The 57,671-nt window shown below is 51.6% G+C and carries 49 protein-coding genes and 1 tRNA gene (1 of these 50 running past the window's edge); 28 read left to right on the plus strand and 22 right to left on the minus strand.

The window, feature by feature from the left end; translation table 11 throughout:
* The first annotated feature begins 280 nt into the window (after positions 1-280).
* From GX659_00225 to GX659_00260, 8 genes are all read left to right on the plus strand, one after another.
* Positions 281-817, plus strand: a complete 537-nt coding sequence (locus GX659_00225) for an OmpA family protein (protein ID NLD27218.1) — start codon at positions 281-283, stop codon at positions 815-817.
* 471 nt (positions 818-1,288) lie between these two features.
* Entirely contained in the window at positions 1,289-1,771 is a 483-nt protein-coding gene (locus GX659_00230) for a hypothetical protein (GenBank protein ID NLD27219.1), read from the plus strand.
* A gap of 103 nt (positions 1,772-1,874) precedes the next feature.
* On the plus strand, positions 1,875-2,096 hold the full coding sequence (gene rpmE / locus GX659_00235) for a 50S ribosomal protein L31 (protein ID NLD27220.1): 222 nt from the start codon (positions 1,875-1,877) through the stop codon (positions 2,094-2,096).
* A gap of 103 nt (positions 2,097-2,199) precedes the next feature.
* Entirely contained in the window at positions 2,200-3,267 is a 1,068-nt protein-coding gene (gene prfA / locus GX659_00240; GenBank protein NLD27221.1) for a peptide chain release factor 1, read from the plus strand.
* Between the two features lie 2 nt (positions 3,268-3,269).
* Positions 3,270-4,124, plus strand: a complete 855-nt coding sequence (gene prmC / locus GX659_00245) for a peptide chain release factor N(5)-glutamine methyltransferase (GenBank protein ID NLD27222.1) — start codon at positions 3,270-3,272, stop codon at positions 4,122-4,124.
* Positions 4,112-5,362 carry a UDP-N-acetylglucosamine 1-carboxyvinyltransferase gene (gene murA / locus GX659_00250; protein NLD27223.1) on the plus strand — a complete coding sequence of 417 codons (1,251 nt, stop codon included), beginning with the start codon at positions 4,112-4,114 and terminating at the stop codon, positions 5,360-5,362. Before prmC ends, murA begins: the two co-directional genes overlap by 13 nt.
* 87 nt (positions 5,363-5,449) lie before the next feature.
* On the plus strand, positions 5,450-6,208 hold the full coding sequence (locus GX659_00255; protein ID NLD27224.1) for a hypothetical protein: 759 nt from the start codon (positions 5,450-5,452) through the stop codon (positions 6,206-6,208).
* Between the two features lie 8 nt (positions 6,209-6,216).
* Entirely contained in the window at positions 6,217-6,561 is a 345-nt protein-coding gene (locus tag GX659_00260; protein NLD27225.1) for a histidine triad nucleotide-binding protein, read from the plus strand.
* Between the two features lie 4 nt (positions 6,562-6,565).
* Here GX659_00260 and GX659_00265 read toward each other — a convergent pair whose 3' ends face one another.
* Positions 6,566-7,798 carry a hypothetical protein gene (locus GX659_00265; protein ID NLD27226.1) on the minus strand — a complete coding sequence of 411 codons (1,233 nt, stop codon included), beginning with the start codon at positions 7,796-7,798 and terminating at the stop codon, positions 6,566-6,568.
* A gap of 161 nt (positions 7,799-7,959) precedes the next feature.
* On the opposite strand from GX659_00265, the gene mfd reads away from it, so the two are divergent.
* The 9 genes from mfd to GX659_00310 are packed head-to-tail and all read left to right on the plus strand — an operon-like array spanning position 7,960 to position 21,058.
* Positions 7,960-11,451, plus strand: a complete 3,492-nt coding sequence (gene mfd / locus GX659_00270; protein NLD27227.1) for a transcription-repair coupling factor — start codon at positions 7,960-7,962, stop codon at positions 11,449-11,451.
* 4 nt (positions 11,452-11,455) lie between these two features.
* A complete protein-coding gene (locus tag GX659_00275; GenBank protein NLD27228.1) occupies positions 11,456-12,409 on the plus strand; it encodes a hypothetical protein in 954 nt (317 codons plus the stop codon).
* Positions 12,393-13,364: a hypothetical protein gene (locus GX659_00280; GenBank protein NLD27229.1), complete on the plus strand. Its 972-nt coding sequence runs from the start codon at positions 12,393-12,395 to the stop codon at positions 13,362-13,364. Before GX659_00275 ends, GX659_00280 begins: the two co-directional genes overlap by 17 nt.
* A gap of 25 nt (positions 13,365-13,389) precedes the next feature.
* The gene (gene pdxA / locus GX659_00285) at positions 13,390-14,337 is read left to right on the plus strand and encodes a 4-hydroxythreonine-4-phosphate dehydrogenase PdxA (GenBank protein NLD27230.1); all 948 of its coding nucleotides are present in this window, start codon (positions 13,390-13,392) and stop codon (positions 14,335-14,337) included.
* Positions 14,338-15,741: a phosphoglucomutase/phosphomannomutase family protein gene (locus GX659_00290; protein NLD27231.1), complete on the plus strand. Its 1,404-nt coding sequence runs from the start codon at positions 14,338-14,340 to the stop codon at positions 15,739-15,741.
* Between the two features lie 11 nt (positions 15,742-15,752).
* The gene (uvrA, locus tag GX659_00295; protein ID NLD27232.1) at positions 15,753-18,596 is read left to right on the plus strand and encodes an excinuclease ABC subunit UvrA; all 2,844 of its coding nucleotides are present in this window, start codon (positions 15,753-15,755) and stop codon (positions 18,594-18,596) included.
* A gap of 2 nt (positions 18,597-18,598) precedes the next feature.
* Positions 18,599-19,630 (plus strand): hypothetical protein, encoded by a 1,032-nt coding sequence (locus GX659_00300; GenBank protein NLD27233.1) that lies wholly within the window; start codon positions 18,599-18,601, stop codon positions 19,628-19,630.
* Positions 19,587-20,522, plus strand: coding sequence for a hypothetical protein (locus GX659_00305; protein NLD27234.1), 936 nt, complete (start codon positions 19,587-19,589; stop codon positions 20,520-20,522). The genes GX659_00300 and GX659_00305 overlap by 44 nt, the downstream gene beginning before the upstream one ends.
* Positions 20,519-21,058: a YkgJ family cysteine cluster protein gene (locus tag GX659_00310; protein ID NLD27235.1), complete on the plus strand. Its 540-nt coding sequence runs from the start codon at positions 20,519-20,521 to the stop codon at positions 21,056-21,058. The genes GX659_00305 and GX659_00310 overlap by 4 nt, the downstream gene beginning before the upstream one ends.
* Before the next feature lie 71 nt (positions 21,059-21,129).
* Here the strand turns inward: GX659_00310 and GX659_00315 are convergent, their stop codons facing one another.
* A complete protein-coding gene (locus GX659_00315) occupies positions 21,130-21,918 on the minus strand; it encodes a hypothetical protein (protein ID NLD27236.1) in 789 nt (262 codons plus the stop codon).
* A 444-nt stretch (positions 21,919-22,362) separates the two neighbouring features.
* Here GX659_00315 and arcC point away from each other — a divergent pair, with 444 nt between their 5' ends.
* The 4 genes from arcC to GX659_00335 all read left to right on the plus strand — a co-directional run bounded on the left by arcC (position 22,363) and on the right by GX659_00335 (position 26,458).
* On the plus strand, positions 22,363-23,313 hold the full coding sequence (gene arcC, locus GX659_00320) for a carbamate kinase (protein ID NLD27237.1): 951 nt from the start codon (positions 22,363-22,365) through the stop codon (positions 23,311-23,313).
* 142 nt (positions 23,314-23,455) lie between these two features.
* A complete protein-coding gene (locus tag GX659_00325) occupies positions 23,456-23,611 on the plus strand; it encodes a hypothetical protein (GenBank protein ID NLD27238.1) in 156 nt (51 codons plus the stop codon).
* Between the two features lie 100 nt (positions 23,612-23,711).
* Positions 23,712-23,796, plus strand: a tRNA-Leu gene (locus tag GX659_00330).
* A 4-nt stretch (positions 23,797-23,800) separates the two neighbouring features.
* Complete coding sequence (locus GX659_00335; protein ID NLD27239.1) at positions 23,801-26,458, plus strand: PBP1A family penicillin-binding protein; 2,658 nt, start codon at positions 23,801-23,803, stop codon at positions 26,456-26,458.
* Positions 26,459-26,858: 400 nt separating this feature from the next.
* Here the strand turns inward: GX659_00335 and GX659_00340 are convergent, their stop codons facing one another.
* The 11 genes from GX659_00340 to GX659_00390 all read right to left on the minus strand — a co-directional run bounded on the left by GX659_00340 (position 26,859) and on the right by GX659_00390 (position 37,606).
* Complete coding sequence (locus GX659_00340; protein ID NLD27240.1) at positions 26,859-27,362, minus strand: peptidylprolyl isomerase; 504 nt, start codon at positions 27,360-27,362, stop codon at positions 26,859-26,861.
* A 318-nt stretch (positions 27,363-27,680) separates the two neighbouring features.
* The gene (locus GX659_00345; protein NLD27241.1) at positions 27,681-28,295 is read right to left on the minus strand and encodes an RnfABCDGE type electron transport complex subunit G; all 615 of its coding nucleotides are present in this window, start codon (positions 28,293-28,295) and stop codon (positions 27,681-27,683) included.
* Positions 28,276-29,343, minus strand: coding sequence for an RnfABCDGE type electron transport complex subunit D (locus GX659_00350; GenBank protein ID NLD27242.1), 1,068 nt, complete (start codon positions 29,341-29,343; stop codon positions 28,276-28,278). The genes GX659_00345 and GX659_00350 overlap by 20 nt, the downstream gene beginning before the upstream one ends.
* A 25-nt stretch (positions 29,344-29,368) precedes the next feature.
* Positions 29,369-30,706: an electron transport complex subunit RsxC gene (gene rsxC / locus GX659_00355; GenBank protein ID NLD27243.1), complete on the minus strand. Its 1,338-nt coding sequence runs from the start codon at positions 30,704-30,706 to the stop codon at positions 29,369-29,371.
* Between the two features lie 19 nt (positions 30,707-30,725).
* Positions 30,726-31,565, minus strand: coding sequence for an RnfABCDGE type electron transport complex subunit B (locus GX659_00360; protein NLD27244.1), 840 nt, complete (start codon positions 31,563-31,565; stop codon positions 30,726-30,728).
* Between the two features lie 58 nt (positions 31,566-31,623).
* Positions 31,624-32,277 (minus strand): RnfABCDGE type electron transport complex subunit A, encoded by a 654-nt coding sequence (locus tag GX659_00365; GenBank protein ID NLD27245.1) that lies wholly within the window; start codon positions 32,275-32,277, stop codon positions 31,624-31,626.
* An 18-nt stretch (positions 32,278-32,295) separates the two neighbouring features.
* A complete protein-coding gene (locus GX659_00370; protein ID NLD27246.1) occupies positions 32,296-32,910 on the minus strand; it encodes an electron transport complex subunit E in 615 nt (204 codons plus the stop codon).
* 552 nt (positions 32,911-33,462) lie between these two features.
* Positions 33,463-34,986, minus strand: a complete 1,524-nt coding sequence (locus tag GX659_00375) for a hypothetical protein (protein NLD27247.1) — start codon at positions 34,984-34,986, stop codon at positions 33,463-33,465.
* Between the two features lie 131 nt (positions 34,987-35,117).
* Complete coding sequence (locus GX659_00380) at positions 35,118-36,356, minus strand: hypothetical protein (GenBank protein NLD27248.1); 1,239 nt, start codon at positions 36,354-36,356, stop codon at positions 35,118-35,120.
* Positions 36,357-36,371: 15 nt separating this feature from the next.
* Positions 36,372-37,403, minus strand: a complete 1,032-nt coding sequence (locus GX659_00385) for an FAD:protein FMN transferase (protein ID NLD27249.1) — start codon at positions 37,401-37,403, stop codon at positions 36,372-36,374.
* On the minus strand, positions 37,400-37,606 hold the full coding sequence (locus tag GX659_00390) for a hypothetical protein (protein ID NLD27250.1): 207 nt from the start codon (positions 37,604-37,606) through the stop codon (positions 37,400-37,402). The genes GX659_00385 and GX659_00390 overlap by 4 nt, the downstream gene beginning before the upstream one ends.
* 32 nt (positions 37,607-37,638) lie before the next feature.
* On the opposite strand from GX659_00390, the gene GX659_00395 reads away from it, so the two are divergent.
* The 3 genes from GX659_00395 to GX659_00405 all read left to right on the plus strand — a co-directional run bounded on the left by GX659_00395 (position 37,639) and on the right by GX659_00405 (position 39,775).
* Positions 37,639-38,379, plus strand: coding sequence for a TPM domain-containing protein (locus GX659_00395; GenBank protein ID NLD27251.1), 741 nt, complete (start codon positions 37,639-37,641; stop codon positions 38,377-38,379).
* 63 nt (positions 38,380-38,442) lie between these two features.
* On the plus strand, positions 38,443-39,144 hold the full coding sequence (locus GX659_00400; GenBank protein NLD27252.1) for a hypothetical protein: 702 nt from the start codon (positions 38,443-38,445) through the stop codon (positions 39,142-39,144).
* A gap of 49 nt (positions 39,145-39,193) precedes the next feature.
* Positions 39,194-39,775, plus strand: a complete 582-nt coding sequence (locus tag GX659_00405; protein ID NLD27253.1) for a LemA family protein — start codon at positions 39,194-39,196, stop codon at positions 39,773-39,775.
* Between the two features lie 48 nt (positions 39,776-39,823).
* Here the strand turns inward: GX659_00405 and GX659_00410 are convergent, their stop codons facing one another.
* The 6 genes from GX659_00410 to GX659_00435 form a co-directional block, all read right to left on the minus strand.
* A complete protein-coding gene (locus GX659_00410) occupies positions 39,824-40,435 on the minus strand; it encodes a deoxynucleoside kinase (GenBank protein NLD27254.1) in 612 nt (203 codons plus the stop codon).
* Between the two features lie 57 nt (positions 40,436-40,492).
* Positions 40,493-41,785 (minus strand): adenosylhomocysteinase, encoded by a 1,293-nt coding sequence (locus GX659_00415; GenBank protein NLD27255.1) that lies wholly within the window; start codon positions 41,783-41,785, stop codon positions 40,493-40,495.
* Between the two features lie 49 nt (positions 41,786-41,834).
* Positions 41,835-43,268 (minus strand): alkaline phosphatase family protein, encoded by a 1,434-nt coding sequence (locus GX659_00420; protein ID NLD27256.1) that lies wholly within the window; start codon positions 43,266-43,268, stop codon positions 41,835-41,837.
* A gap of 28 nt (positions 43,269-43,296) precedes the next feature.
* The gene (locus GX659_00425; GenBank protein ID NLD27257.1) at positions 43,297-43,989 is read right to left on the minus strand and encodes an ABC transporter substrate-binding protein; all 693 of its coding nucleotides are present in this window, start codon (positions 43,987-43,989) and stop codon (positions 43,297-43,299) included.
* A complete protein-coding gene (locus GX659_00430) occupies positions 43,976-45,604 on the minus strand; it encodes a TolC family protein (GenBank protein NLD27258.1) in 1,629 nt (542 codons plus the stop codon). Before GX659_00430 ends, GX659_00425 begins: the two co-directional genes overlap by 14 nt.
* A 143-nt stretch (positions 45,605-45,747) precedes the next feature.
* Positions 45,748-47,148, minus strand: coding sequence for a HAMP domain-containing histidine kinase (locus GX659_00435; protein ID NLD27259.1), 1,401 nt, complete (start codon positions 47,146-47,148; stop codon positions 45,748-45,750).
* A gap of 190 nt (positions 47,149-47,338) precedes the next feature.
* Between GX659_00435 and GX659_00440 the strand changes: the two genes are divergently transcribed.
* The 3 genes from GX659_00440 to GX659_00450 all read left to right on the plus strand — a co-directional run bounded on the left by GX659_00440 (position 47,339) and on the right by GX659_00450 (position 51,727).
* The gene (locus GX659_00440) at positions 47,339-50,077 is read left to right on the plus strand and encodes a PDZ domain-containing protein (protein NLD27260.1); all 2,739 of its coding nucleotides are present in this window, start codon (positions 47,339-47,341) and stop codon (positions 50,075-50,077) included.
* Positions 50,074-51,021 carry a bifunctional riboflavin kinase/FAD synthetase gene (locus tag GX659_00445; GenBank protein NLD27261.1) on the plus strand — a complete coding sequence of 316 codons (948 nt, stop codon included), beginning with the start codon at positions 50,074-50,076 and terminating at the stop codon, positions 51,019-51,021. Before GX659_00440 ends, GX659_00445 begins: the two co-directional genes overlap by 4 nt.
* Positions 51,022-51,259: 238 nt before the next feature.
* Entirely contained in the window at positions 51,260-51,727 is a 468-nt protein-coding gene (locus tag GX659_00450) for a response regulator (protein NLD27262.1), read from the plus strand.
* An 18-nt stretch (positions 51,728-51,745) separates the two neighbouring features.
* Here the strand turns inward: GX659_00450 and GX659_00455 are convergent, their stop codons facing one another.
* From GX659_00455 to glmU, 3 genes are read right to left on the minus strand one after another with little or no spacing between them, the layout of a single operon-like run.
* A complete protein-coding gene (locus GX659_00455) occupies positions 51,746-53,977 on the minus strand; it encodes a UvrD-helicase domain-containing protein (GenBank protein NLD27263.1) in 2,232 nt (743 codons plus the stop codon).
* On the minus strand, positions 53,974-55,809 hold the full coding sequence (gene glmS / locus GX659_00460; protein NLD27264.1) for a glutamine--fructose-6-phosphate transaminase (isomerizing): 1,836 nt from the start codon (positions 55,807-55,809) through the stop codon (positions 53,974-53,976). Before glmS ends, GX659_00455 begins: the two co-directional genes overlap by 4 nt.
* 30 nt (positions 55,810-55,839) lie before the next feature.
* Positions 55,840-57,222 carry a bifunctional UDP-N-acetylglucosamine diphosphorylase/glucosamine-1-phosphate N-acetyltransferase GlmU gene (gene glmU / locus GX659_00465; GenBank protein ID NLD27265.1) on the minus strand — a complete coding sequence of 461 codons (1,383 nt, stop codon included), beginning with the start codon at positions 57,220-57,222 and terminating at the stop codon, positions 55,840-55,842.
* 152 nt (positions 57,223-57,374) lie between these two features.
* On the opposite strand from glmU, the gene GX659_00470 reads away from it, so the two are divergent.
* Positions 57,375-57,671 carry the 5' portion of a hypothetical protein gene (locus tag GX659_00470; protein ID NLD27266.1) on the plus strand. The gene runs 258 nt beyond the window's last position, so 297 of the gene's 555 nt are visible here — the first part of the coding sequence; the start codon lies at positions 57,375-57,377; the stop codon falls past the right edge of the window.

The raw sequence follows: 57,671 nt of genomic DNA on the forward strand, positions 1-57,671 counted from the left end.
GTGACTGGGAAAAACAGAAGCTAGAAGCGAGAGGCTAGAAGCTAGAAAAACCTCGCCTGTAGAAATCTCGCTTCTCACTTCTAGATTCTAGCTTCTTGATGTTTTGGTCGATGGTCAATCGTCCATGCTCGAAGTTATTGTTACAGCTAGCTTTTCAGAGGTTCCTTCATTAATTCCATTTCGTTTCAGCCCCCTTTACATCGATAGCCCAATAGGTTAGTGGTGCGATCATCATTGGGTTTTTCTCATCCCATACACTTTAAACTGGAAAGGGGGAATTATGAAGAAAGCGTTGATGTTCATCGTCGGCTTGGCATTGGTGGCAGGAATCGCGTTTGAGGCGCAGGCATCCAGGTGTGAGTATCACCAATGGACTCCATGCAAGGACGAGATGGGGGATAGGGTGCCATCATCGAAATGCGAATACTTCCAATGGAAGTGGAATCGCTGCGTAGCCGAAAAACCAGCACCGGTCGCTGCGGCACCGAAAAAACTTTTCCTAAAGGGAATCCAGTTCGACACAGGCAGTGCGAGGATCAAACCCGCCTCTTACGAAATCTTGGAGCGCAACATGGAAGCACTGCAGAAAGCGGAACATATCACCATAGTTGGTCACACCGACGACCGCGGCAACGATGCTTCGAACATGAAGCTCTCGGAAGCACGCGCCGCCAGCGTAAAGAACTACTATGTCGAAAAGGGGATCAGCGATTCGAAGATGACTACTGAGGGACGCGGCGAAACCCAGCCGATCGCCGACAACTCGACCGAGGCAGGACGTGCGGAAAACCGCAGGATCGAAATCGACATCAGGTAACAAACTATCATCAGAATATAAAAAGGCCATCCGCATAAGGAGGGCCTTTTTTATTTTCCGGAGACACGTACCCGCTTCGCGTGAACATCTCCTCGTTGCAAGTCACCAGTCACGGTTGTTGCGGGATCCCCGATAGAACCATTCGGGGATGACAACCTTCTCGTCATTCGGGGATGACACCATGAATGTCATTCCCGCATGATTTAAGCCGCCGCTAACGCGGGGTTCCGACCGCTCACCAGTTACGAGTCAGGATCGTTTCTATCCACCGCTGGGGAGGACTCCCCCCAAGTGAGGTCTAAACTGGGGAATTATCAGCCGCACTCACCCCGCCATCATCGGACGGAGTAAAAAATAGTCAATATATTCAAATAGTTGTGCTAATAAACCGGGTGGGAATCTTGGCAACGATATTGCATCGTATACCGGCGACGGTATCGCCTAAACGGTATTCGAAAGAAGGAGCAGCCGATGAGCAACAATGTAAGCAGTAAGAGCAATCCCTTCGCAGGCCCGCTTTCAGCAAAATCCAACAGGGTCGGTGAAAACCATCAGCAGCGCCGCGACTTCATGAAACTCCAGGAAAGCCGCCCCCAGCCCTCCGCAAGGCAGGTGCTGGATAAATTCAACAGGCCGGCCCGCCGCGCCAGCGATATGGAAGACTTTCAATCCGTAGGCGATAAATATCGCAGCTCAAGAAAACCCTTTAATGATAAGCCCTATACGCCTCAAAACCTCTATAAGGTGGAAAGCGGCATCACCCCTGCCGGAAGTGTTGAAGAGAGAGAAATCACCGATGCAATGAGGCTGGAATTTCTCGACGCCATCATCTCTCGAAAGGAGCTCCAGAGTCAGGCGAGCATACGCAAACACGTGATGGCTCAGGGTAAAACCGCAGGACTCCGCCCGCAGAGGAATATGGGCTCCCCGGCAATCTCCGCAAAAAATCGCTAATACACCCTCTAACCCGTGAAAAATCAGCAGAATTTTTACTTGCCTTAAAAATGGAGCCGTGTTAGGTCGCCTCCTCAATTTTTGACAAGCAAGGAGCCAGAAGATGAAGGGAAATATTCATCCGAAATGTGAGCCGGTCAAGATCACCTGCGCCTGCGGCGCCGTAATCGACACGATATCGACGCTCGCCAAGGACTTTACGACCGAACTCTGCTCGAACTGCCATCCATTTTTCACCGGCAAACAGCGCCTCGTAGATACCACAGGTCGCGTCGAACGCTTCCAGAAGCGCTACGAAAAATTTAAGGCCACCCAGAAGAAATAGCTGCGCTTTCCGATATTATCGATGCCCATGCGTCCGCATAAGACACATGGGCATTGTTGTAAGCGGATGACCAAACGCCGAAAAACCAAACACGGAAGTAGCCATGTTCAAAAAACTTGAAGAGGTCGAAAAACGATTCGAGGATGTGACTGCAAAGCTCTCCGATCCATCCGTCATAGCCAATCAGAAAAATTTCCAGTCGCTCGCAAAGGAGCGCTCAGATATCATCGAACTGGTAGAAAATTACCGCGTGTACAAATCTTCATTGAAGGAGCTCGAGGAGAACAGGGAGATATCACAATCGGAAAGCGACCCTGAACTCAGAAAGATGGCTACCGATGAGGTGCTGCTGCTCGAATCTAAAATTGCAGGGCTGGAAGAACGCCTGAAATTGTTGCTCCTGCCGAAAGATCCCAACGACGACAGGAACATCCTCCTCGAAATCCGCGCCGGCACCGGAGGGGAAGAGGCCGCCCTTTTCGCAACCGACCTTTTCAGGATGTACCAGAGGTACGCCGAACAGAAAAACTGGCGGGTGGAAATCATGAGCGAAAGCTCCACCGGGCGCGGAGGCATCAAGGAGATCATAGCCATGATCTCCGGCGATAAGGTCTACAGCGAACTCAAGTACGAAAGCGGGGTCCACAGGGTGCAGAGAGTTCCCGAAACTGAGGCCTCCGGACGAATACATACCTCGGCCTGCACCGTAGCAGTGCTCCCTGAGGCGGAGGACGTTGATATATCGATCGATGAAAGGGATTTGCGAATAGACATATACAGGTCCTCCGGCCCGGGAGGACAGGGGGTCAACACCACCGACTCGGCAGTGCGCATAACCCACATGCCGACCGGACTCGTCGTCGCCTGTCAGGATGAAAGAAGCCAGCACAAGAACAGAGCACGCGCGATGAAAATCCTCAAAACCAGACTGTTGGACATGGAGCAGCAAAGACAGGACGATGAAAGATCGGCAACAAGAAAATCGATGATAGGCAGTGGAGATAGGTCGGAAAAAATCCGCACATACAATTTCCCGCAAAACCGCCTAAGCGACCACCGCATCGGCCTGACCCTGCACAATCTCTCAACGATCATGGAGGGAAATCTGGCAGATGTAATCACTCCCCTGAGAACGCACTACCAGGCTGAAGCGCTAAAAGGGAAAAGATAGAGATGAAAATAGCGGAGGCCATCTCAGTCGCGAATGATGAACTCGTAAAGAGCGGATCGCCGTCGGCGCGACTGGATGCCGAGGTGCTGCTTTCCCACGCGCTGAAAAAGAGCAGGCCATTCCTTTACCTGGACAGAAATCAGGAAATCGAGAATGCGCAGTACGAAAGCTTCATATCGTATATTTCGAGGAGATCGAAAGGCGAGCCGATAGCCTACATCACAGGAGAAAAAGAATTCTGGTCGCTGCCGGTCAAGGTAACCAGAGACGTCCTGATTCCGCGCCCTGAAACGGAACTGGTGGTAGAAATGGCGCTCTCCATGCTTCCGGATCGCAATGGACGTTTCCATATGTGCGACATCTGCACCGGAAGCGGCAACATCCCAATGGCGATACTGCACGAACGCCCGCAGTCCACGGCCGTGGTGAGCGACATATCATCGAAGGCCATCATGGTAGCAAAGGAAAATCTCGCCCGCGCACAAGGCCGCGTAACCTTCCTCGAGGGTGATCTACTTGGCCCTGCAAAAGAGTTCGCTCCGTTCGACCTCATAACGGCAAACCCGCCTTACATAAGCACCAGGGACGCTGCACTCATCTCAAAAGAGGTCGCGAAATTCGAGCCTCACGAGGCGCTTTTCGCCGGGGAGCTGGGTCTTGATTTCATAAAAAGAATCGTGGAGGATGCCCCCGACCTCATGAACGAAGGGGGCGCACTCATAATTGAAATCGGATTCGGCCAGGGGGAGGTGGTCCGTTCCATGCTGACTAGGAGTCGCCATCTGCATGAAATTGAGATGGTGAAGGACCTGGCAGGAATCGAAAGGGTCGCAAAGGCGGTCAAATGCAAAAACTGATAATCGAGGGAAACGGCCCTCTCAGGGGAAAAATTTCCGTAAGCGGATCGAAAAATGCGGCGCTGCCAATAATGGCCTCATCCCTTTTGGCCGACGGAGAGCATACGATATCGGGCGTCCCACAACTTCGTGATATCACTACTATGTCACGTCTGCTCGAACATATCGGATCAAAGGTTAAGGGCTCGGGAGAAATTTCGATATCCACGGGCAACATAAATCTAGGCGACGCTCCGTATGATCTGGTCAAAACCATGAGAGCCTCAGTTCTGGTAATGGGCCCCCTCGTGGGAAGAATGAGGTACGCCAAGGTCTCCCTCCCGGGAGGCTGCGCGATAGGAGCAAGACCCATCGACCAACACCTCAAGGCCCTGGAAGCCATGGGCGCAAGGATAAAACTCAGTGAAGGATACGTCGAAATCTCTGCCAAGAATCTGCATGGCACAGACTTCTCGTTCGATCTGGTCACAGTCACCGGCACTGAAAACGTAATGATGGCCGCCGTGCTCGCGAAGGGCTGCACCGTACTTCGAAACGCCGCGAGGGAACCGGAGATCGTAGATCTGGCGGCTCATCTTTCATCGATGGGAGCGGAAATCTCGGGCGCCGGAACCGACTGTATCACGATACACGGAGTTTCAGAATTAAGGCCGCATCCGCACAAGATCATCCCTGACAGGATAGAAGCCGGCACGCTTCTGATGGCGGCAGGCATCACCGCCGGAGACCTCGAGATACAAAACTTTCCCTCTTCGATGCTGGGAACTGTGGTCACAAAGCTTCGCTCCGCAGGTATGGATATAGAAATTCATAACGACACGGCGCGCGCACGCTCCGCAGCCCCAATAAAAAGCGTGGATCTCACTACCTCCCCCTACCCAGGCTTTCCAACAGATCTGCAGGCACAGTTCATGGCGATGATGTGTCTGGGCGACAATGTCAGCATAATATCCGAGACGATATTCGAAAACAGATTCATGCACGTCCCCGAACTTTCTAGAATGGGAGCCGACATAACGGTCGACGGAGGCAAGGCGATAGTTCGCGGGGTATCCAGGTTAAAAGGGGCCCCGGTAATGGCGACGGATCTCCGGGCAAGCGCCTCGCTCGTGCTGGCAGCTCTTGCGTCCGATGGGATCACTGAGATAGACAGGATCTATCACCTTGATCGCGGCTACGAACACATTGAAAAAAAGCTACGCGCGGTCGGTGCCAAGATTTCCAGGACCGAGGAATGAGCGACACAAAAGGCTTTTCATCTCTGCCGCCCTCCGTTATCATACGATCCGTTTCGAAACAGAATCACACAGAAACCCGGGGGAGATATGATTCTGATTCCGCAAATATACCTCAAAAACGGAAAAACGGTTAAACCTGAGGGCTCGACGTCGCAGGCGTTCAAGGAAGACCCATTCGAAACAGCAAAGTTCTTTCGAGAAATGGGGGCGGAGGGACTTCTCTTGATGGACTTAAACCCCACGCCCCTCGGAAAAAATCCAAACTTCGATCAGATAAAACGCATCCGCTCAGAGCTGAAAATGGCCACATATGTCAGCGGGGGATTCAAGACGGCAAAAGAAGTCGACGAGCTCGTGCACGTCGGTGCGGAGATGGTGATACTCGGCAGCACAGCTTATCAAAAACCGGATTTCCTTGAGGATCTCTGCAAACTTTTCCCCGGCAAGATTGCAACCAGGCTGGATGTGAGAGGCGGCAACGTGACCATCCCCGGCTACACGGTCTCGACCAACAAAACCGCGCTCGATTACGCCGAAGCGTTCGCGAATACGGGAGTCCGCTATATTTTCTATTCCAATCTGTCGCAGTCAGGTGCGCTTGACGACAACAGCATCAAGGGACTGGAACTTTTCTGCAAGCAGGCAAGAACGAGAGTCATCTGCACATCTGAAGTTTCAAATCTTAACGAAGTCGAGAAGATTCTGACGATCGACGCGGCAAGGCTCGAAGGGTTGGTGCTCTGCAAATCTCTGTATGATGATCGCATCGACTTCAGAGGGGCGATAGCCGTCGCCAACGACATATCGATATCGAAAGAACGCGACAGCACCCTAACCGAATTCTAGGAGGGAAAATGGCTGGCGACTGCATATTCTGCAAAATAATATCCGGGGAAATCCCTACGAAAAAGATAATCGACGACGGCGAAATCATAGCATTCAACGATATAAATCCAGCCGCTCCCACCCACATCCTGATAATACCCAAAAAACACATCCCCACAATCAACGATATACCGGAAGCAGATGCCGGCCTCATTGGAAATATGTTTATAGCGGCGAAGAGTCTCGCCAAGGAAGCGGGGATCGAAAAGAGCGGATATCGCACGATAATAAACTGTCTTTCTGACGGAGGGCAGGAGGTATTTCACCTTCACCTTCATCTTCTTGGCGGGAGAAAGATGGGAAAGATGGGATAACACATCACCCCTTCAAAAGCTTCATCGACGCCAGCACGACTCCAATAAGGGCCAATGCGAACAAACTGCTGTAGAAAAAGACCGTAAACCACTTGAACTTTCCAGGACGCGAAATATTTCCCCAATGCCACCACGGCACAAACCTGTAAGGGATATCCTCAGGTTCCGGATCCCTATCGAACATCATTCCAAAACCAAACTTCCTGCCGCGTTCACGGAGTTTCTTCGCCTTTTCCTTGAGCTGCGAATCCAGGGTCAGCCCGAGCTCTTTGGCAGCGCGCTCCTCTGCCTTGCCCCCCATAAATTTCCCGTCTGCGGCCTTCTGGACGTATTCGTATTCCTTCCTCTTCGAGGCAGCCAGGGCCAGGTACATCAGCTCCTCACCCGTCATGTCGCCGACCTCCGATCCTGAAATAGTTATGCCGGGTCTGGCCCCCCTTAGCTTTGCAAAAATCTCCGCGAGGATGGAAAATCTGACGAATTTTTCCGTTCCTCCCCCTTTCAGCCTCATATCCCCTATGAAGATTCCTTTGTCTCCCTTTCCGATAACGCCCCTCAAAAGGAAATTCTTAATCTCAGCGGCATCGATGGATTTTCTTACCGTGCGATGCATGAACTGCTCGAAGAAGGCCTTCCACTGCGCTTCAGTCTTCGTCAGAAATGTCGGTTCTCCGGCCTTTCCCTGAGATGCTATCTCGCGCCCGCCCTCGAACCTTTCAACCACCATGCGCTCAAAGGCCGAAAGGAGCTTGTCAACTCTAGAGGCGGCGGCCCTGTTTTCAAGTCCGCCGCGCGATGCGTCCCTCAAAGAGTCGACCCTAGAAGCGCTATCCTTACCCTTCAAGAGATCCTTGCCTTCTTTTACCTCGTTTTTTTCCTCGTTCTTCCTGCTCCTTATAACCTCTTCAGCAGCCTTGGCTTCGTTTCCCTTAGCGGATTCGGCCTCCTTGTCGCGTTTATCCACCACCACTTGACCGTTGCTCAAACGAAACTGCTGGTATGCCTGAGCTCCTTTCAGGGTCTGCACGATCCTTTGAAAGAATGGAAGCGCCTGTCTCACCTGGAATGCGTTGGCCCGCAGCGCCTGCGCAAGCTCCAGCTCCGCACGCTCGATCTGTTCCCTGGGCGCGCCCTGCTCGACGAGCTTTACCCAACTCTCTATCCTTTGCTGGGTATCGATATCAGCCCTGTTCGAACCGCCCTTACCGCCCCCTATAGTTTCGCCAGCTGGGAACACAAGACCTCCAATCCGTGCAGATCATTATATTGGCATGATCATAAAATCTCAACCTGATTAGAGAGATAATCCTTCATCCGGAACGTATAAGGCACATTGGCAGGTTTTAAAACCGGCTATTCTTGACACCGCAGCGGTCGAAACGTAAAAATGCGCATAAAATGTCATTCGATCTGGAAAAGCTCGCAGATGAGGGGTCAAAAAGCTCTGGCACCTGCATAGAAGGTTTTCGAGGCTCCTCAAAGGGGCTTTTTCTCGCTGAGCTGGCGAAGAAAAATCCAAACTCCCAGATATTGGCGATCACCCGATCCGACGAATCGGCCCTGACTCTAGCCGATGACTGCAAATTCTTCATGCGAATTTCGGAAAAGAGCCGCGTGAGGATCTACCCTTCCAGCGAAATCACTCCATATTCTAGAATATCCCCCGAACCGGAGCTCTGGGCCGAAAGAATAGCCGTTCAAAGTTCGCTGCTATCGAAGGAACCCGCGATAGTGATCGCTTCCTCGGATGCAATAATTCGCCGGATCCCGCCAAAGAGCTTCATCGAACGAGGAAGCTTCCTGATAGAGAATGGAAAGCCTCTGAACTTCGATGCTCTGCTGAAATATCTTTCCGACTTCGGATACGACGATGTGGGGCTGGTCGAAGAGATGGGATGTTTTGCAAAGAGAGGCGGCATAATTGACGTATGGTCCCCGACTTTGAATGAGCCGCTCAGGATCGAACTCGATTCCGACATAGTGATATCGATCAGACCGTTTAACCCGGCCAGCCAGCGTTCCAAAGGAAGCTCAGAAACATTAAAATTCGCAGAACTTCTTCCAGTCAGCGAGATCCCGTTCGATGAAAAATCCAGGAGCCTTGCCGCGCACAGGGTGCGCGACCGCTCCGACACGCCCCTGACACCCGGAGAAAAACGCGCACTCATAGAGTCCATCCACGAAGGAATAGCGTTTTCAGGAATAGAAAATCTCACCCCTCTCTTTCACAAGGAGACCGCCACCGTATTCGATTATCTTGCTGCAGACGCGAAGGTGGTGATCTTCGACAGCGGAGAGGTTGAATCCTCCATCGAAGCTTTTTCAAAAAACGTATCCGAGCTGTATCATGAAAGCCTGAGTTCAGAAAGGATAGTCGCCCCGGAAGAAATCCTCATCAACTCGGAAGATTTTTTCAAAAACGCCTGGCGTTTTTCATCGATTTTCACCGGATCTTTCGAAGAAGGAGTCGGAGAGGAGGCACCTCTCATCGCAGCCATCGAAGGAAACGCCGATATAAGGCCTATGATAGCCGGGCACAAGTCGGGGCAGTATATGCTCTCCCCTCTCGTCGCCCTGATACGCGACTGGCAAAAAAAAGGTTGGCAGGTCGTGCTCAATTGCCATACCGCCATACAGGCGCAGCGCCTCGGCGATCTTTTTCACACGCACGGCGTGGAGATGGTAAATTTCGAATCCAGCTTCGACACCCTGAAAGATGTGGAAACATCCTTTGTGAAAATTATGATCGGACGCCTTTCATCGGGTTTCCGATGGCCTGACGAAAAGATAGCGATAGTGACCGACGAGGAAATTTTCGGTGAAAAAATTTCGAAAAAACCCCACACGGCTAGAGCCAGCGAGCCCTTTACATCCTTTGCCGAAATAGCCGACGGTGATCTCATAGTCCACGAACAGCACGGCATAGGAAGATATCGTGGTTTGGTCAACCTGACGATAGAGGAAAAGCGCGGCGATTACATGCTGCTCGAATATCTCGGCTCCGACAAACTCTATCTTCCGGTTTACAGGCTGAACCTCGTTGGCAAATACATAGGCTCAGGAAGCGACGCTCCGATGCTCGACAAGCTCGGCGGCATAAGATGGAGCAATGTGCAGGCCAAGGCCCGCCGCGAAGTGGGGCTGATAGCGCGCGAATTGCTCAAGACCTACGCCGAAAGAAAACTCCGACCGGGATTTTCCTTTCCTGAAGGTGGGTCCGACTTCAACGAATTCTGCGCCGCATTTCCATACGATGAAACTCCAGATCAGACCAAAACCATCGAAGATGTCATGCGCGATATGGGAGAAAATAAACCATCCGACCGCCTGATATGCGGAGATGTTGGGTACGGAAAAACAGAGGTGGCGATGAGGGCAGCATATCGCGCTATAGCCGCCGACAAACAGGTTGCCATACTCGTTCCGACGACAGTTTTAGCGCTCCAGCATTATGAAAATTTCCTGAAGCGCTTCGCCGGCACTCCAGCCTCAATAGGGATGCTCTCCCGCTTTCGCAGCAAAACGGATATCAAAAATACGCTGGAAAAACTAAAAACCGGTGCGATCGACATAGCGATAGGAACGCACAGGATCCTACAGGATGACGTTCGTTTCAAGAACCTAGGTCTCCTCATAATCGACGAGGAACACAGATTTGGCGTGAAGCATAAAGAAAGAATCAAACAGATGAAATCCACGGTCGATGTCTTTTCCATGACGGCCACCCCGATTCCCAGGACGCTCAACATGTCGCTCATGGGAATCCGCGACATAAGCGTGATCAATACTCCGCCGGTGGACAGACAGGCGGTAGCAACTTACGTCACCCGCTTCGACGAGGCAGTGATTCGTCAGGCTATACTGAAAGAGCTTGCACGCGGCGGACAGATCTTTTTCGTGCATAACAGAGTTGAAACAATCGGATCGATGTTCGACAGGCTGAAAGGAATCATCCCGGAGGCTAAGATACTGCTCGGGCATGGCAAGATGCGCGAAGGAGCTCTCGAAAAGGTGATGATAGATTTTTTGGGAAAACGCGCCGACGTGCTTTTGTGCACGACGATAATCGAATCAGGTCTCGACATCCCGAACGCGAACACCATAATAGTGGACAGGGCCGACACCTTCGGCCTGGCCCAATTGTACCAGCTCCGTGGCAGAGTCGGGCGTTCAAATATCAAAGCGTTCGCCTATCTCCTGACGCCTGACTCGAAGGAGATCACCCCCATAGCAAAAAAAAGGCTCTCCGTACTCAAACGATTCACCGAACTCGGCAGCGGATTTCAGATAGCGATGCACGACCTGGAGTTCAGGGGGGCCGGCAACATCCTCGGCAGCGCGCAGTCCGGCCATATAAACGCGATCGGATACGAGCTCTATGTAAAACTTCTCGACAGAACGGTAAGAAAACTCAAGGGTGCGGCCGTCGAGGAAGAGATCAACCCGGAGCTAAACCTCAAGGTAAGCGCATTCCTCCCGGAGGACTACGTGCCGGACACCTCCGCCAGAGTAGAACTCTACAGGCGACTTGCCAGCCGCGAAGAAACCGCGGATCTCGAAGCCATGGCCGGGGAAATTTCCGACCGCTTCGGCACCCTGCCGAAGGAAGCGATCAATCTTCTCTCCATGATGGAAATAAAGATCATGGCCACCAAGCTCAAGATACGCCAGATCAATTTCGACGGAACCCAGTTTTCCTGCCAGTTCGACCAATCCACCCCCATTGACATAGAAAAGTTGCTGAAGGAACTGTCATCCGGCAAGGTCGGCTACAGGATCTACCCCCCGGACAAGCTTTTGATCGTAGCAGGTAACGTAGAGGGAGATGAAGAGGTGCTTTCGGCCGCGAAAAACTCCTTGAGCGCTCTATTTTCCTATGTTAGCCACTAGCCCCATGCGCACAAAATCGATCTTGCCTGTCGTAATACTCATCCTGGCCGCCGCACTTGGATGCTCCGAAAAACCGGCCGAAAAAATCGTCGCCACGGTGGGATCGATGACTATCGGAGAATCGCGCCTGCGCGAGGAGATAGCATTCGAAGGCTCCAAATACGATCCCGAAATGATCTCGACCAAGGTGAATTTCGAACAACTGAAGGCTCAGGCATTGGAGAAGCTGATTCAAGAGGCCATGCTCTTAAATGAGGCGATAAAACTCGACATATCGGCAACATCCGATGAACTGAAAAAAGAGGAATCCTTGCAAAGGGGTTCACTCACAGATGACGAGATAAGTGAAGCCCTCAAGGAAAAAGGTCTGAACATAGATCGTTGGAGGGAGATACAGAAAAAAAGGATAATCATGACTAAGCTGATCCAGAGCGAAGTTCTGGACAAGGTCCCCGTCTTGGACGCCGATATCGAGAGTTACTACAACGATAATATACATCAGTTCAGCCTACCGACGCATTTTCATGCCAAACAGATCATCGTCGATAGCCGCGAACTCGCGGAGGAGATATTGGCGAAGCTTAAGAAGGGGGGGGATTTCGCTGAGCTGGCGAAAAAACACTCCTTAAGCCCCGATGGAAAGAACGGCGGCGACCTCGGGTTCTTCAACGCCCAGAGCTATCCACCGGTATTTTCCGAAATATGCCACAAGCTGAAGCCCGGGGAGATAAGCGACGTAGTGGAAACCGACTATGGATACCAGATATTCCAACTGATCGATTCGCGCCCGGCAAGGCAGGAGAGCCTCTCTGAAGCCAAGCCCTACATAAAGAACCTGCTCGCGGAAGAAAAATCCGCCGACATATTCAAAAAGTGGTTTGACGATTTGAGAGCCAAGACGGAGATATCTGTGAACGAAAAAGCACTTGCGGAGGTACTTCTTGAAGAGAAAAAATAAATTCGCGTGCGCGCTGATCCTAGTGACGCTTTTTGCCGCAGCATCAGCCTCGGCAGGAATGGAATCCGGAAAAAGCACCGGCGGCAAACGCATCAGCGGAATAGCAGCCATAGTCAACGACAACATCGTAACCGAGACCGAGGTAGAAAAGGCGATCAGGATGTTGAAGGGCCCAGCCCTGGTAGGCGATTCTGACGCCAGGCGAGATGTCATAAACAGACTCGTCGACGACATGCTCTTCGATCAGCTCGTCTCCGCCGCGAAGATAGAGATCTCCGACGACGATCTCGCGCGCGCCATCGCAGGCATCCTGCAGGAAAACAGAATCTCGCTCGACCAACTCAGAAATGAACTCGCTGGAAAGGGGATGACTTACGACGATTACAAAGCTAGCATCTCCAAGGAGATCAGGAGGGTCAAGTACGTAAACCAGGTGATAGGACCACAGGTCAAGATAACCGACCAGGACCTCCGCGACTACTACCAGAAAAATCAGGAGCAGTTCCGCGGAACGCACAGCGCGCATATCGCTGAGATAGTTCTGCCGCTGGATGAAATCACCTCACAGGCGGAATTCAATTCCCTGCGCGATCTTGCGCTTTCAATATCGTCGAAAGGCAAAAAAGGAGGGGCCTTCGAACAGCTCGCCCAAAAGCATTCCAAGGGGCCCAATCCGGAAAAAGGCGGAGACCTGGGAATGATCGATCTTTCAACTCTTCCTGCGGAAGTCTCTTCGACGGTCAGGAGGATGAAGATAGGTGACGTGTCGAGCCCAATACTGTCGGGCAACGCCATAGTCGTAGTGAAACTCATCTCGCTGCCTGAAATTTCCGCCGCGGATTTCGACAGGCTGCGCGACAAGATCTACGAAGCGCTCTACGATGCAAAGATAGACGAGACGATGGCAAGCTATCTCGCAAAGGAGAGGCAGAAGGCATTCATCGAAATCAGATGATTTCTTCCGCCATTCGCACACCAATATGAACGACCTTATAGGAATATCGACCGGCGATCCGGAAGGCATAGGCCCTGAAATAACGGCCGCGGCCCTGCTGGAACTTCCTCGCGAGATCTCGTCGAAGATCGTCCTCTTTGGAAAAAAATCCATTTTCGAAAAAGCATTCGACCTCATAGGCACAAAAATTCCCCGGGAAGTAGAAGTGCATGAATGCGTTGGAAAGGCGCTTAAGGACGCAGGCAGCATCGCACTGGCAGCGCTGGAATCCGCAGTTGATAGCGCCCTTTCAGGAAAAATCTCCGCACTGGTTACAGCTCCTGTCAACAAAGGCAGAGTAATCAGGATCGACCCGGGCTTCATCGGCCATACTGAATATCTCGCAAAACGCTGCGGCGTAAAAAACGCTACCATGATGTTCATCTCCGACCATGAAGAGAAGATGCGGATGTCTCTTGTCACAACCCACCTTCCGCTTTCGAAAGTTGCCGAAGAAATCGCTGCTGAAAAAATTCTAAAGACAATATCAATGACCTCATCAGCGGTTTCGAAGATGGATGGAATCGCCACGCCAAAAATTGCGGTGTGCTCCCTCAATCCCCACGCCGGAGAATGCGGGCATTTCGGCAGTGATGAAGCGGAAAAAATAGCCCCGGCGATCGCCATGGCAAATGCAGGGGGTATGGATTGCAGCGGCCCCCACCCGGCCGACGCCATCTTCTCCCCCCTTTCACGAGTAAAATTCGACGCGGCAGTAGCTATGTACCACGACCAGGGAATGATCCCCGCAAAGATTCTCTCAAAGGGAAGATGCATCAACGTGACCCTCGGCCTCCCCTTCTTCAGGACATCCCCTGGACATGGCAGCGCAGATGACATAGCCTGGACAGGATCTGCGGACAAAACGCCTATGTTGGACGCGATAATCGCCGCCCACAAACTTTCCCGAACTGACAAAAACACGGAGGATTAAATGGCTATCAAGTTTGGTACCGACGGCTGGAGAGCAGTGGTAGACAAGGATTTCATACCCGAAAACATAAAGAAGGTTGCGCAGGCCTTCGCAGACCTGTATCCCGAGGTCGAAAATACCGGCAAACCTATAGCGATCGGATACGACAAGCGCAACCAGAGCCCGGAGGCTGCGCGGCTGGTCGCCGAGGTCCTTCTCGGAAACGGAATCAAGGTCATATTCAGCGACGATTTCTGCCCTACCCCGGCCGTCTCCTGGTACGTTAAAAACAGGGGCCTTACCGCTGGCATAATGGTGACGGCAAGCCATAATCCTCCAGCCTGGAACGGAATAAAATTCAAGGAAAGCTACGGCGGAGCGGCATCTGGAGAATACTGCACCCCTATAGAGGAGATGATTCTTAAAAACGACCAGATCGGCAGAAAGCCCAAGATGAAATCTATAAGGGGCAACCCCGACTTCTCCGAGTTCAGCCCATTCGGCGAATACATGAATTCCTTCAGACAATTCGTCGATATCGAAAAAATCAAGAAGAGCGGCTTCAAAATAATGTTCGATCCGCTCTACGGGTCCGGCGGCGGGTACATGACGAAGCTTTTAGGCAGCATGATCACCGAAATCCACGGTGAAAGGGACGTAAAATTCGGCGGGCTGAATCCCGAGCCGATCCCGCCGCATGCAAACGAGCTTATGGAGCGCGTGAAAGCCGGAGATTTCTCCTGCGGCATACTCACAGACGGAGACGCAGACAGGGCCGGAGCAGTGGATGAAAACGGAAACTTCATCACGACGCACGAATTGTTTTCCCTACTCATACGCCACGTCGTCGAAAACAAAGGCTGGAAGGGAAAGATAATCAAATCGATATCCACCACCCAGATGATCGACAGGCTCGCAAAAAAATACGGCTTCGAAATAGGGATCACTCCGGTCGGATTCAAATACATAAGCCCTGCGATGAAGGACCCTTCGGTTCTCATCGGCGGCGAGGAGAGCGGAGGCTTCGGATTCCCGCGCCACATCCCGGAACGCGACGGAGTTTTTTCCGACCTCCTGCTACTTGAATACATGGCCAATGACAACAAGACCCTTGGCGAACTCGTCTATGATCTGCAGAAAAAATTCGGCCCGACCAAATACAGGAGGATGGACCACCACCTCGACCAGGACACCATCCAGAGGGTCAGGGAGAAGATGAACACGCTCGACATACCGTCAGTGTGCGGTAAAAAACTCGTTCACCATGAGACTATGGACGGACACCATTTTCTGTTTGATGACGATTCCTGGCTTCTCTTCAGGGCATCTGGAACGGAGCCCTTGATACGAATCTACGCCGAGGCGCCCAGCATGGACCAGGTGGAAGAGATGCTCGCTGAAGGCAAAAAGAGAGTGGGGCTCTAGAGGCGGGGCTGATGCCATACGAAGAAATAATCGTCCGCGGCGCGCGGACGCACAATCTGAAAAACATCGACATAACGATTCCGAAAAATAAGCTCGTAGTCATAACCGGGCTCTCGGGTTCGGGAAAGTCGTCGCTCGCTTTCGACACGATCTACGCCGAGGGGCAGCGAAGATACGTGGAATCTCTGTCGGCTTATGCCAGGCAGTTCCTGACGCAGATGGATAAGCCCGACGTCGACTCGATAGAAGGGCTCTCCCCCGCAATATCCATAGAACAGAGAAATGCCAGCAAAAACCCCCGCTCGACCGTCGGCACATCTACGGAGATATACGACTATCTGCGGCTTCTCTTCGCCCGCGTGGGGAAGCCCCACTGTCCTTCCTGCAAAAGGCCCATCTCGGGGCAGACTATATCGCAGATGGTGGACCACATACTCGGAATGCCGGAGGGAACGAAGTTCGCGATCCTGTCCCCTATCATCTCGGGCAGGAAGGGCGAGCACGCAAAGGAACTCGCCTCGCTCGCAAAACAGGGGTTCATAAGGGCGAGAATAGACGGCGAAACCGTCGAGCTCTCCGATTCTCCGAAACTCGACAAGAAGAAAAAACACGACATCGACCTGTTCGTCGACAGGCTCGAGGTCAAGCCCTCCATCAAATCGCGGCTCGCCGACTCGCTTGAGACGGCGCTCAAGTTCGGAAACGGAATCGTCCGCATCCTGCACGGAAAAGAGGAAACTCTGCTCTCCGAAAAAAATTCCTGCGCGTACTGCGACGTCAGCATGCCGGAGATAACGCCCCAGCTGTTCAGCTTCAACAGTCCCAAGGGTGCGTGTCCGGACTGCGACGGCCTCGGCAGCCGGAGATATTTCGACCCGGACCTCATCGTTCCGAACAGGAACCTGTCTCTGCGCGACGAGGCGGTCCTGCCCTGGCAGAGGATGAAAGCCACCGACAGAATCGAGCTGGCTTCGGCCCTTGCGCGCCATTACGGATTCGACATATACACCCCCTTCGGAGAGCTCCCGGAAAAAGTTCAGGAAGTCATATTTCACGGCTCGGGCGATGAAAAAATAAAGTTCTCCTACGACACCGGCGACGACAAAAAACACGTCTTCAAGGCCCCCTTCGAAGGGGTCATACCGTCGCTGGAAAAAAAGCTTCGCGAAGCGGCGACCCTATCCGCGCAGGAATACGCGGAACAGTTCATGAACATGAGGCACTGCCCCACCTGCAACGGAACCCGCCTCAGAAAAGAGGCCCTCTCCGTTCTTTTCGACGGCAGGAACATCAGCGAAGTCGTCGCGATGCCGGTCGGCGAATGCGCAAAATTTTTCCGGTCCGTGCGCCTCGGGAAAAAGGACGCTGAAATAGCCAAAAAGCTCATGAGCGAGATCATCGAGCGCCTCTCATTCCTCATAGACGTCGGGCTCGACTACATCACGCTGGAGCGTTCGAGCATGACCCTCGCCGGCGGAGAGGATCAGCGCATACGCCTGGCGACGCAGATAGGCTCGGCGCTCACGGGAGTTCTCTACGTTCTCGACGAGCCGTCCATCGGCCTCCACCAGAGGGACAACGACAGGCTGATCTCCACGCTCAAAAAACTCCGGGACATAGGCAACACGGTTCTCGTCGTGGAGCACGACCGGGACATGATGCTCGAAGCCGACCATATAATCGACATGGGCCCCGGCGCGGGGATGAACGGCGGGAAAATAATCGCCACGGGCTCTCCGGCCATGGTGATGAAAAATCCAAAATCTCTCACAGGGCAGTACCTGGCCGGCAAGATATCCCTTGAAAACCGCGGCGCGCGAAGATCCCCTTCCGAAGCGGCCATAAAGATCACCGGCGCGAAGGAACACAACCTGAAAAACGTAGACGTAAAAATTCCTCTCGGACTTTTTACGGCGGTCACCGGCGTATCCGGCTCGGGCAAATCGACGCTTATAAACGACACCCTGTATGCGGGGCTCATGCAGAGAATATTCAAGTCCAAGATGCCCGCGGGGGCCGTCGATGAAATAACCGGCCACCAGCAGATAGCCCGCGTCATCAACATAGATCAAACCCCAATCGGGCGCACTCCGAGGTCGAATCCGGCCACTTACACTGGGATTTTCACCCACATCCGCGACCTTTACGCGGAGCTGCCCGACTCCAAATCCAGGGGATACAAGCCCGGGCGTTTTTCCTTCAACGTCAAAGGCGGAAGGTGCGAAGCCTGCGAAGGGGACGGCATCATCAAGATAGAGATGCACTTCCTTCCGGACGTCTATGTGGAATGCGAAGTCTGCCGGGGGATGCGCTTCAACAGGGAAACTCTCGAAGTGAAGTACAAGGGGGCGTCGATAGCCGACGTGCTTCGCATGACTATAAACCAGGCCCACTCCTTCTTCGAAAACATTCCGCAGATACGCCACAAGCTGGAAACCCTGATCGATGTCGGGCTCGGATACATCGAGCTCGGCCAGTCTGCGACGACTCTGTCCGGCGGAGAAGCCCAGCGCATAAAGTTATCAAGAGAACTATCGAAGCGCTCCTCCCCGATACAAGCCGAGGGAGGCGTCGGAAAAACTCTCTACATACTCGACGAGCCCACCACCGGACTTCATTTCGACGACGTGATGAAGCTGCTGGACGTGCTGGACAAACTCGTCGCCGCAGGCAACACGATCGTGGTGATAGAGCATAACCTTGACGTAATAAAGTTCGCGGATTACTGTATCGACTTGGGGCCTGCGGGGGGCGCTAGGGGAGGCGAAATAGTCGCCGTAGGCACTCCCGAGGAAATCGCGAAAAACCCCAGATCACACACAGGAAGATACCTCAGAGAGGTATTAGGAGAGTGACCATGAAAAATTCGAAGGCTCTCGCAGCACTCGCAGTTCTGGCAATTACTCTCGTATTTCCATTTTCACAGGCTGATGCCGAAAGCAGGCAGATTAGCGCCCAAGGCGTTCTTCTCGACGGAACGCCGATATCGATGACAATCATCGCCGATGAATCGATGCGGGAATCTGCGGAAAGCGCCGTCTCGGACGCCATCTCCAGGATATCCTCTGTCGACCTCCAGCTGTTCTCGGCAGACGGCATCCAGGACAAGATAAACTCGCTTGGCAAATCGCAAAAACTCGAACTTCCGTTTGAAATTTTCGACATGATATCCAAGTCTGTCGAACTCTCAGCCCTCACCAAGGGATGGTTCGACATCGCAGCCCCCTCAAAGAAGGAGATGTTCATAAATCGCGATTGGAGGCGTATCGTTCTCGATGACAGCTCCAGATCGATGTCTTTCAAAAGCGACGGGATGCAGCTCGATCTCTCTAAAATTTCCAAAGGTTACTATGCGGACATGGCGATCGGTGAAGCCTCGAAGGCCGGGTTCTCGGATGCCATGGTGGAAATCGGCTCCGTGCAGAGAAACATCGGACATGATATCTTCACTCCATGGAAAGTCGACATCGGTTTCGGCGGCACCTCCGGCAATTTCGCGCACAGGGCGGCCAGCTATAAAATCAGGAACATCGCCTCGGCGACGGTCGGCGAAAACAGCCTTGGCTCCGGCCTGATAGACGGCAGGAGCAAGCTCCCCGTCGCTCAGGGGAAGATGAGAAGCGTGACGATCCTCTCGCAAAGCGCGGTCAGGGCAACGGCCTATGCGCTTGCCGCTTACGCCGTGGGGCCAAAGTACGCAATGCACTTCGTCAACAGGCATCCCGACGCAAAAGTTATCATCGTGGACAAGTCGGGACAGATCGCCTCCTCCGAAGGGCTCAACACCGGATCGACAAACCTTGTAAATAGGTGGCAGACGGAAAACACAAACGATGGCGGACCGAATGACCTCAAGAAAAAGGAACAGGAAGAAAACAGCGATCTGTAGCACCATCCTGTTATCGATCACAGCCGCTGCGCTCTTTTTCCTCCCCGCTTCTGCCGGCGCGCAGAGCATCGAGGAATATCAGCGCCATGTTACGATAGGCGGCACCATGCCCGTCTCCCTGATCATCCTCGGCTATTCGCATGACAAGGCGCAGATAAACCAGCTGATCGACGTTGTCGTATCCAAGGCAAACCAGGCATATTACAACATGGACTGGAGAAATTCGCAGGGCGAGGTGTTCCGAGTCAATTCCCTTGCGGGCGCCGCTCCGGTTGAAGTTTCACCGGAGGTTTTCGCCGCATTTCAGGCCGCGAAGAAAATTTCGGAATGGTCGGGCGGCGCATTCGACATCACCTATTACAAGGGAAGCGGCAATTACAAGGATATCCGGCTTAACGACTCCAGCAAGAGCGTTCAGTTAAAGAGCAAGGGGATGGAGGTGCGCTTCGACGACCTCGCGCAGGGGCTTATCGCGGACATAATGATACGCTACATCTACCACGCCAACATGCACAACGCGATGGTGAAGGCGGGAAGCGTATTTCGGGGACTCGGCCAGGGGATGCACGGGCCGTGGAAAATCACGATGGAAGAGGACAGCGGGGCATTCGCAAGACATGCGCTGAACCTGGTGGTAAGCAACACCGGCATAGCGGCTATCAGCGCCAGCGAATTTCGCGGCGTTGCCATAATAGACCCGAGAAGCAAGTCCCCCACTTACGTTCAGTGCAAAGGGGCTGTCGTCGTGATGAGCGACGCGGCGCTGGCCCAGGGAATCGCGAGGGCCGCCTTCGTCCTCGGCCCTGAAAAAGGAATGGAGCTTCTAAGCAAGTACGCGAAAGGGGTAATCGTCGACAACAACGGGAAGTTCATCCGCTCGCCAGGGTTTTGAAGATGTTCAAAAACTACCTCGCCCTGCTTGAAAAGGCCGACTCCTTTTTCTCCAAAGTCTTCAATGAAAACCCTTCAAAGATGAACTGCTCCGAGGGATGTTCGAAGTGCTGCGTGGACGGCATCACCCTCCTGCGAATCGAACGCGACAGGATCATCTCGCATCTGAAAAACAGGGATGAGATGCCCGTCAAATCCAAAACCGGGGGATGCGCATTCCTCTCGAGCGAAGGGCGCTGCAAAATCTACGAGGTCCGCCCTCTGGTATGCAGGACCTGGGGGATCCCGATTATATATTCAGAAGGCGACCCCTCCGCCCTTTCAGAGAAAATGAGCAGAGGCGCCGTGGCAAGCGGAGGCTCGGTCGTGTGCTGCGACTTAAATTTTCAGGAAGAGTTCCGGAAAGGCGCGCTCGGAAAGGAAATTATAATGAACGGCGACAGGATCCTGGAAATTCTCGTGGCGGTAAACAGCATCTACTGCAACAAATTGTCGGCCGATTCGGCTAAGCGATTTCCGCTCAGGAATATAATCTAAAACGCTATTCACCTATGCACAAAAAAGGGCCGGTCGATCGACCGGCCCTCGGCGTTCCACAGATTGTAATCTTATTTCAGCCCTCTCCTTAGCACCGCCGGAACGAGCGAGATCATCATGAAAAGAATTCCCGCGATCCCCTGCCCGGCCTCTGTCGGCATAAGCGCGCAGGAACCTCCACCATAGCCCAGCATATTTTCTCCAACCTCGGCAGGGGTTTCCTTATCGACTGTGTCCACAAGTATGATCTCTTCGTCACTACCACTGTCGTCAGCGATATCGACAGGTTTACAAAAAGAACGCGTTGGATCTTCATCGCATAGCGCAATGCAAACAGCAGACAGTCGGTGATCTGTAACATGCGAATCTTGAATTCCAGCTGCCATCTCCTCACACTTTTCCAAATCCGTTTTCACCTGAACAATAAGAGTCGGCGTCCGATATTCTTCTTCTAAGAAAAAGGGTTTCGAATGGCCATCAAAAGTAGCCGTCAACTTAACACTAAAGTTTTGATCTACGTTGATTCTATTATGGGAAAGAAAAATCTTACACTCAATCGCAGGTAAGTCCGCAAGAGTGGTTACCCCACAGATAGGAAGAAAAGACTCAATTGAAAGGTCGGTGTTAAACGCTAAAGTAGCCTTAATTTCAAAATCACTTAGATAGTCTCGTGCTAGCTCATAATAATCACAATCACTAACTACCACTTGTTTTAGGAGCGGAAAACTCACAACGACATGCGACATTTCGCCTTTTAGAAATTTAACGTCATAATCCGCGGGGTCGTCGGGGACAACCTTGCATCCAACGGCTCCCAGCATGAAGACCATCACCGCCAGGATCAGAAGTCTATTTCTCATGATTTTATCCTCCGCCATCAGACTATGCATTTATCACGCCAGTTATACGACTAACCGGCCTACGCTGGTAACATATTGATTTAATTATATTAATCTTTAAGGAAATATTTACTGCGCAGATGGGATGCCTCATCTGGTGATGCCAACGCCCCCCACTTGATATCAAATCGGGGGGAGAGCTCTCCAGGTCGATTAAACCGGTTTTTTCTAGCTTCTAGCTAGTTTCTGTTTTTCCCAGTCACGGTCGTTGCTGGATCCCCGATAGAACCATTCGGGGATGACACCATGAATGTCATTCCCGCGGCACTAAGCCGCCGCTACCGCGGGGTTCCGACCGTTAACCAGTTACGAGTCACGAGTCACCAGTCACAAGTCACGGTACCCATAGTAGTTGACGAAAAAAGCGCGTCATTTTATACGCTCACCCTCACCTCGGAGGATCGAATGTCTAAAAAGGGCGGGCTCGTAATCGCGCTGGGCGGAAACGCAATCAGTAAGCCCGGGAAACACGGCACGATTCAGGATCAGTTCTACGCAACCTACGAAAGCATGGAACATATCGCCGAGCTCGTGAGCGACGGCTTCGACAGGCTGGTGGTGACCCATGGCAACGGCCCGCAGGTCGGAGCCTCTATCCTCAGAAGTGAAATAGCCGCAAAGTCCACCTACCCGCTCCCCATGGATATATGCGTCGCGGATACGCAGGGCGGAATGGGATATATGATTCAGCAGGTTCTAAAAAACACGCTCAAAAAACGCAAAATCTCAACGCCAGTGGCCACGATCGTCTCGCAGGCGCTGGTCGATTTAAATGACCCCGCCTTCGAAAACCCTACCAAGCCGATAGGAATGTTCTACACCGAGAAAGAGGCAAACGAACTGCGCGTCGGCCGCGGCTGGACGATGAAGGAGGATGCCGGCAGAGGTTTCAGGCGCGTCGTCCCAAGCCCGAAACCGATAAAGATACTCGAGGTCGATGTAATAAAAGCGCTATTCGACAAGGGATTCATAGTCATAGCGGGCGGCGGCGGCGGCGTTCCGATAGGGCTCAACCGCCAAGGCTTATATTACGGAATCGAGGCGGTGATCGACAAAGATCTCACAAGCGCCCTGATCGCAGCAGAAGTGGGGGCCGATACGCTAGTAATTCTCACCGCGGTTGAATTCGCCTACCTCGATTTCTTGGGCGAAAATAAGCGGGCCCTGACGGAGGTAAAGGTGGAAGAGATGCAGCGCTACCTCAACGCGGGTGAATTCCAGGCGGGCAGTATGAAGCCAAAGGTCGAAGCCGCATTGAATTTTTTGGAGGGGGGCGGCAAGAAGGCCATCATAACCTCGCTTTCAAATTGCCTGGCGGCCCTGCACGGCAGAACCGGGACGCATATAACAAAGTAAGAGTAACGATCGGGGATGACGGCCTCTAAACTATTCGGAACAATCGTCATTTACGCACCGTCCAAGACTCAATTATTTATTGACACGACAGCCAAAATCCGGCTAACGGCCCCTTGTTTGTTGAATAATCGGGAGGTACGTGATGCCGGAAATCGATGAACTCAGCTTTGAAAACCCGGAAACCTGTCCAAATTGCGGAAACTTCGTTGGACACGATTCTGTCTGCCCGAACTGCGGGGCGATGCTATACGACGAAGAGGAGGATCTCAACGTCTTTGATGAAGAGGAAAACACCTGAGCCCCTCCCCCGCAAAAATACCCGAAAAACAGGGAAAAACCGTTGATCTATAATGGGTTAAGTGCTACCGGCACAGAACCCAGTCGGGCTTTTTTGAATTGCGAGAGTGGCGGAATTTGGCAGACGCGCAAGATTCAGGATCTTGTGATCGTAAGATCTTAGGGGTTCGAGTCCCCTCTCTCGCACAAGATGTCTCTCAAAAGCATTTTTTCAGGCGCCGTAAATTTTCTCGGCAGAACTATTCGCCTCTTCAGGGGCTTCGCCGGAGCCGTCGTCGGGCTTTGCGCGGCCATCTTCATCCTGATGCTCGGCACGTATTTCTACTTCGCCAGCGGACTCCCGGATATCACATCGATAGACAGCTACACCCCCCCCGTGATCAGCGAGGTCTTCTCGGACGATGGCACGAGGATAGGAGAGTTCTGGGAGGAATGCCGCATATTCATCCCTTATGAAGATATCCCAAAAATGGTGGCGCTGGCATTCATCGACTCTGAAGATGCGAGATTCTTCGACCATAAAGGGGTGGATCTTCGTTCCATAGTCAGGGCATTTTTAGCGAACATCCGCGCAGGCGAGATCACTCAGGGCGGAAGCACGATCACCCAGCAGGTCACACGCGCGCTGCTCCTTTCAAGAGAACGAAAACTGGCCAGAAAGGTTAAGGAGGCGATACTGGCGACGAGGATCGAGCACTATCTCAGCAAGGAACAGATCCTCACCATATACCTGAACCAGATATACCTCGGGAACCGGTCTTACGGAGTAGCCGCCGCAGCGAGAAACTATTTCAGGAAGGAGCCAAAAGATCTCACGATCGGACAGATTGCGATGATCGCAGGGCTCCCTTCCGCTCCTAACACATTTTCCCCTCTCAATAATCCTGCGGAAGCCAGAAAGCGTCAGCTTCATGTCCTGGGCAGAATGGTGGATGAGGGACACATCACGAAGGATGAAGCAAATGCGGCAGCTCAGGAACATTTCGAAATATATGCCGCTGGCGTCGATAAATCTTTCAACGACAAGGACGCTGCCTATTTCGTAGAGCACGTGCGCAGAATAGTGAAGGAAATTTATGGGGATGATTTCCTCTACAGGAAGGGGCTCAAGATATACACTACCGTCAATATGCCGATGCAGCGCGCAGGTGCGACGGCGGTGAGAAAAGGAATAGAATCCCTGGACAGAAGACAGGGATGGAGGGGTCCGCTCGGCCACGTCGCCCCCGACGAGATGGATAAAAAGCTCGCCGAAATCGACAGGGAAAATGCGATCTCCACCACAGGCGAAATAATAAACTGGCCCCCTGAAAGCGACAGCGCTCAATATCTCGTCAGGCTGATACCGGGTGAGAGGTACAAGGCAATCGTCTCCTATCTGGAGGAGGACGCAATAATCCTTAGAGTCGGAAGATTCCCGGGAAGGATAGGAAAGAGCGCCTACTCGTGGGCGCGCCCGTTTTCGAACAGCTGGCTTGGAATGGACGAAGGCAATTACGTAAGCGATCCGTCGAGGATCGTAAAGCCCGGCGATATCATACTTGCCGAATATGTTGCAGGCAGCGAATTCAGGCTGGCGCAGATCCCTATGATCGAAAGCGCGCTTATGTCGATGGATCCGCACACCGGATACATAAAGGCGATGGTCGGCGGCTACGACTTCGAAAAGAGCGAGTTCAACAGGACGACCCAGGCGATGCGCCAGCCGGGATCCGCTTTCAAACCCTTCGTCTATGCTGCAGCGCTGGACAAGGGTTACACGATGAACACGACGATCATGGACCAGCCGGTGACCTACAACGTTGGCAGAAACCAGTTCTGGTCGCCCAAGAATTACGATGGCAAACACAAGGGTCCCACATCTTTTATGAACGCGCTCATGTTCTCGCGAAATATTCCAACGGTAAAAATCACATACGACATCGGCACGCACTATCTTACAGCATTCACCAGAAAGCTTGGAGTCACCACCCCGATTGAAAAATATCTCTCGATGGCGCTCGGTTCCAACGCTGTCTTTTTGAAGGACATAGTCCAGGCTTACTCCGTGTTCCCAAATATGGGGAAGATGGCCCCCGCCGTTGCCATAGTAAAAATCACGGACTTGAAGGGCGAGCTCTTGCAGTCCATCGGCCCCTCCCCGGCCGCTGACGCTGCGGCAGAAAAACCGGTCAAAGACAAAAAAGCCGCCCCCGACGAAGGGGAAAAGAAAATCAAGGTCGGAAGCGCAGAGATGGTTTTGCAGGAAACCGATCTAAACCCCGAGCTCTTTCGCGAGGGGCTTGCGACGATAGAACGAGACGCTCTCATACTGACCGACTTGGAGGTAAAAACTCTCTACGGAGAGCAGATTCCCCCGGGCCACGTCATAACGCCGCAAACCGCGTATCTTATGACCCAGATGCTAAAGGCCGTCGTCGACGGGGGAACGGGTTCGAGAATACGCGAACTCGGGAAGCCGGCCGGCGGAAAGACCGGTACCACCAACGATGAAACCGACACATGGTTCATAGGTTTCGTTCCGGATCTGATCGCGGGCGTATGGATAGGATTCGACGAGGTAAAACCCATCGGTAAGAAGGTCACGGGGGGCAGCATCGCAGCGCCGGTATTTTTGGATTTCATGAAAGAGGCAACGAAGGACATGGAAGCGAAGGATTTCGAAAAGCCCGAAGGTTTTCCGAGCGGCGACGTGGCGAACCTCGCCGGCGGCTCCGCCCTGTTCGGCTCAAGGCCTTCGCAGGACTTCGATGCGGCGAGCTCCGGCGCCGACCGCGCAGGGCGCTTCTTCGAAGAGGATCTCGAGAGCTGGGACGCCCCGATCGACGATCCGTCGACATTAGATTAGGTAACCTCTGAAAAATCAGCAAATTCAGGGCGCCTCTAAAAGCTGTGCGCTTGTCATCCCCGAATGACGAAAAGGTCGTCATCCCCGAGTGCTTTTATCGGGGATCCCGCAACAACCGTGACTGGTGGTAGACGGCTTTCATAAGATAGCTTTTAGAGGCGCTTATAGCTAGCTTTTCAGAGATTCCTTAGATCAAAAGAGCTTCAAACTATAAACCAAGGAGCCTACAAAACACTCTAGGATATTCCCTGCAAATCAAGACCTGATATTTGACTTCCGGATACGGCCGGTCACAGAAACGCGCCAACCTCTCCTCCAGAGGAACCCCGTCAAAACCACGGGGAATATAATAGCGATTAATGACGTTCTTTCGAGTTTCTTCAACGACTCCTGTAAAAAGCTATTCGGCTCTAACTTCGATGGTCTCTATCACATCTCCCATCCTGATCGCATCGACAATATCCTGCCCCTCCCTCACCTTGCCGAACACCGTGTACTGGCCATCGAGGAAAGGGGTGGGTTCCAAGGTTATATAGAACTGAGATCCGCTCGAACGCCTCTCGGGATTCACCTCATCGCCCGTGCGCGCCCAAGCCAGTGCCCCTTTCACATGTTTGTGAACCGGATTTATCTCCGCAGGAATCGTATAGCCGGGACCACCCGCACCCGTGCCGGTTGGGTCTCCGCCCTGGACGACGAATTCAGGAACAACCCTGTGGAAAGTCAGGCCGTCGTAAAATTTTCCATCGGCGAGATATTTGAAGTTGGTCACCGAAAGCGGAGCTTCCTTCGGAAACAGATCGCACACTATCTCGCCCTTGTTCGTCTTTATAAGTGCGATGTAGTTTTTATCTGCTTCCACTGTAGAAACTTTGGGTTCCACCCATGTCGTACCACTGGCCATCAATTCCTCCTTCTGCTGGTTATCCAATTGTTTTGTCTCATCGGCTGGAGCTTGTTTCCCTTTGCAACCCGCGAAGAGAAGGACCGCGGCCATGAGAACTAATAAAGTTTGTTTCATAGCATCTCCTTTTTATAATGCCGGTTGTACAACATAGTGCGACTGAAGACACTTGAGTCATACCTACATTTGCCACGACAAAACAAGGAAGATTTTTTACATTATCGGGGGACACAAACGGCCGTGACTGGTGAGGGCTGTCATCCCTTGTGCGACTGTATCTTGATTTGTACAATTTAGCGCTTCAGGGACACAAAAAAATCAATCGACAGCTTTTTTGATCTTTTCCACCGCATCGTTAACCGCGCTGCACACTGCCCGCGATGATATCGTAGCCCCTGTTATTGCCTCTATAACCCCGCCATCCTTGTTGACCGCTACAGGCGCCTGCTGCTCGTCGAACTGGGTCTGAAACCATGGCCTCAGTCCGCCTTCATCAGGACTAGTACCGGTAATCACGGTTCCCCAAGTCCTTTTAGAATCGAGCGCCTCTACCTTATCGCCAAGCCCTGGAGTTTCCTTCTGGTACAAAACCTTGACCCCCTTGATCACGAAATTGAGATCAACCCCTACCATAACCTGTAGTACGCTGGAATAACCTGAAGCGGCTCCGGTCGCTACATATCCAATTGCATATCCACCCTTCTTCGCAATCCTGAAGGAAAACTTCTCGCCGCCAATATCCTTTGTGACCTCCTCAAAGGAATCGGCATCCGGTATCACGATCTTTAAGGCCTCCTCAACGAGCGCCTTTTGCATCGCATCCTTCTTCGGCTTTGTGACCGAATAAAGTGCCGCAAGACTCGCAGCCGAGATAAGCGCCACGATTAGAAGCACGATCGGGAATTTCAACCACTCAGGCATCTTTTGAGACATGACCTTTGACTCCAAAGAAACGCGGGACGGTGAGTCTGTCTATCACCCACACCGCTGTGTTCATTATGAGTATCGAATAGCAAACCCCTTCCGGATATCCACCGTAGAGGCGTATCAGCGCAACTAAAATTCCGCACCCGACTCCAAAAATCGTCTGCCCCTTCCCTGTAAGGGGGCTTGTGACCATATCGGTAGCCATAAAAAAAGCGCCGAGCATCAGCCCGCCGGAGAACGCCTCCGCAGTTGATATTCTTACCAGATCTAACCACCCTCCTTGCAAAACGACGTCCTTCCACAGGAATATCGTTCCACCAGCGCCATCCGAAACAGGAAGAAACACGGTAAATATCATGACTGTGGCTATATAGCTGAGCGGCAGGCGCCAGTTCACATATCCTTTTACGATCAGAAAAATTCCGCCTGCGATAAGCGCAAGAGCGGAGGTCTCTCCGATAGAGCCGGGGATCCTTCCGATGAAAAGATCCATCAGCGAGTAGTGCGAAAAAATCGTAAGCGGCGCTTCTTTCAAAATGGCGCACGGAGTCGCCTTGGTTACCGCGTCGACCGTTATATTTCCAAATAAATAGTTGGAAAGTATCGGCCACTTCGTCATCACGATCTGCCCGGAGTAGGCGGCCAGAAGAAATGCGCGTCCGGCGAGCGCCGGATTCCATATGTTGAATCCAAGCCCGCCAAAAGCCTGTTTGGCTATCGCTATGGCAAATACGCTGCCGATCACCGGAAGATACAAGGGAACATTCGGCGGCAGAGTGAATGCTAGAAGAAGGCCGGTGAGCGCCGCAGAGCCGTCGGAGACGGTGACGGGAACGCCCCTAAAACGCTGTATTGCGGCCTCGCACAGTACGGCGGAAATCATGGAGACCGCAACGACCATGAGCGCGTAATAACCGAAATATATGGCGGCGACTATCAGCGCTGGAACAAGCGCGATAATGACGCTCCACATGATCCGCTGTATGCTGTCCTTGGTCGCCACATGCGGCGCGGGACCTACCACCAATTTGCCATCAAAAAGTTGTTCAGACATATTTCGAACTCCCGCTGAAAAAGAGTCATTTTTTCTTCGACTGTTCAGACTTCCACGCCATGTATTCGGCCTTTGCCCTCTTTATATAGTGGACGAGGCTTCTATGCGACGGGCAAGCGAAGGTGCACGTCCCACACTCCACGCAGTCGAGCACATGGAGATGCTCATATTTTTCCACCTGCCCCGCCTCTATCGCAGCCACCATTTCAGCCGCCATGCCGTGCAGAGGACAAACCTCTATGCACTTTCCGCACCTGATGCACGGGCCTGGGCGATGAAGCACAGTTTTATTGAACGCTAGAATGCCGCTCGTTCCCTTGACGACTGGGATATCTGCCGATGGAAGCGCAATTCCCATCATCGGCCCGCCCATCACGAGTTTTTTTGTCTTTCTATCGACCCCCTGTCGAAGCAGAAGATCGGCGACCGATGTCCCAATCGGCACGACCAGGTTTGCGGGTTTTTCCACCCCCTCCCCCGTGACGGTGACGGCGCGTTCAATAAGGGGTTTTCCTTCACAGACCGCTTCGTAGACCGCAAGCGCCGTACCTACATTCTGAACAACGACTCCGACATCGAATGGAAGTTTCCCCGGAGAGACTTCCCTGCCGAGCAGAGCCTCTATTAGTTGCTTTTCCGCCCCCTGTGGGTATTTCACCTTCAGCATCTCGGCGGTGATGCCGCTATCGGACCAGACCGCGTCGCGCATCTTCTCGAACGCGTCGGGCTTGTTTGCCTCCACTCCTATTATCGCTTTTTCAACCCCGAGCGCCTTCATCATGATTCGAAGCCCAATGGCTACCGCCTTGGTCCTATCTATCATGACTCTGTAATCGCAGGTCATGTAGGGCTCGCACTCTACGCCATTGAGAATCAGCACATCGATGGGTTTGTCTTCGGGCGGAGAGAGTTTGACATGAGTCGGGAACGCCGCACCGCCGAGGCCGACAACTCCGCAATTCTTTATTATCTCCTTGATCTCTTCTCCGTCGAGGCTCTGCCACTCGCGTTTTTCAAGAATGCCATCCAGCCACTCCTCCTGACCGTCCGCCTCTATAACTATATGATCGCAGACCTTCCCGCTGACGATAGCACGCTGAACTATCGCAGAAACCTCACCTGAAGTAGGTGCGTGAACCGGGACCGACACATAACCGGAGGCCTCCGCAAGCACTTGTCCCTTCTTTACCAGATCGCCCACCGAGACGATGCTCTTCGCAGGCGATCCGATATGCTGCAAGACCGGCAGAATCAAAGTCTTCGGCATCGCGATTTTTTCGAGCGCCACGTCTTTCGACAGATGTTTCATTTCAGGTGGATAAACGCCGCCATGTGAAAATGTCTTCATATTTTTCCGATCCATTTTGCAAAGAGAGGGGCGATCACTGCTGCGCCTGAGCCTCTTTGGACTTTTTCACCGGCCACAGGCCGGCTGCCTTTCTAACTTCCCTCTGGCTGAATATCGCACCGGTCGGACACTCCTTCGCGCAGATGCCGCACGATACGCACTTTTCATAATCTATGACCGCCAGGTTATTGACGACGTGAATCGCGTCGAACTTGCATGAAGTTTCGCACTTCTTGCATCCGATGCATCCAGCCTTGCAATATCTGCGGACTAATTTTCCAGACTCGCAGTTAACACACCCTACGTGAACGAGCTTTGCAACCGGTAAAGTTTTGAAGAGGCGTTTGGGGCACACGGCGACGCACTTTCCGCATGCGGTGCATTTCGATTCGTCTACCACAGGAAAACCGTCAACCATGTGAATAGCGTCGAAGGAACAGGCTGCCGCACAGTCGCCGTAGCCGATGCAGCCGACGCTGCATTCCTTTGGGCCGCCATGAATGAGGTTTGCTGCCGCGCAGGTTTTTATTCCATCATATTCGAATCTGTCCTGCACATCCCTGCCATGGCACATCATGACAGCGACATCCTTCTCAACGGTTTTGGCCTCGACCCCCATGATGTCGGCGACCAGATGGGCGACGGCCTCTCCGCCGGGTATGCACCCCGTGATCTCCGCGCTTCCATGAACTATCGCCTTGGCAAAGGACGAGCACCCCGCAAGTCCGCAGGCACCGCAGTTGGCGCCGGGCAGGACGTGCTCCACGCTAACGACCCTCGGATCCACATAAACCTTAAAGACTCTCGACGCGATGAAGAGCCCTACCCCAAACAGCAGGCCCAACGAACATAGTATTATGATTGCTGGCAACATAACGCCTCACACAAAAGTTTTCAGAAAAATTCAGAAACGTGCTTCACAATTTTTATCGTCACTTCACCAGCCCGGCAAATCCCATGAACGCAAGCGACATGAGTCCCGTACATATGAATGCGATCGGCGCCCCCTTCATCGCTTCGGGGAGCTGAACATTGTCCAGCTTTTCGCGGATTCCGCTCATCAGCAGTATTACAAGGAGAAAGCCTACTCCTCCGCCAAAGCCCTGAATCGTCGTCCTGAAAAAGCTATCCCCCGCGTTCTGAAGCATCCCGAAATCGCTGATATTTAGAAGCGCCACGCCAAGCACCGCACAGTTTGTAGTGATGAGGGGAAGATATATTCCAAGCGCCTCGTACAGAGGGGGAAGCGCCTTCATCAGAAACATCTCTACCAACTGAACCAATGTGGCGATGACGAGGATGAAAACTATCGTAGTAAGGTAGGTGTAATCAAAATCGATCGGCGTCTTTCCGGCTCCCATAAATGAGAAAAATATATTTTCAGCAGAGGGGGCGAGCAGGTAGCGATAGACGACCCATGAAACCGCCGATGCCATCGTCATGACGAAGATGACCGCTCCCCCCATTCCCAGCGCAGATTTTATCTGTTTGGACACTCCTATGAAGGGGCAAAGGCCGAGAAATTTCGCCAATACGAAATTATTTATGAGTACTATCGAAATAAAGAGCATGAAATATGACTGCATATCCTCTCCGTTTTAAAATCAGACTGGTCTTGTCCGTTTATTCGCCCTTCTGTAATTCATCCACGCCATGATAAGGCCTATTACGACGAAGGCGCCTGGGGCCATGACCATCACGGCAGCAGGCTTGAAAAAAGCTTCGTTGGTGAAATACGAGCTTATCGTGATCCCCCAGATTTTACCGGAGCCCAAGACCTCGCGTATGAAGGCTATCAGCATCAGGGAAAGGGTAAACCCCAGCCCCATTCCCATCCCATCGAAGATGGATGGAAGTACGCCGTTTTTGGAGGCGAAGGCCTCGGCCCGACCGAGGATGATGCAATTGACGACTATCAGAGGGATGAAAATTCCAAGCGACTGGTTGAGCGCAGGCAGATACGCACCCATCACCATTTCAACGACAGTGACGAAGGTCGCGATAACGACTATGAAGCAGGGGATTCTGATCTTGGAAGGGAAGAATTTTCCAAAGATGGAGATCATGGCGTTGGAGCAGACAAGGACGAATGTCGCAGCTAGCCCCATTCCAACGGCGTTTTGAAGCGAAACCGAAACGGCGAGGGATGGGCACAGTCCAAGCATAAGGATGAAAATAGGATTCTCCTTGAAAAGGCCCTTGGTCATCTCTTTTAGCATGGTATCTCCTGCGGAATCGAAAAGATGCGCCCTTATACAAAAAGACTCAAGGATATCAATAAGAAAAGGGGGGTGAGGGGATGGCGACCTTTTCGTCATTCGGGGATGACACCATGAATGTCATTCCCGCGGCACTAAGCCGCCGCTATTGCGCGGGGTTCCGACCGCTCACCAGTCACGAGTCACCAGTCATAAGTCACGGTTGTTGCGGGAGGGGGTAGAATCCTGATCCCTGATCTTTGATCAGCATTTTGTAAGACTAACTTATATTCGAAAATAATCGTTATTAAGATCAGAATCAGGATTAAGATGAAGATGAAGATTTTGTGTTCCGTCCCGAAGGTCTATCGTGGCACCCTCCCCGTCGGAAGGCTGCAGGCGCTGGGAGGCAAGATCCTCACAATATTCAGGGTTTGTTGAACGGATGCAGACGTCATTTCCCATGGGGATCTCCTGATAACGACAGCTCAGAACCCCCGACAAGATGGGGCTCACCCCGCACTCCCTCATGGGCAATTTGGTGAAATTGTTGTGCAAAAACTTTCGGCCGTTTTACAGGCCGGATTCAGAGCGCAGTATCTCCATGAAGGGAACCCCACGGGAACCGTTGCTCGAAGCAAAAAGGACCGGATCATATTTTCCAATCGCAGCTACCGCCCTTTCAGAAATGCCCTTTCTGCGCTCAGCTGGAACCCCCATAAAATCAAGATACAGTCCGATTTCTTCCAACAGTTCCGGCGACCCCAAGGTGACATAGTTTTTACGATAGAGTTCCTCTAGGAACTCTTTTTTGCGGCTATCTGACCAGGTTTCTCCGATATCCGCAAACTTTTCGACCATGGCCTGGTACTGCCATGCGAGGCTCCTCATCTCCAGATATTTTTCGGCGGTCTCCTTGTCTACCTTCAGCAGTGCGTTCATAGGATTTGGCTCAGCCGACATCACAGCCCGAATTTTAGCCTCTAGGCGCCAAATATTTTCGATCGCAAGAAGGTCGATTCTTCTATCCGTGAAGTTTCCCCAAGCCAGATCCTTCACGCTGCGAAAGCGCTTCGAATAGTGTTCGATCAGCGGTACGTAGCGTGCAAACTCCTTGGCAAGCGCCTCGTTATACCCAAAGCGGTCATGGTTGGAGACCGGATTTGGAAGGTAATATACCGCCCTGAAATGGGCGTCTTTTTCGAGTTCTGGAGGGGGTTCGAATCTTCCTCGCTTCATCTCTATCGAGGACATTGCACGAGCTGCGGGGACTATTTTATATCCGCAGAATTCACCGTAGCACCCCTTCTGGAAGACCGTCCCTGCGATGAGATTCAAGGCGCCATGAACGCCGGGATTAATTCCTCTAAAGATTTTTGGAAACGAACCTCCCGCCGACGTGACGAAATTCCCAGCGGAAGTTTCCATCAAGGAGAGATAATCGACCTCCGGCGCACGCCTGAGCCCCGACTCGAAGGCATGGACATGCGCCCCTCCGAGGTCTCTCGGTATGCGCGACGGCCTTTTGATTGCGGGAAGTGCCGGGGTATAAATTCCGAATGTGGTGAGGCCGAAGCGAGGGGCCTCGTTCCCTGATGACAAACCCATGCCGACATCATTCGCAGCATCTCCCTTATTCACGAATATCAAAGCACTGCCGAAGAGACCGCCCCCCTGCGAATCAAACCTGAAATCGCGAGTGAGATAATATGCGATCTCTTCATCATGGACATACCTGTCCTTGAACCCATCGCCGTAAAAATTGGACATAACGACGTGATAACAATTCGGCCCGGGAACAGAAGCATCCCTTCCCAACTTCTCACGCATATAGGTCGGCATATATTCGCTGACATCGTAGAAGCGCAGCCCCGAAGGAAGCGCCGCGGGAAGATCCTTTGCCTCAAAGGCCTTGTACTGCGATGACCGAAAAAGGACTTTGAGTATCTCAGCATCCATCGACGGAGGAACTCTGGGATCGAGGCCGACAAAAAATGGTGCGGTTCCGATATTCGGATAACAAAACGCGTAATTGATGGCGCTTCCGGCAAACTGAAGAGCTCCAGAAGCTGAATTGTAGGATATCATAGAGGACATTTTTAACCTCCCTCGCAATTGTGATGAACAGGCGGGAGGCTAGCATCAGGCGTCGGATAATTCAACTGCTTAGCTAAAAATTATTGATATATAATTATAATTATTTAGATATAATTATCTGACTATAAATATTAATTATAATTAATGCCCATAATTTCCTCGCGACGGGAAACCTTCCGCCTGAACCTTACTGAGAGTGCAAGTGCCACAATCAACCAGACGATGATCAACAGCAGTGAAAGATAGCCGACGTAGCCGACCAGCCCCACCGCTATCACCGCCATCAAAAGAAGGGAGGCTCCCCCCTTCGCCAATCTGTATGAGAACATATCGACGATCGCCTTGCCCACCGTACGCTCTTCGTACGAGAGCGGGATATAGAGAATCTCCTTGGAGGATTTAAAAATCGTGTAATCGAATATCTTGCTCGCCGATTTTGCAACGACGGCGACCATAATAGTCGGAAGGGCGATAAAGGATATGACGTTCGCGCCGAGTATAAACGGAATGGCTACCAGGACCCCCGGAACGGTGGCAAGCCTGAGTATCGGGCCGGTCATCAGATGCATAGCGAAGGTCGCAAAATTGATGAAGGCATACACCTTGCCCATGAAGCCGGTGCGAAGATCCATATCAGGGTAGGCCGACTCGACCGCACCGTTGAACTGAAAATCGATCAGCGTAACCGCTATCTGCACAGTAAATATCAGCGCCATGATCAGCAGAAGATAGGAGCTTCGTCTGGCGATGGAAGCCGCCTCGCCCATCTTCACCCCGCCGCGATGCTCTACAAGAGGGGTTCCGAAGCTGGCCGATTTTGCAAACGGAATGCTGAGAAGCCACAGGATCACCAAAATCGGAATGGTGAAGGAGAGCGCCATCAGAGTCCCGAATTCAAGGGCGAGATAACCGATCAACAGATTTCCCGAGACGCTTCCGGCGGCGGCCAGCGCCCCGAAGTACCCGTAGAGCCACCTCGCGCTCTTGATCGGAAAAACCGAGTTCGAATACATGTAGAAAATTTCAACGAGTATTACGACGTAGATGTCCTTCAGAACATAGATCGCATAATCGGAATAAGGAATCCGGGCGGAATGTGCAATTATCAACAGCAAAAAAAGCAAGGCGCTGGCGAGAGAAACCCATCCGGCCATCGAGATCAGATCCGTCACCGCTATGAGCCTGTTGTAGAGATAGAGCACGCATAGCATCGCAGCCGCTACAAAAAGCCAGACGTATGGGAGGGACTCGCTGCCATGGCTGGCGAGGAAAAGGGATTCCGCTGAAGGGCGCACGATCGCATAGGACAGCATCATCAAAAAGGATGCGATAGAAAGGCCTGAAATTCTGATTTTATTTATACGTTCCAAATCGCGGCACCTTCATCAATAGATCCTGACTCTGTTTCTCCATTCATCACTCGGTTTTAGGCGATCGGCAAGCGCGGATGCCACCCACAGCACCGAGAGATCCCCCGTCTTCTCGACGATGATACATGGAAGTTCCACCCTGCCAGAGAGCTGGATCCCGGAATGAAGCCCCATCAGCATCACGGATGTCGCCATGGCATCGGCATCAGCAGCGCTTCCCCCTACTACGGTAACGCTGACGATGCTGTTTTCAACCGGCAGCCCGCTCATGGGGTTGTAGATATGCGAATAGCGCTTGCCCCCGATTTCGTGGTAGCGCTCATAGTTGCCAGACGTTACGACGGCGCAGTTTTCTATCTCGATCGTTCCGATGAGTTTCCCCTCTTCGAAGGGATCCTGAATTCCTACCGTGAGAGGCCTGTCGCCGAAAACGTAGGCATCCCCTCCAGCCTCGACCACACCCGCCAAGACTCCCGATGAAAGCATATCCTCTACAGCTGCATCGACGATGTATCCTTTGGCGATAGCGCCAAAGTCCAGGGAGAGACCCTGCTCGGCGAAATGGACCTTTTCTCCGTCGACGGTTTCAACCTTTCGCATACCAATGACCGATATCGCACCGGATATCTCCTGGTGGGAGGGAACTCTCCCCTCCTTCGCAGCCCTGTTCCAAAGGGAAATTACGGGGGCCACAGTCGGATCGAAAGCACCGCTCGTGATCGTGTTCCATTTTCTCGACAGGGAAATGATACTCTTCATGTCGTCGCTGACGTCCACAGGGGAGGAAAAAGCGCGCTCGTTGATCTTTGAAAGCTCGCTGAGAGGATCGTAAGCGCTAAATACCTTAACCAAAGATTGAACCCTCCCTTCGACCATGGAGATCGCCTTGTTAAAGCCGAGATAGTTTTTGCCATAGGCCACAACCTTAACAGGTATCGGCCCCATCGGATAGAAGGTAGCCTCGTACCTCCTCGGAGAGAATGCGAAGACCAGCACCCCTGCAACGGCAAAAAACGCGATGACGGCAAGAAAATGTTTCATCTTCACAATGGCTCCCTCCCGATCTGATTTCGGCTGAATCTATCCCTTGCGAGCACCCTGTCAAGAACGTATAGAAATCCGCCAGAAAACAGGATGGCTCCCACCTCCCTCGCATCGATGCAGTCGCACCCGCTGGGAAAGGAGGCTTCCATAACGGGCAGGGCAATGGAGAATATGCTGATTTCCAGCCCCACCCGCTGTCCTTGCATCGAATCCATCCATCCGCTATAGACTTAGCACGATGAAAATGAAACTCGCAGCACTGCTGGCACTCCTTTTAATCCCATCGACTCTCTTCGCAAAGTTTCCATCTCCGAAGGGATTTGTCACGGATGATGCTGGCGTGATGAAAAACGAAACCGTCTCCGAACTGAACTCGCTGCTTTCCTACTTCGAAAAAGAGAGCGGAATCGAAATAGCGGTCGCAACCGTTCGCAGCCTGGATGGAATTCCTGTCGAGGATTACGCCACCGATCTCTTCAGAACCTGGGGAATCGGCAAGAAGGGGAAGGACGACGGGTTGCTCTTTCTGATCGCACCAAACGACAAAAAAGTAAGAATCGAAGTGGGCTATGGCCTTGAGGGCTCCATCAACGATGCACTGGCGGGGCGGATCATGGATCAATACGTCCTGCCTGCATTCAAGGTCGGCGACATAGACGGCGGGATAACGGCTGGGACGGCCGTAATCGTTCAGACCATAGCCAAAAAAGAAAACATCCACTTCGATCCTCAAAACGCCGAAAGGCTTGTGGTTATGTCTGAAAGCTCCGCCACTGGCGAAAATTCCGGGCCGCTCGCCACGATCGGAAAGATATTCCTTCTCGTACTCATGATGACTATATTCATTCGCTATCCGCATCTCTTTCTATTTTTTCTCTCAAGCTCGGGCCACAGAGGAACCGGCCGGGGATTCGGCGGCGGTTTCGGAGGATTCGGCGGCGGTATATCCGGCGGAGGCGGAGCATCGCGAGGATGGTGATAATTCAAAAATTCTGGTTAGAATTTCCGCGCATAAATTCTAACTCGCAAAAAGGGAGTTTCTATGACGCCAAACGAACTGGCCAGAAAACTGGAAGCGATATACGGACCAGAGCTCAAATCGGTTGTTCTCTACGGATCATCGGTACGCAGCGAGTTTTCCAAGCGCTATTCCGATTACAACATCATATGCGTGCTCACAGATCCGTCACCGGGGATGCTAGCTAAATCAAACCATGTGGTAAAAAAATGGGTGAAAAAGGGAAACCCTCCACCCTACTTCTTCGACCCGCGTCACATCGAAACCTCATCGGATGTATTTCCGCTGGAATTCATCGACATCAGCAACGAGCACAAGGTAATACTTGGACAAGACCCCTTCAAACAGCTCGATATAGACACGAAAAATCTTCGTCACCAGTGCGAAAGCGAACTCAAGGGAAAACTCCTCCATCTCCGTTCTTTCTATGCCGAAAACTGCGACGCTCCGAGGCTTGTCGCTGAAATGTGCGTGAAGTCATTTTCCACTTTTCTGGCCGTCTTTCGCGGAGTGCTCATGCTCCTTGACAAAAATCCTCCGCGCGATGCAAGGGCCATAATAGAGCTCATCGCTGCTGAAATAAATTTCAATCCCGAGATATTTTTAGAAATCGCGCAGATAAGGCAGGGAAAATCCTTTCTCCCGAGAAAAGAGGAGGCCATCCTGATGTTCGAGCGATACTTGACAGAGCTCTCCATCATAACTAACTTCGTCGATAGGATGTAAAAGTCGTTCATGTGGAATTAAAATCAATATGGAACCCAAAGGAGATACCATGAAAATAAAATGGATAGTGATCATAGCGCTTCTGGCAATTCTGGTGATAGTCGGAGGAGGGAGCTGCGCGGGCAAATACAACATGCTCGTAACACTGAATGAAAACGTGAAAACCTCCTGGTCCCAAGTGGAAAACGTAATGCAAAGGCGCGCTGATCTTATCCCGAACCTGGTCAACGCCGTGAAGGGATACGCCGCGCACGAGGAAGAGGTCTTAACCGAAGTTACAAACGCAAGGGCGAAAGTCGGACAGGCATCGACCGTGCCTGATAAAATCGCCGCCAACAGCGAGCTCTCCTCCGCCCTCTCGCGACTTTTAGTGGTAGCGGAGCGATACCCGGACCTGAAGGCCAATCAGAATTTTATCTCCCTGCAGGACGAACTTGCAGGAACGGAAAACAGAATAACGGTTGAAAGAATGCGCTATAACGACAGCGTACGACAGTACAACACCTATGTACGGATCTTCCCAAACAACATCATCGCATCCATACTCGGCTACAGCAGGGAAGACATCTATTTCAAGGCTGACGAAGGATCGGAAAAGGCCCCGGTGGTCGACTTCGGAAAAAGCGAATAGATCCCCATTCGATTCTGGCGAAATCTCGAACGTGGAATTACCAGAACATCATAGATGTTTCGATATGGACTTCATAAGATCCTGACGATGGATGAAGTCCTCTATGTAGTCCATCCTCTCCGTGGAAAGTTCGAGAACAGGCGACTTGTCGTATTTTGAAAGCCATCTTTTATAGTACCGCTCGAGCCTCTTTATGTATTCGTCAGGAACATTTTTTTCTATCGCCCTGCCGCGCCTGGCTATACGCTTCTTCAGCGTTTTGATGGGGCAGTTCAGATAGATGAGCAGGTCCGGAGGTTTGATTGCGGAAATCATCGTTTCGTACAAGTCGCAATAAGTACGCCATTCATCCTTGGACATGCACCCCTGCTTGAAAAGGTTGAAGGCGAAGATCTCGGCGTCCTCGTAGATCGACCGGTCTTGCACCACCGTATCGGGGCAGCTATCCAGCTCTCGATGAATGCGGAACTTGTGCGTAAGGAAGTGCATCTGCGAATGAAAGGCCCACCTCTTCATGTCCTTGTAGAAGAGCGGCAGAAAAGGGTTGAAATCGTTGTATTCGAAAAAAGGCTTCAGCGCAAAATGCTTGCAAAGAAAGTCGACCAGACTCGATTTACCTGAGCCCATATTACCGGCGATCGCTATGTATTTTCTGGTCATCTGACACCTTTAAAACAACATAACCTGAAAGCGTCAATTTCAAAAACCGAAGATACGTCAATATCTGTAAAAATCAGGCTTATAAGGACCTTCTACCGGAACGCCTAAGTAATCAGCCTGCTCTTTTGTAAGTTTGGTCAGCTTCACGCCAAGCTTGGCAAGATGGAGCCTCGCCACTTCCTCATCCAATCTCTTCGGAAGCATGTACACTCCGACATCGTATTTTTTCGTAAAGAGCTCGATCTGCGCAAGGCACTGATTGGTGAATGAATTGCTCATCACGAAGGATGGATGCCCTGTAGCGCATCCAAGATTCACGAGCCTCCCTTCGGCGAGAATTATTATCTGATTCCCTTCCGGAAATGTGTAGATATCCACCTGCGGCTTGACCGTGGATTTTTTCACCTCGGAATGATTTTTAAACCACGACATCTCTATCTCGTGGTCGAAGTGGCCGATATTGCAGACGATCGCCTTGTCCTTCATGCGCCGCATGTGCTCGCCGGTTATGACTTTGCAACATCCGGTTGCAGTCACGAAGATATCGCCTACCGAGGCAAGATCATCCATCGTCGAAACCTCATATCCCTCCATGGCTGCCTGAAGGGCTATGATCGGATCGACCTCGGTAACTATTACTCGCGCGCCGATCCCCCTCATCGCCTGCGCGCATCCCTTACCGACGTCGCCGTATCCGCATATGACCACGATTTTCCCCGCCACCATTACGTCTGTGGCTCTCTTGATTCCGTCCGCCAGAGATTCCCGGCAACCATAGAGGTTGTCGAATTTGGATTTAGTAACCGAATCGTTCACGTTGAAACACGGAGTTTTCAACTCGCCCCGCTCCATCATCTGATAGAGCCTGTGAACTCCGGTGGTGGTCTCTTCGGTTATCCCTTTGATGCCTGCTATGAGATCCGGTCGTTTTTTATATACGAAAGCGGTGAGATCGCCGCCGTCGTCTAGAATCATGTTGAGAGGTTTGCCGTCAAAGAGGAGGGTCTGCTCTATACACCAGTCATATTCGGGCTCCGTCTCACCCTTCCAAGCGAAAACGGGAATACCTGCGGCAGCTATAGCGGCAGCCGCATGGTCCTGCGTCGAAAAGATGTTACAGCTCGACCATCTCACTTCGGCACCAAGCTCGATGAGCGTTTCAATAAGCACCGCAGTCTGAATCGTCATATGCAAGCAGCCGGCTATCCTTGCTCCTTTGAGAGGTTTTTTCGGACCGTAGTTTTTCCTTATCGCCATAAGCCCCGGCATCTCGTGCTCAGCGAGAGAAATCTCCTTGCGCCCCCACCCGGCCAGACCCATGTCCTTCACTTTGAAATCGGAACCGCTCATATACTCCTCCTGCCTGTTATCTTTCGCCTGCATTGCAAAGGGAGGGATCTCATCGACCAAAAAACGGTATCTCCCTTCCATCTATATAAGAAGGCTTTTCTAAACCCAGCGCTGAAAGCACCGTTGGAAATACGTCGGCACTCCTCACAGGTTTTGGATCGAGCGAAGCATTACATAGAACCGGAATCCTCATGTGGGTTTTATGCAAGGAACCATGCGAAGCGAAGTGCTCCGGCTCTTCGTATTTGAGCCTCAGGTCAAAGCCGGGAGTCGCTGATATAACCATATCTCCCGCCCGCGGCGAAGTCATGAGATGCGCTATCTGGAAGGGGGCGTCGGGATATTCGGAGTTTATGGTAGCAGCCAAGGTCTCGTCAGGGCTCATGTTGGAAGAAAGCCCGGAATATCCAAAGGGATCGCTGCCCTGTACCTCGTAATGAAGTACAAATCCGTCGAGCCTGACCGATGCGCGCCCTCTCCTGCTGAATATATCGGCGCCGCCTTCGGCATTTCTGCAAGCGACTATATCGACCGCCCGCTGCGCGAGCAGGTCATCGATGATTCCGGGGGCTATCTTTTCAAGATCCTGAGCAAAAACCCTGGGCTTCCACTTATCACCTCTCTTGAAATAGATGTTGGTCATGCCATTCCCTGAAACCATATTCGCTGAGAGCTTTCCCCTCTTTTCGAATATCAGGGGATAAAAAAACGCCGGCAGATGATGTTTCTCGAGAAAGGTGTTCACGCAGAAATGAGAATCCGTCTTGGAAAGCCCGTGATCGCTCACTATCATGAATAGTGTCGAGTCGGCTTCGCCGCGATCATCGAGGGATTCAAAAATCGAACCCACGTGACGATCGAGATTCTCATACTGTTGTATCACTAGCTCGCTATGAGGATGGGTAAGATGCGAATATTCGTCTATCGCCGGAAAAACGGAGAATATAAATTTTGGATTCCTCTCCAAAACCTCTTTGAGTTTCACGGTTGCCGATTTATCGATAAATCCCCAGCGATCGGTAAGATGGGCGTAGTACCAATACCATATCCTGCTGATCCTGGTGAAATTCCTTTTGCCGCGTGCGCCGCGCGCTATCGGATTGAATATGCTGTATGAGTCGGGAATTATCTCGAAGACAGTCTTTATGTGCGGCCACATATCGCTGGCCATGCAAAAACTCTCGAGCCCCACATACGAACGGTATTTGTTGAACGAATAGGGCCCATCGTAAATTGATTTATCGAACCACCTGATGCCGGGGATGTTGCATGTCCCCGGGAAGCACCCTGTAAGAAACGGAAGATAGGCAGGTCCGGTTGTCGAGGGAAAGCTGGTCACAGCCCTCAGACTCGCACCCGCGCCAACGATGCGGGAGGAGATATTGGGAAGCCTCCCATCGGATATGAGGGATTCCATGACATCGGCACGCGCGCCATCGGCCAGCATCACGATAGCGCGGCTGTATTTCGACGATGGAGTCATCTTGCGTTTTGCGCCTTCCCGAAAAGGGTCACCGCTGGGCCTTGATGCTTGCGAGTTTGGACTTCATCCTGTTTATGAGATCCGGATAGCCATGTTTGGTGATTATCGAATTGAACTGATATCTGTAGTTATCGACCAAGCTAGCCTCGTCGACTATGATGTCGTAAATTTTCCAGTTGGTGCCTTCCTTTTTCAACTTGTAGTTCAAAGTGATAGTTATATTTTCCGAAGGAACGTTCACCTTCGTTTTCACGAAAGATTTCGTCTTCTCCTGATTGATGTATTTCTCGCCCAGGTAGATCACGGCATATTTTCCGCCGCTCCTGCTCTTAGCCGCCGACTGTTCCTTTGAAAAAAGCGCCTTCTCCTCGAGTAGGTCAGTGAGCAGCGTCACGAATTCATCCTGTTCGGCCGGAGTCCTCTCCCCCCAATGCTTGGCGAGCGACACCTTTCCGAGCTCGCGAATATCGAAGGTCCCCCTCATGATATCCCGTTTGAGTTTGCTGTTATGTTCCTCTTCACTGGGCGAAAGCTTCTCTCCCTTTTCTTTGACTATAAAATCGTCCAGCATATCATCGAGATCCTGAATAGCTCTCGTCGCCGTGCCAGGGGGATAGTATTTTATCGTGGAGCGTTTTGCGGCCTCCGAGGAAAACGAAAACAAGCACGCCAGAGTAAAGACCGCTACAAACGAACAGGATACAAATTTAGAAATCTTCATTTTCCACCTCCATCGGCCCGACAGCATCCTCTTCAAAGAAATCAAACGAATCCCCACGATCGATTCCAAAAAACTCCTGCTCGTTCGTATCGGAAACGCTCATGAGGGTGTTGTATTTCTCCATACCAATCTTGCGTTCGAGATCCGCCAGCGCCACGTTAAAGTCAAAAACCGTTTTGAAATACTGTCCCCTTGTCAGAAGGATGAGTTTAAGAGCGTCGGCATATTTGGACTCATCCCCTATACCCGTATCTATGTTCAATTTAGAAAGAAATGTCATCTGCTGCGCAAGCGATTGCGCCTCATTGGCCCTTCCTACATCGTCTTTCAGCCTTTGAACGAGCTGATAAGCTTTCTTCATCTCAAGTCCGAGGCCTCGCCTGGCTATGTGGCGCTCGTAAGTAGCCTTGTAGTATTCGGCACGCGCCTTGCGAATTCTTCCGGCAGCACCATGAAAATCCAGATCTCCGGACAGCTGCATGCCAACGCCAGCCCTGGTGTAATTGAAGGGGTTGCTGTAATCGTCGGTGAAATTCGGACCCACCACCTCTCCGACGGTGCGGCCGACATCAGCAAAAAACCCCACTCCTGCTTTTGGAAGCAGCTTGAGTTTTTCCAGCTTGTACTGTTTCTGTTTCACATCTACTCCGATATCCAGAAGTTTGGACTCAGGCTGATGTTCCATCGCCATCTCTACGTATTCCTTCTCCTCAGCCAGCTTGTGGAGCAGCGGCTTCAGATTGTAAGAGTCGAGCTCGATTTCGGCGTTTGGATCGAGATCCAATTGAATTTTGAGACCCTCCAAGGCCAGCATGCCATTTTCCTTGGTCTCGGCAAGGCGCCTCTCGAGCTCGTTCCTAAAAACCTTGAGCTGGATGATGTCGAAGGGGTCGAGATCCTTGATATCCTTCTCATCCTCCTCCGCTATCTTGTTATTCATCTTGGATATCGCATCCTCAAGGATACGCTCCGTCTCCCTCGCCAGCTGAAGACCGAAGTAGATCTTCTTCACCTGGAATATCGTATCATACTGCATGCTTCGCCTCTTCGCCTGAGCAGCATCTACTCCGCGCTCGGCCATCTTCTTGGCTGTATTCAAACGCCCAAATGTCGTGATGGGAGCTGCGATGCCGACGTGAAAGCTGTTAAAGAGAGTTACGTTGCCTCTGAAAAAATCGTTGAAGGCGTTGTCGAGATCCTTCGGGACAGGCGCCACCCTGTAAGTGTATTCCATCACCGGCCAGAAGAGCGCTTTGGCCTCCGTCAGCTGTCCCTCGGCGGCCTCGACATCGTAACCAGCGGCAGTTATCCTCCTGTTGCGCTCGAGCGCCAGATCCACGCAATCTTCCAGTGAATAGCGCCTCGACTTGGGCTCCGCGCCCATATCGTTAATCCAGTGTTCTGAAAGATCCGGCGAGCCCGAACCCAGCGAAGGGTAAAGAGGCTCAGTTTTTTCCCTTACGACGACATCCTCCGACGTAGGCTCTATCTGAACGGAGCCGGGCGCAACAGGCTTTCTGACTGCGCTATGCCTCCCCGCATGGAGTTCGCCGGCCATGAGAATTGCGATCAGAAGACACGGTAGCGTTATGTTGAAATGATGCCTGATTTTCATCTTTGAACAGCTTGCGCCTTTCTCAATCAAGTATATGATCTTCAAAAGCTTTAGCAACGCAGGTCCGAGCCATCTATCAGATGGTTTTTTTTAACGCAACGTGATTTTTCCCTGATTTGGCGCAGCGCGTAGAAAAGAGATGTTCAGGAAACAAACCTTTTTGGCCCTTCGGCTTGGTGGTGGTAAACCGCGGCAGGCCTGAGAGGGAGGGTGAAGTTGAACTCGCTCCCCTGACCTATCTTGCTCGTAAGCCACATCCTCCCGCCATGAAGTTCGACCAATTTCTTGGAGATGGTCAAACCGAGGCCAAGCCCTTCATACTCCCTAGTGGCGCTCCCATCCCCCTGACGAAATCCCTCAAATATCGCCTTCTGTTTCTTTTTTTCTATTCCGATTCCTGTATCTTTTACTGAAATTTTCAGCATTTCTCCGCATTTTTCGGCTTCAATAGAAATTTTGCCGCGCTTTGTGAATTTTACAGCATTATCCATGAGGTGCTTTACCACCTGTTTGAGACGCGCCTCATCCCCGTAGACACCCGGCGTCTCGCTGCCGATCATTACTTCCACTTTGGTGTATTTATTCGGGGATATCTCCTCTGCGACCTGCTGAACGACCTTCCCGAGGTTGACCTTCTGAACATGCAGGTCGAGCTTATCGACTTCAAGCCTTGAAAGATCGACCATAGCCGTCACCGTATCGAGCAAACGCTTGCCTGAATTCAATATCAGGGAAAGATGTTTGTGCTGTTCCTCATTCAATGGACCATCCCCACCCTCCGCCATCAACTCCGTAAGCCCTATTACCGCTGTCAGCGGAGTTCTGAGCTCATGCGAAATATTCGCCAGCAACTGAGTTTTAAACTGGGCGGTCTCTTGAAGTTTCTGGTTCTGCCTCACAACGGCTTGATAGAGGTTTGCATTGTGAATGGAGGTTGCGAACTGGACGGCGAGCAGTTTGAGCAGATCCTTGGTCTCGCTGTCGTACATCCCTTTTCTGCGCGACCCGAGATTGATCACGCCATAGAGCCTGTCTCCGACAAAAAGCGGAATACATGCCTCGGCGTTGAACTGCACGAACCAGCGAAGCCCCTCATTTTTTATATCCCTGTATTTCACAGAATTTACGAAATCACCTCTTGCCACAACCGCCCTCTGGGTTTCGAGAAGAGAGATAAAGCCCCTCACCTCTCCCACGTCGAAACTGAAGGGTTTGAGTCCGAATGTGGCCTTTATCTGGAGACACCCCTTGGCATCCCTTACCACCAATGAGGCACCGGAGGCTCCGACTATCCTACAGGTCGCCGAAAGTATGGCGACATAAAGCTCGCGCCTGTCCTCCAGCGCGCTGAACCTTTCGAGGTAGTCTCTGAATATTTTCCTATAATCATATTCCGGTTTTCTTAGAAGGTAGCGACGGATCAGGGGATACAAAAAGTGCCAGCGCAAAACCACCATGCTCACGCCTAGAAGTGTAAAAATAACCCCGGAACTCACCAGGATGACGGGCATCGCTGCATTCCAATACTGAGATGTCAATTGCATGATGCTCAATCATCCCCCCCAGATACATAGCTTAGTCGCATTATATGGATATTTCAATAGGTTGACAAGGTTTTCTGCATAAAAACATTACCTTTGTCCAAGAACTAACTGTTTTGAAGGGAAGAGTTCCCCTTGACTGAATTGAAAGCTACAAGCATCATGTCGCACCAACTGGAAAAAAGGATCCCAAATGGCATACCATGAAAGAAAAAACGACATAAAATCCAAAAAAACAGCTCCATGCCTACGAAATATTGCAAGAACGACCCTCGCGATCGCAATTTTTCTGTCGGCGACTCTCTTGCACTCCATAGCGGCCTTCTCCGACTTCACGGCCATAGATCCCAAGCTCATAGAGCGAACGGCGGATGCGGTCGATGCGCACTATTTGGACATAGAGAGAGCCGATCCAAAAAAAATGCTGCTGCGCTCCCTCTCACATCTTCAAAAAGCAGTTCCGGAAATAATGATGGAAGAAAAGGGATCCGACGCAATAGTTCTCAAAGTCGGGCTCGCACAGAAAAGATTTCCTATAAAGAAGATCATGAGCATGCGCGATCTGAAATCAACGATGAACGAAATCGCGCAATTTCTCTCCGCAAATTACAAAGGGGAAATCTCTTCCGAGGATATGGAATCGACGCTCATAAACGGACTTCTCGCCCCTCTCGATCCCCATTCCAATTTTCTGACTAAAAAAACCTATGACGAGTTCATGATAGGAACGCGCGGCAAATTCGGAGGGCTCGGCATAGTCATAACCGTCAAGGACGGGCAGCTCACCGTCATCGCACCAATAGAGGACACACCGGCTTACCGCGCGGGGATAAGAGCCGGTGACCGCATCACGCAGATAGAGGACGAATCGACCATCAATATGTCGTTGACCGATGCAGTGAACAAACTTCGCGGAAACGTAGGCAGCAAGGTGGCCATCGTGGTAGAGCGCGATGGAAAACCGGCGCATAAGATCACACTTACAAGGGCTGTCATCAATATAGACAGCGTAAAATCGGGGCTGCTTGAAAAAGATGGAAAGAGAATCGGCTATCTTGGGATAAAGAATTTCCAATCCAACACGACGAAGGACGTCAAGGCAGCGCTGGCAAAGATGCACGATAAAAACGCTGAGCTCGACGGGCTCATACTCGACATGAGGAACAACCCAGGAGGGCTTCTTAGCGCCGCAACCGAAATAGCGAATATCTTCCTCAAGGAGGGAGTGATCGTATCTACGGTGGGGAAGGATGGCGAGGTGCTCGAAAAAGAAGAGGCGCGCGGCAACGGAAATAAACCTGATTATCCCATAGCGGTCCTGCTCAATGAAGGATCGGCATCCGCATCCGAGATCGTAGGAGGCGCTCTGCAGGCACGCGGGAGAGCCACGGTCATGGGAAACTATTCGTTCGGAAAAGGCTCGGTGCAGACCCTTTTCGAAACCGGAAACGGAACTGCACTGAAACTCACAATAGCGACCTACAAACCGGCCGGCACCGAATCCATACAGCTGGAAGGAGTGGTCCCTGACATACGCCTGATTCCCGTGGTGATTGACAAGGAACAGATCAACCTGTTCCCAGACAAATTTTTCACCGAAGAGGATTTTAAAGAACATCTTGGAAATTCGAAGACATCCCTCGAGAAAAACAGAAAACCAGACTACGTGATCAGATATCTGAAAGCTAAGGAAGACGAAAAAATTCTGGAGGAAAAATCACGCAAGGAATATTCGAAGGCACTCGATCTCAGCGAAGATTTCGAGGCCACGCTCGCGCGCAACTTGATTGCCGCGGCAGGACGTCCGACGAGGATGGAAACCCTCAAGTCATGCAAGGATGTGATTGATGCCGCCGCTGCTTCTGAAGATGAAAAGATAGACGCCGCCCTCAAAGCTCTGGGCGTCAACTGGAGCAAGACAAGGGCGGAAGGCATGCCATCCATAGCACTCTCCAAAAGGATACTCCTGGACGATAAACCTTTGGAAAGCGCCTCCTCCGGCCAAAAAATATGGCTGAGACTCACGGCTACCAACAGGGGAACCGGAAACTATTCAAGACTGGTGGGGATCGGACAATCGGAAGACCTGGCTTTTCTGGCGAACAAGGAATTTCCGTTCGGCCATTTGAAGCCCGGGCAATCCGCTTCGTGGAAGGTTCCCATAGAGCTGCCGGAAAATCTTCCTTCGCAAAATTTAAAGATGGAACTCTCTTTCGAGGAGGATAATGGAAATGCTCCGGCCAAGACCGAGGTCATAATCCCTGTAAAGGCGTCACCAGCACCGACGTTTTCGATGGAATATAAAATTTCATCCACTTCCTACGGGAAAAAGTTCGAAGCCAACACCCCAATTACGATGGACGTCGCGGTGCAAAATATCGGGGATGGTGAAACCAGCGACGAAGCGATACTGACGCTTTCCGGAGAATGCTCGGACAAGATCTTCATCGAAAAGGGGCGCGTAAAGATGAATAAGATGCCCCCGGGAGCATCGGAGAGATCGAAGCTGAAATTTCACATGATGGAAGGATACCCCCGAAAAGGGTGCTATATGAATCTTGCCATCACCGATATAAAAAAACGCGCGGCGCTTGTGAAAAGGATAGAGCTCAAGGCCGACTCAGGAACGAGCATCCCACCTCCTGGGACAAAACTGGCAGCCCCGAAGATATCCGTAATCTCAGCCCCCGATTCCACAAAGGAAAAAAACGTCGATATTTCAGCGACGATATCGGATGACAATCCCATCAAGGACTATTTCATATTCGTGGGCGATAAAAAGATTCTGTACCAGACCAACGAGGAAGGACTCAAAGAGATAACTTTCAAGACATCAGTCCCGCTCGAAAGCGGCAACAACAACATAGTCATAGGTGCGAGGGATGATGAAAAATTGATGCAGACGAAGATGATAGTCATAGAGAAAAAATGATAATACTGACCAACTCACAGGATTACCCGGAAAAATCGAAGGGAGCCGTTGTAGCGATTGGCAATTTTGACGGGCTGCATCTCGGACACATGGCGCTCATCGAGGAAGCAAAGACACGGGCTGGCGCCATGAACGCCCCGACCGTCATCTATACATTCACGCCCCACCCGGCAAGCGTCATAGCCAGGAGTTGCGCGCCAAGGCTACTGCAGACGTTAGAGCAGAAGATGGAATCTCTGCATGCGGCCGGAATCGATATCTGCATCATCGAGAAATTCACGCGAAATTTTTCGGAGATCCATTCCAAGGATTATTTCCAAAACATTATCATGCAAAGGATAGATCCGCGCGCAATGATAGTCGGGTATAATTTCACCTTCGGCCTTAACAGGGAAGGTACTGCGCAGTCGCTCACCCGATATGGCATGGAAGCAGGGATTGAAGTTGTCGTCATAGAGTCTCAATCAGTCGGAGGAACTGCAATAAGCTCCACCAACATCAGAAACCTGATCTTCAACGGAGATGTGTCGGCTGCAGAAAAGATGCTCGGACGCCATTATTCGATACGTGGCAAAGTGATATCGGGCAAAGGGATCGGCGGCAAACTCGGCGCCCACACCGCAAACATCGACCCCGAAAACGAGATCATTCCTAAAAACGGCGTATATGTAACCGCGACTTCGATACTCGGTGAACACGAAGGCTCACTATCGCTTCCTTCGGTTACCAGCATAGGCAACAACCCAACCTTCGGTGGTGGAGAGTTCACCGTGGAGACCCACATAATCGACTCCGAGATCAACCTTTCTAGAAAAAGGATAGAGATATTTTTCCTTGAGCGCCTCGACGATCAGATAGCGTTCCATAACATCGATGATCTAAGAAAAAAAATCGCTGATGATATAGAAGCTGCCAAGAAGTTTCATGCGGCTAAGATCGGTTAGCTCAGCAGAGGCGAAAACATGAAATGGGCCCTTGCCGGCAGGAAACCTGATTCTTTCTATCCATCCATTTAAAACGCCTGCATTTTGACGCGAGCCGGGCAGAAAATACCCCCTGACAGCATCCAAACCTTCCCTCACAAGATATAACATTTTATATTCAAGTAGTTATAGCGCACACTGGCAGAAGCTCTATGGCATGGATATTGAAGGAGCCGGTCTGTTTCGGGGGATCAGATCCTTGAAGAAAAAAACGGAAAGCACAGCGCTTACCGATGCGATAGTTGTCGATGACGACCCGGTGTACCTCTCCTTCTGGCGCAGGATTCTCACCGATATGGGCATCATACATTTCAAACTGATCGACGACCCCGTGATAGCCGCTGATATGATCAAAAATTTTCCGTGCGCCTTGCTCATCAGCGACCTAATCATGCCGGGGATATCCGGCTTCGACCTGGCGGGGATCGCGCTCGGCGCGTGCGAACAGTGCAGGATCATACTCACGACAGCATATCGCACGGAGCTGTCCCGGTTTCATCTTCCGCATAAAAAATTTCACATACTTTACAAACCTTATTCCAACCTCGAAGAACTCAAGAAGCTCCTGGTGCATCTTATCGAAGACGACCCCAATTACGAAGACATGAACGAGGATTCATTCACCGAAAATAAGGATTTTCCGGAAATTCTCGAGTGGAAATTCTAAAATGTGCGCTTTAAAATATCAAAGGCAAACCAGCCCGGCGAACTCTGCAATAAGGCGTTTCACCTCTCCGCTGTTGAAACTGACCATGACCTTGTGACCGAAGCTCGTTTTCTCGCAGCTTCTCACGACACCGACTCCAAAAACCGGATGACGCACCCTCATTCCATTTGAATATGGCGCCCTTCGCTCCTCCTGCGGCCTCTGATCAAACTCGCCCGAGAAATCATCGGATGAATAATCGAATTCATCCGCGGGAAGGAAAGACCTCCGTTTGAAAGATCTGTTTACCGAGACAGAGGAATCGTTGTCATCGGCACAAAAGGGCGGGCTGGAAAGGGAAATACGCCTTATGGAATCCTCCGGCAATTCACCGAGAAATCTCGATGCCACGCTGTACTTTTCCGCTCCAAAGAGCCTGCGCTTGAAGGTGTAGGATATCGTCAGGTCGTTCATCGCTCTAGTCATCCCCACATAGCAAAGACGGCGTTCCTCCTCGAGCTCATTGGGATCGTTCAATGAACGTGAGTGCGGAAAAAGCCCCTCCTCGAGGCCTACCATGAAGACGGAGGGGAATTCGAGCCCCTTTGCCAAATGAATGGTCATTAGAGTAACGGCACCCCTGTCGTCGTCCATTCTGTCGATCTCGGAAACGAGGGCGATCCGATCAAGAAATTCCACCAGCGGATCGGAGTCTGAAGCGGGAACGAACTCCTCCATAGCCGTAAGCAACTCGTTTATATTCTCCAGGCGGCTTTCGGATTCAACCGATGAAACCGACGCAAGCGCGGATATGTATCCGGACTTCTCAAGCAGCTCACGGACCAGTTCACCCAAGCCCATCGACGAAGAAGCATCCCTTACCGATGCAATGACGGAACAAAATTCCAGGAGTTTTTCACCGGTGGAACGCCTGATCGCCCCCGAGCCTACAAAGGAGGGAATCGCGGCGCTCAAGGAAATCCCTCGAAAAGCGGCGTATGACTTCAATTTTTCAAGCGATGTTTTTCCGACACCCCGCGAAGGGCTACTCACGGCCCTCAAAAAACTAAGATCGTCGTTTGAATCGACCACAAGTTTCAGGTACGATATTACATCCCTGACTTCGGCCCTCTCATAAAAACGAACACCTCCGTAAATCCTGTATGGAATGCCTTTGATGCTAAAAGCCTCTTCGAATGGCCTCGACTGCGCATTCGTACGATAAAATACGGAGATGTCGCCGTAGCGCTTCCCCTGCGATGCGACCTCCTGAATTTTACATGCAACAAATTCCGCCTCCGAACGCTCGCTATCGCATGAAACTACGGAGACTTTTTCACCATCTCCATTGTCGGTCCATATCTCCTTATCGGTTCTGCCAGCGTTGTTATTTATCAAAACTGCTGCTGCGCGAATGATGGCCTTGCTCGATCTATAATTTTGTTCCAGCTTGACCACATCACATCCTGGGAAATCCTCGGCAAAGCGCAGGATGTTGCTCACATCCGCACCGCGCCATCTGTATATCGACTGATCCTCATCCCCAACCACGCATATATTCCTATGCTCTTTTACAAGGTGTTCGATGAACCTGTACTGCGCATTGTTGGTATCCTGGTACTCATCGACCATGACATATTTCCACCTGCGCCTGTACAATGAAAGCAGCTCGGGATAGTCGTCGAACATCTTGACAACCAAGCGTATCAGATCGCCGAAGTCCACCGCCTCGAGCTGCATCAGCCTATTTTGGTAGAGATCATACACCTTTGAAATCTTTCTCAGATAAGGATTGTCTCCTAATTTCAGAGCGAACGACTTCGGATCAAGACAGGAGTCTTTAGCACGACTTATCTTGTCAACTACCGCGTTGGGGAGAATTTTACCCGTATCTATGTTGAGCGCAGCGAGACATTCCTTCACAAGAGCCGTCTGATCGTAATCGTCGTACACCAAAAATTTTGGACTCATACCTATCTTCTCGGAATGTTTTCTGAGGAGCTTCAGGCAGATGGAGTGAAATGTTCCTATAGAGATCTCGCGCGCACGCGAGCCGATCAGTTTTTCCACGCGACTCGCCATCTCGCCTGCGGCCTTATTCGTAAATGTTACGGAAAGTATCTCGGAGGGATAGGCATGTCCCTCTTCGATGATGCGAGCCAGCCTCTGCACCAGCACCATGGTCTTGCCACTGCCGGGGCCTGCAAGCACCAGCAGGGGGCCTTTTGTATGCGATACGGCTGCAAGCTGCGCTGAATTCAGATTCGTCATTCTACAGTTACGCTCTTCGCAAGATTTCTGGGTTGGTCTACGTCCGTCCCTTTATGATCGGCTGCAAAATAGGCGATCAGCTGAAGCGGAATAGAAGCGAGAATCGGTGTCATAAATTCATCTGCAGCGGGTATTCGCACGACCTCGTTGACGGTAAAATTTATTGCTTCATCCCCTTCGCTGGCTACCGCTATCGTGAATGCTCCGCGAGCCTTCACCTCTTCGATATTAGACAGCATCTTCTCGTAGGACTCGTCCTTCGGGATTATCGCCACGACCGGAACACCGCTGTCTATAAGCGCTATCGGCCCGTGTTTAAGCTCTCCGGCTGCAAAACCCTCGGAATGAACGTAAGATATCTCTTTGAGCTTCAGCGCGCCCTCTAGCGCGACCGGGAAATTGTGGTTCCTGCCGATGAAGAGAACATTTTCAGCCCCGGCTATCATCTCGGCAATATCCTTTATGTGATTGGACTGTTCAAGCACCTCCGCTACCAATCGCGGCAATTTGAGCATCTCCTCGACCATGGATCTTATCTGCGCACCGCCAAGGCTGCCGGTCCTCCTGCTGACATCTAGGGCAAACAATACGAGGGCGACGAGCTGGGCCGTGAATGCCTTCGTGGAGGCGACACCTATTTCGGGGCCGGCATAGGTATAGATGGTAGTATCTGCCATGCGGGTTATCGAACTGCCCAAAACGTTACATATCGCCATGACCGTACAGCCTCGCTCCTTTGCGAGTTTTTCCGCGGCTATGGTATCGGCGGTTTCACCCGACTGCGATATAGGCACAATCAATGTCCTGGAATCGAGTATCGGGTCCCTGTATCTAAACTCGGATGCATAATCGATGGCGACGGGAATTTTCGTAAGAGACTCAATAATATATCTGCCTACCATCGCAGCATGCAGCGATGTCCCGCACGCGACTATGGCGATTCGATCAAACTTAGGATTGCTGCCGTCGAACAAGCTATCGATCTCCTTGAGCTCGACCACGCCGCGCTCCTTGGAAACACGCCCGGCAAAAATATCCTGAAACATGTCACGCTGATCGTGTATCTCTTTGAGCATGAAGTGTTTGAACCCGCCCTTTTCTGCCATGACAGGATTCCATGGTATATGCTGCTTTTCACGATTTATACGAGTTCCTTCCGAATCATATATTTTAATCTCCCTTGAAGAGACGACCGCATGCTCGCCATCTTCTATGAAGATCACCCCTTTTGTGTAAGGGAGCAAAGCGGGTATATCTGAGGCGACATATCTCGAACCGTTACTCTCTCCCAAAACCATAGGACTTCCGGTCTTGGCGATATAGAGAACGCCGGGCTCCTGCGCGTTCATTATGACCATAGCATATGAACCTCTGAGCCTAGCTAGCGTCTCCCTCAAAGCAGAGAGGGAGTCTCCTCCGTTCCTTTTGAAATTGTAGTCCATCAGGTGACAGATGACCTCAGTATCAGTCTCGGATGTGAAGCGGTGCCCGCTCGCAGTCAGAGACTCCCTGAGCTCCAGATAATTCTCGATGATCCCGTTATGCACCACGACTATGTCGCCGGAGCGATGTGGATGAGCGTTCATCTCGTTGGGATTGCCGTGGGTGGCCCACCGGGTATGACCTATTCCTGTATTCCCGACCAGATTACACTCATTCACCATCCTCTCCAAATTGGAGAGTTTTCCCTCCGCACGAACTATCTTTATCTCTCCCGAACTCAGCACCGCTATGCCGGCGGAATCGTACCCGCGGTATTCCAGCCTCCTCAGTCCATCGATCAGTATGGGCGTCGCCTGCTCAGTACCCACATATCCCATTATTCCACACATAGATTCCTCTCCATTTAAGAAGATATATTTCTATTTCTTTTTCTTCCGCCTCTTCGACCAACCCGGCACGACCTTTTGCTGAACCCTCGACAGCGCCAGCGCAAACTCCGGGACGTTCTTCGTTATCGTAGAACCAGCTCCTATCGTAGCGCCGCGTCCCACTCTCACCGGGGCCACGAACTGAGTATCGCTGCCAACAAAAACCCCGTCGCCGATCGAAGTTCTGTACTTGGCAAAACCATCATAGTTGCAGGTAATAGTTCCGCATCCGATGTTAGCGCCTGCGCCTATCACCGCATCGCCGAGATAGGTCAGATGATTGGCTTTTGATCCATCCTTCATCGTACATTTCTTCAGCTCAACAAAATTTCCAATGCGAACATTCTTGCCGACTTTGGAATCCGGTCTCACCCTTGCGAATGGCCCGAGTATCGCTCCACCTCCAATCGTGCTTTTTTCTATAACGCTGTGTGCCTTTATATGAACCCCGTCGCCGACCACTGAGTCCTTTATGACCACCCCGTTTTCGATTATGCAATCACAGCCTATCCTTGTATTGCCTGAGATGAATGTGTAGGGCATCACCGTCGTATCTGCGCCTATCTTCACCCCGAAGTCTATATTCGTATTTCTGCTGTCTAGGATCCCCACGCCTCCCAGCATATGCGCAGCGTTGATCCTTTCAATCATCAACTCGCGCACCCTGGACATATCGATGCGCGTGTTGATTCCAAGAAAGTCCGTAGCAGGCTCCCCGCTCCAAGCAGTGACGCTCACCCCCTCTTTGAGGGCTATGCCCACAAGATCGGTGATATAGTACTCGCCCTTCGCATTCTTATTGGAGAGCTTCTTCAGGGATTTGAAAAGCCACTGGGCATCGAAGCACATAATTCCAGAGTTGACCTCCCTAATCTTTAGCTCCTCTTCGTCGGCGTCCCTGGCCTCGACGATTTTGACGACCTTGCCGTCCAGATCGCGAACTATCCGACCATAGCTGCCCGGCTCTTGGAGGTTCATCGTCAGAATGCCCATAGTAGAACCCTTTTCCGAAACGTATTTCAGAAAAGATGAAATCACCTCGCCTCGTATCAGCGGCACATCGGCGCACAGTGAAAGCGCATACCCCTTGAAGCCCTTGAGAGCTTTTCCGGCTGCCTGAACGGCATTGCCGGTGCCAAGCGGCTGCCTCTGTACAGCATCTTCAAGGCGATTGTTAAGAATGTATTCCTTCACATCCCTCTGCGACGGCCCCCTAACGACTATTACCCTGTCAGAGCCAACCTCTCGCCTCACCACATCCACAACGTAGGAAATGACTGGGCGCCCCAAGAGGTCGTGCAGCACCTTCGACTTTTTGGATTTCATCCTAGTGCTTTTACCTGCAGCGAGTATGATAGCGGCGACCTTAGCCATCTAACCCTCCGTTTTTATTAACTTATTCATTTAAAGCCGAATTTTTAAAATTTCAGCGCTTATATAATCAGGGGGATCGGAATACAAGCCTCATTTTGACATTATATGTCGGCATGTGATAGGCCAATCGTGCTGGAAAACGGAGGGAGAAGATGAGCACCACACAGCAGACCATATCGAGGCAGCTTGGCATATTCAGGCCGCTGACCAGGATCCCCAGATCCAGCCTCTTCAACTTTGCGGCAATTCTCCTGCTGTTCCTCTTCATATTTACCCTCCAGAAGCTGAGCGACCGGATAACACCCGCCGACACAGCATCAAAACCTTCCGCCCCAGCCGCAGCATCTGCATTAACTGCTACCCCGACGACAACTGCGCAGAGGCAGGAGATCGCAGGAGAAGCGATAAGCCGGAAGAAGCTGGTCTTGCCAGAGATAAAACCGGAGGTA

The organism is Myxococcales bacterium, from assembly GCA_012513515.1.
In the GTDB taxonomy this organism is placed as follows: domain Bacteria; phylum UBA10199; class UBA10199; order 2-02-FULL-44-16; family JAAZCA01; genus JAAZCA01.

Coding starts and splice junctions, on each gene's coding strand:
- GX659_00225 (NLD27218.1), top strand. CDS start 281: ATGAAGAAAGCGTTGATGTTCATCGTCGGCTTGGCATTGGTGGCAGGA.
- GX659_00230 (NLD27219.1), top strand. CDS start 1,289: ATGAGCAACAATGTAAGCAGTAAGAGCAATCCCTTCGCAGGCCCGCTT.
- rpmE (NLD27220.1), top strand. CDS start 1,875: ATGAAGGGAAATATTCATCCGAAATGTGAGCCGGTCAAGATCACCTGC.
- prfA (NLD27221.1), top strand. CDS start 2,200: ATGTTCAAAAAACTTGAAGAGGTCGAAAAACGATTCGAGGATGTGACT.
- prmC (NLD27222.1), top strand. CDS start 3,270: ATGAAAATAGCGGAGGCCATCTCAGTCGCGAATGATGAACTCGTAAAG.
- murA (NLD27223.1), top strand. CDS start 4,112: ATGCAAAAACTGATAATCGAGGGAAACGGCCCTCTCAGGGGAAAAATT.
- GX659_00255 (NLD27224.1), top strand. CDS start 5,450: ATGATTCTGATTCCGCAAATATACCTCAAAAACGGAAAAACGGTTAAA.
- GX659_00260 (NLD27225.1), top strand. CDS start 6,217: ATGGCTGGCGACTGCATATTCTGCAAAATAATATCCGGGGAAATCCCT.
- mfd (NLD27227.1), top strand. CDS start 7,960: ATGTCATTCGATCTGGAAAAGCTCGCAGATGAGGGGTCAAAAAGCTCT.
- GX659_00275 (NLD27228.1), top strand. CDS start 11,456: ATGCGCACAAAATCGATCTTGCCTGTCGTAATACTCATCCTGGCCGCC.
- pdxA (NLD27230.1), top strand. CDS start 13,390: ATGAACGACCTTATAGGAATATCGACCGGCGATCCGGAAGGCATAGGC.
- GX659_00290 (NLD27231.1), top strand. CDS start 14,338: ATGGCTATCAAGTTTGGTACCGACGGCTGGAGAGCAGTGGTAGACAAG.
- uvrA (NLD27232.1), top strand. CDS start 15,753: ATGCCATACGAAGAAATAATCGTCCGCGGCGCGCGGACGCACAATCTG.
- GX659_00300 (NLD27233.1), top strand. CDS start 18,599: ATGAAAAATTCGAAGGCTCTCGCAGCACTCGCAGTTCTGGCAATTACT.
- GX659_00305 (NLD27234.1), top strand. CDS start 19,587: ATGACCTCAAGAAAAAGGAACAGGAAGAAAACAGCGATCTGTAGCACC.
- GX659_00315 (NLD27236.1), bottom strand. CDS start 21,918: ATGAGAAATAGACTTCTGATCCTGGCGGTGATGGTCTTCATGCTGGGA.
- arcC (NLD27237.1), top strand. CDS start 22,363: ATGTCTAAAAAGGGCGGGCTCGTAATCGCGCTGGGCGGAAACGCAATC.
- GX659_00325 (NLD27238.1), top strand. CDS start 23,456: ATGCCGGAAATCGATGAACTCAGCTTTGAAAACCCGGAAACCTGTCCA.
- GX659_00335 (NLD27239.1), top strand. CDS start 23,801: ATGTCTCTCAAAAGCATTTTTTCAGGCGCCGTAAATTTTCTCGGCAGA.
- GX659_00340 (NLD27240.1), bottom strand. CDS start 27,362: ATGGCCAGTGGTACGACATGGGTGGAACCCAAAGTTTCTACAGTGGAA.
- GX659_00345 (NLD27241.1), bottom strand. CDS start 28,295: ATGTCTCAAAAGATGCCTGAGTGGTTGAAATTCCCGATCGTGCTTCTA.
- GX659_00350 (NLD27242.1), bottom strand. CDS start 29,343: ATGTCTGAACAACTTTTTGATGGCAAATTGGTGGTAGGTCCCGCGCCG.
- rsxC (NLD27243.1), bottom strand. CDS start 30,706: ATGGATCGGAAAAATATGAAGACATTTTCACATGGCGGCGTTTATCCA.
- GX659_00360 (NLD27244.1), bottom strand. CDS start 31,565: ATGTTGCCAGCAATCATAATACTATGTTCGTTGGGCCTGCTGTTTGGG.
- GX659_00365 (NLD27245.1), bottom strand. CDS start 32,277: ATGCAGTCATATTTCATGCTCTTTATTTCGATAGTACTCATAAATAAT.
- GX659_00370 (NLD27246.1), bottom strand. CDS start 32,910: ATGCTAAAAGAGATGACCAAGGGCCTTTTCAAGGAGAATCCTATTTTC.
- GX659_00375 (NLD27247.1), bottom strand. CDS start 34,986: ATGTCCTCTATGATATCCTACAATTCAGCTTCTGGAGCTCTTCAGTTT.
- GX659_00390 (NLD27250.1), bottom strand. CDS start 37,606: ATGCAAGGACAGCGGGTGGGGCTGGAAATCAGCATATTCTCCATTGCC.
- GX659_00395 (NLD27251.1), top strand. CDS start 37,639: ATGAAAATGAAACTCGCAGCACTGCTGGCACTCCTTTTAATCCCATCG.
- GX659_00400 (NLD27252.1), top strand. CDS start 38,443: ATGACGCCAAACGAACTGGCCAGAAAACTGGAAGCGATATACGGACCA.
- GX659_00405 (NLD27253.1), top strand. CDS start 39,194: ATGAAAATAAAATGGATAGTGATCATAGCGCTTCTGGCAATTCTGGTG.
- GX659_00410 (NLD27254.1), bottom strand. CDS start 40,435: ATGACCAGAAAATACATAGCGATCGCCGGTAATATGGGCTCAGGTAAA.
- GX659_00415 (NLD27255.1), bottom strand. CDS start 41,785: ATGAGCGGTTCCGATTTCAAAGTGAAGGACATGGGTCTGGCCGGGTGG.
- GX659_00420 (NLD27256.1), bottom strand. CDS start 43,268: ATGACTCCATCGTCGAAATACAGCCGCGCTATCGTGATGCTGGCCGAT.
- GX659_00425 (NLD27257.1), bottom strand. CDS start 43,989: ATGAAGATTTCTAAATTTGTATCCTGTTCGTTTGTAGCGGTCTTTACT.
- GX659_00430 (NLD27258.1), bottom strand. CDS start 45,604: ATGAAAATCAGGCATCATTTCAACATAACGCTACCGTGTCTTCTGATC.
- GX659_00435 (NLD27259.1), bottom strand. CDS start 47,148: ATGCAATTGACATCTCAGTATTGGAATGCAGCGATGCCCGTCATCCTG.
- GX659_00440 (NLD27260.1), top strand. CDS start 47,339: ATGGCATACCATGAAAGAAAAAACGACATAAAATCCAAAAAAACAGCT.
- GX659_00445 (NLD27261.1), top strand. CDS start 50,074: ATGATAATACTGACCAACTCACAGGATTACCCGGAAAAATCGAAGGGA.
- GX659_00455 (NLD27263.1), bottom strand. CDS start 53,977: ATGACGAATCTGAATTCAGCGCAGCTTGCAGCCGTATCGCATACAAAA.
- glmS (NLD27264.1), bottom strand. CDS start 55,809: ATGTGTGGAATAATGGGATATGTGGGTACTGAGCAGGCGACGCCCATA.
- glmU (NLD27265.1), bottom strand. CDS start 57,222: ATGGCTAAGGTCGCCGCTATCATACTCGCTGCAGGTAAAAGCACTAGG.